53 protein-coding genes (2 of these 53 running past the window's edge) are annotated in these 57,671 nt (G+C 35.7%); 31 read left to right on the forward strand and 22 right to left on the reverse strand.

All coding sequences use genetic code 11. From position 1 onward, the window contains the following. The 9 genes from AC5XHR_RS10040 to AC5XHR_RS10080 all read left to right on the forward strand — a co-directional run. A protein-coding gene (locus AC5XHR_RS10040) for an alkaline phosphatase family protein (RefSeq protein WP_495950653.1) crosses the window boundary here: on the forward strand, positions 1–12 show its 3' end. Its footprint begins 1,266 nt before the window's first position; only the last 12 of its 1,278 coding nucleotides appear in the window; its start codon lies off the left edge, out of view; it ends in the stop codon at positions 10–12. A gap of 97 nt (positions 13–109) precedes the next feature. Beyond that, entirely contained in the window at positions 110–1,546 is a 1,437-nt protein-coding gene (locus AC5XHR_RS10045) for a T9SS type A sorting domain-containing protein (protein ID WP_495950654.1), read from the forward strand. Between the two features lie 26 nt (positions 1,547–1,572). Further along, entirely contained in the window at positions 1,573–2,310 is a 738-nt protein-coding gene (locus tag AC5XHR_RS10050; protein WP_495950655.1) for a DUF3575 domain-containing protein, read from the forward strand. Between the two features lie 295 nt (positions 2,311–2,605). Beyond that, a complete protein-coding gene (locus AC5XHR_RS10055; protein ID WP_495950656.1) occupies positions 2,606–2,872 on the forward strand; it encodes a hypothetical protein in 267 nt (88 codons plus the stop codon). Positions 2,873–2,924: 52 nt separating this feature from the next. After that, on the forward strand, positions 2,925–3,161 hold the full coding sequence (locus AC5XHR_RS10060; protein ID WP_495950657.1) for a hypothetical protein: 237 nt from the start codon (positions 2,925–2,927) through the stop codon (positions 3,159–3,161). A 68-nt stretch (positions 3,162–3,229) separates the two neighbouring features. Beyond that, positions 3,230–4,012: a GLPGLI family protein gene (locus AC5XHR_RS10065; RefSeq protein WP_495950658.1), complete on the forward strand. Its 783-nt coding sequence runs from the start codon at positions 3,230–3,232 to the stop codon at positions 4,010–4,012. Next, entirely contained in the window at positions 3,988–6,672 is a 2,685-nt protein-coding gene (locus tag AC5XHR_RS10070; RefSeq protein ID WP_495950659.1) for a carboxypeptidase regulatory-like domain-containing protein, read from the forward strand. Before AC5XHR_RS10065 ends, AC5XHR_RS10070 begins: the two co-directional genes overlap by 25 nt. 18 nt (positions 6,673–6,690) lie before the next feature. Then, positions 6,691–8,562 (forward strand): tetratricopeptide repeat-containing sensor histidine kinase, encoded by a 1,872-nt coding sequence (locus AC5XHR_RS10075; protein ID WP_495950660.1) that lies wholly within the window; start codon positions 6,691–6,693, stop codon positions 8,560–8,562. Continuing rightward, a complete protein-coding gene (locus AC5XHR_RS10080; protein WP_495950661.1) occupies positions 8,562–9,302 on the forward strand; it encodes a LytR/AlgR family response regulator transcription factor in 741 nt (246 codons plus the stop codon). Before AC5XHR_RS10075 ends, AC5XHR_RS10080 begins: the two co-directional genes overlap by 1 nt. A gap of 49 nt (positions 9,303–9,351) precedes the next feature. Here the strand turns inward: AC5XHR_RS10080 and gap are convergent, their stop codons facing one another. After that, positions 9,352–10,356 (reverse strand): type I glyceraldehyde-3-phosphate dehydrogenase, encoded by a 1,005-nt coding sequence (gene gap, locus AC5XHR_RS10085; protein WP_495950662.1) that lies wholly within the window; start codon positions 10,354–10,356, stop codon positions 9,352–9,354. A 27-nt stretch (positions 10,357–10,383) separates the two neighbouring features. Continuing rightward, positions 10,384–11,370, reverse strand: a complete 987-nt coding sequence (gene pfkA / locus AC5XHR_RS10090; protein WP_495950663.1) for a 6-phosphofructokinase — start codon at positions 11,368–11,370, stop codon at positions 10,384–10,386. 91 nt (positions 11,371–11,461) lie between these two features. Here pfkA and AC5XHR_RS10095 point away from each other — a divergent pair, with 91 nt between their 5' ends. The 4 genes from AC5XHR_RS10095 (at position 11,462) to AC5XHR_RS10110 (ending at position 16,298) form a co-directional block, all read left to right on the forward strand. Next, positions 11,462–11,818, forward strand: coding sequence for a hypothetical protein (locus AC5XHR_RS10095; protein ID WP_495950664.1), 357 nt, complete (start codon positions 11,462–11,464; stop codon positions 11,816–11,818). Between the two features lie 68 nt (positions 11,819–11,886). Next, the gene (locus tag AC5XHR_RS10100) at positions 11,887–14,247 is read left to right on the forward strand and encodes a TonB-dependent receptor (RefSeq protein ID WP_495950665.1); all 2,361 of its coding nucleotides are present in this window, start codon (positions 11,887–11,889) and stop codon (positions 14,245–14,247) included. Between the two features lie 18 nt (positions 14,248–14,265). Then, the gene (locus tag AC5XHR_RS10105; protein ID WP_495950666.1) at positions 14,266–14,832 is read left to right on the forward strand and encodes a hypothetical protein; all 567 of its coding nucleotides are present in this window, start codon (positions 14,266–14,268) and stop codon (positions 14,830–14,832) included. Between the two features lie 131 nt (positions 14,833–14,963). Then, entirely contained in the window at positions 14,964–16,298 is a 1,335-nt protein-coding gene (locus AC5XHR_RS10110) for a trigger factor (RefSeq protein ID WP_495950667.1), read from the forward strand. Positions 16,299–16,433: 135 nt separating this feature from the next. Here the strand turns inward: AC5XHR_RS10110 and ccsA are convergent, their stop codons facing one another. From ccsA to nrfH, 4 genes are read right to left on the reverse strand one after another with little or no spacing between them, the layout of a single operon-like run. Then, entirely contained in the window at positions 16,434–17,231 is a 798-nt protein-coding gene (gene ccsA / locus AC5XHR_RS10115; RefSeq protein ID WP_495950668.1) for a cytochrome c biogenesis protein CcsA, read from the reverse strand. Between the two features lies 1 nt (position 17,232). Further along, on the reverse strand, positions 17,233–18,468 hold the full coding sequence (locus AC5XHR_RS10120) for a cytochrome c biogenesis ResB family protein (RefSeq protein WP_495950669.1): 1,236 nt from the start codon (positions 18,466–18,468) through the stop codon (positions 17,233–17,235). Positions 18,469–18,490: 22 nt separating this feature from the next. Further along, positions 18,491–19,957, reverse strand: coding sequence for an ammonia-forming cytochrome c nitrite reductase (gene nrfA, locus AC5XHR_RS10125; protein WP_495950670.1), 1,467 nt, complete (start codon positions 19,955–19,957; stop codon positions 18,491–18,493). 5 nt (positions 19,958–19,962) lie between these two features. Next, a complete protein-coding gene (gene nrfH / locus AC5XHR_RS10130; RefSeq protein ID WP_495950671.1) occupies positions 19,963–20,580 on the reverse strand; it encodes a cytochrome c nitrite reductase small subunit in 618 nt (205 codons plus the stop codon). Between the two features lie 228 nt (positions 20,581–20,808). On the opposite strand from nrfH, the gene AC5XHR_RS10135 reads away from it, so the two are divergent. After that, positions 20,809–22,149 (forward strand): alginate export family protein, encoded by a 1,341-nt coding sequence (locus tag AC5XHR_RS10135; protein WP_495950672.1) that lies wholly within the window; start codon positions 20,809–20,811, stop codon positions 22,147–22,149. A gap of 19 nt (positions 22,150–22,168) precedes the next feature. Then, positions 22,169–22,603: an RrF2 family transcriptional regulator gene (locus AC5XHR_RS10140; RefSeq protein WP_495950673.1), complete on the forward strand. Its 435-nt coding sequence runs from the start codon at positions 22,169–22,171 to the stop codon at positions 22,601–22,603. A gap of 45 nt (positions 22,604–22,648) precedes the next feature. Here the strand turns inward: AC5XHR_RS10140 and AC5XHR_RS10145 are convergent, their stop codons facing one another. Then, positions 22,649–23,233 carry a DUF3109 family protein gene (locus AC5XHR_RS10145; RefSeq protein WP_495950674.1) on the reverse strand — a complete coding sequence of 195 codons (585 nt, stop codon included), beginning with the start codon at positions 23,231–23,233 and terminating at the stop codon, positions 22,649–22,651. 3 nt (positions 23,234–23,236) lie between these two features. Next, positions 23,237–24,142, reverse strand: coding sequence for a DUF6427 family protein (locus AC5XHR_RS10150; RefSeq protein WP_495950675.1), 906 nt, complete (start codon positions 24,140–24,142; stop codon positions 23,237–23,239). A 41-nt stretch (positions 24,143–24,183) separates the two neighbouring features. Here AC5XHR_RS10150 and AC5XHR_RS10155 point away from each other — a divergent pair, with 41 nt between their 5' ends. Further along, positions 24,184–24,414 carry a DUF6341 family protein gene (locus tag AC5XHR_RS10155; RefSeq protein WP_495950676.1) on the forward strand — a complete coding sequence of 77 codons (231 nt, stop codon included), beginning with the start codon at positions 24,184–24,186 and terminating at the stop codon, positions 24,412–24,414. A 72-nt stretch (positions 24,415–24,486) separates the two neighbouring features. Here AC5XHR_RS10155 and AC5XHR_RS10160 read toward each other — a convergent pair whose 3' ends face one another. Beyond that, positions 24,487–24,939, reverse strand: coding sequence for a universal stress protein (locus AC5XHR_RS10160; protein WP_495950677.1), 453 nt, complete (start codon positions 24,937–24,939; stop codon positions 24,487–24,489). Between the two features lie 221 nt (positions 24,940–25,160). On the opposite strand from AC5XHR_RS10160, the gene AC5XHR_RS10165 reads away from it, so the two are divergent. The 3 genes from AC5XHR_RS10165 to AC5XHR_RS10175 all read left to right on the forward strand — a co-directional run bounded on the left by AC5XHR_RS10165 (position 25,161) and on the right by AC5XHR_RS10175 (position 27,601). Continuing rightward, on the forward strand, positions 25,161–25,976 hold the full coding sequence (locus tag AC5XHR_RS10165; RefSeq protein ID WP_495950678.1) for a peptidase associated/transthyretin-like domain-containing protein: 816 nt from the start codon (positions 25,161–25,163) through the stop codon (positions 25,974–25,976). Continuing rightward, on the forward strand, positions 25,957–26,706 hold the full coding sequence (locus AC5XHR_RS10170; RefSeq protein WP_495950679.1) for a hypothetical protein: 750 nt from the start codon (positions 25,957–25,959) through the stop codon (positions 26,704–26,706). Before AC5XHR_RS10165 ends, AC5XHR_RS10170 begins: the two co-directional genes overlap by 20 nt. 163 nt (positions 26,707–26,869) lie before the next feature. Then, positions 26,870–27,601 carry an SIMPL domain-containing protein gene (locus AC5XHR_RS10175; RefSeq protein ID WP_495950680.1) on the forward strand — a complete coding sequence of 244 codons (732 nt, stop codon included), beginning with the start codon at positions 26,870–26,872 and terminating at the stop codon, positions 27,599–27,601. Here the strand turns inward: AC5XHR_RS10175 and AC5XHR_RS10180 are convergent. The 5 genes from AC5XHR_RS10180 to AC5XHR_RS10200 all read right to left on the reverse strand — a co-directional run bounded on the left by AC5XHR_RS10180 (position 27,598) and on the right by AC5XHR_RS10200 (position 32,530). Further along, positions 27,598–28,116, reverse strand: coding sequence for a GNAT family N-acetyltransferase (locus AC5XHR_RS10180; RefSeq protein ID WP_495950681.1), 519 nt, complete (start codon positions 28,114–28,116; stop codon positions 27,598–27,600). The genes AC5XHR_RS10175 and AC5XHR_RS10180 overlap by 4 nt on opposite strands. 13 nt (positions 28,117–28,129) lie before the next feature. Further along, complete coding sequence (locus AC5XHR_RS10185; RefSeq protein ID WP_495950682.1) at positions 28,130–28,351, reverse strand: PspC family transcriptional regulator; 222 nt, start codon at positions 28,349–28,351, stop codon at positions 28,130–28,132. Positions 28,352–28,357: 6 nt separating this feature from the next. After that, positions 28,358–29,620, reverse strand: coding sequence for a DUF2851 family protein (locus tag AC5XHR_RS10190; RefSeq protein WP_495950683.1), 1,263 nt, complete (start codon positions 29,618–29,620; stop codon positions 28,358–28,360). Beyond that, positions 29,613–30,773 carry an N-acetyl-alpha-D-glucosaminyl L-malate synthase BshA gene (gene bshA, locus AC5XHR_RS10195; RefSeq protein WP_495950684.1) on the reverse strand — a complete coding sequence of 387 codons (1,161 nt, stop codon included), beginning with the start codon at positions 30,771–30,773 and terminating at the stop codon, positions 29,613–29,615. Before bshA ends, AC5XHR_RS10190 begins: the two co-directional genes overlap by 8 nt. Before the next feature lie 62 nt (positions 30,774–30,835). Beyond that, on the reverse strand, positions 30,836–32,530 hold the full coding sequence (locus tag AC5XHR_RS10200) for a glycoside hydrolase family 3 protein (RefSeq protein WP_495950685.1): 1,695 nt from the start codon (positions 32,528–32,530) through the stop codon (positions 30,836–30,838). Between the two features lie 135 nt (positions 32,531–32,665). On the opposite strand from AC5XHR_RS10200, the gene AC5XHR_RS10205 reads away from it, so the two are divergent. Both AC5XHR_RS10205 and deoD read left to right on the forward strand, forming a co-directional pair. Next, the gene (locus tag AC5XHR_RS10205) at positions 32,666–33,193 is read left to right on the forward strand and encodes a hypothetical protein (protein WP_495950686.1); all 528 of its coding nucleotides are present in this window, start codon (positions 32,666–32,668) and stop codon (positions 33,191–33,193) included. Positions 33,194–33,302: 109 nt separating this feature from the next. Next, a complete protein-coding gene (gene deoD, locus AC5XHR_RS10210) occupies positions 33,303–34,010 on the forward strand; it encodes a purine-nucleoside phosphorylase (protein WP_495950687.1) in 708 nt (235 codons plus the stop codon). Positions 34,011–34,067: 57 nt separating this feature from the next. On the opposite strand, the gene ribA is transcribed toward deoD, so the two are convergent. The 8 genes from ribA to AC5XHR_RS10250 all read right to left on the reverse strand — a co-directional run bounded on the left by ribA (position 34,068) and on the right by AC5XHR_RS10250 (position 41,004). Then, positions 34,068–34,673, reverse strand: a complete 606-nt coding sequence (ribA, locus tag AC5XHR_RS10215) for a GTP cyclohydrolase II (protein ID WP_495950688.1) — start codon at positions 34,671–34,673, stop codon at positions 34,068–34,070. Between the two features lie 16 nt (positions 34,674–34,689). Next, a complete protein-coding gene (locus tag AC5XHR_RS10220) occupies positions 34,690–35,157 on the reverse strand; it encodes a hypothetical protein (RefSeq protein ID WP_495950689.1) in 468 nt (155 codons plus the stop codon). A gap of 2 nt (positions 35,158–35,159) precedes the next feature. Beyond that, positions 35,160–35,771, reverse strand: a complete 612-nt coding sequence (locus AC5XHR_RS10225; RefSeq protein WP_495950690.1) for a DUF4254 domain-containing protein — start codon at positions 35,769–35,771, stop codon at positions 35,160–35,162. A 3-nt stretch (positions 35,772–35,774) separates the two neighbouring features. Continuing rightward, positions 35,775–35,981: a twin-arginine translocase TatA/TatE family subunit gene (locus AC5XHR_RS10230; protein ID WP_495950691.1), complete on the reverse strand. Its 207-nt coding sequence runs from the start codon at positions 35,979–35,981 to the stop codon at positions 35,775–35,777. Between the two features lie 29 nt (positions 35,982–36,010). Further along, positions 36,011–37,576 (reverse strand): murein hydrolase activator EnvC family protein, encoded by a 1,566-nt coding sequence (locus tag AC5XHR_RS10235; protein WP_495950692.1) that lies wholly within the window; start codon positions 37,574–37,576, stop codon positions 36,011–36,013. After that, positions 37,573–38,370, reverse strand: coding sequence for a lipoprotein insertase outer membrane protein LolB1 (gene lolB1, locus AC5XHR_RS10240; protein ID WP_495950693.1), 798 nt, complete (start codon positions 38,368–38,370; stop codon positions 37,573–37,575). The genes AC5XHR_RS10235 and lolB1 overlap by 4 nt, the downstream gene beginning before the upstream one ends. Before the next feature lie 88 nt (positions 38,371–38,458). Further along, complete coding sequence (locus tag AC5XHR_RS10245) at positions 38,459–39,475, reverse strand: sugar phosphate nucleotidyltransferase (protein WP_495950694.1); 1,017 nt, start codon at positions 39,473–39,475, stop codon at positions 38,459–38,461. A gap of 110 nt (positions 39,476–39,585) precedes the next feature. Then, positions 39,586–41,004 (reverse strand): lipopolysaccharide biosynthesis protein, encoded by a 1,419-nt coding sequence (locus AC5XHR_RS10250; protein WP_495950695.1) that lies wholly within the window; start codon positions 41,002–41,004, stop codon positions 39,586–39,588. Between the two features lie 113 nt (positions 41,005–41,117). On the opposite strand from AC5XHR_RS10250, the gene AC5XHR_RS10255 reads away from it, so the two are divergent. From AC5XHR_RS10255 to AC5XHR_RS10300, 10 genes are all read left to right on the forward strand, one after another. Continuing rightward, on the forward strand, positions 41,118–42,455 hold the full coding sequence (locus AC5XHR_RS10255) for a dihydroorotase (RefSeq protein WP_495950696.1): 1,338 nt from the start codon (positions 41,118–41,120) through the stop codon (positions 42,453–42,455). After that, the gene (locus AC5XHR_RS10260; RefSeq protein ID WP_495950697.1) at positions 42,455–43,090 is read left to right on the forward strand and encodes a lysoplasmalogenase; all 636 of its coding nucleotides are present in this window, start codon (positions 42,455–42,457) and stop codon (positions 43,088–43,090) included. Before AC5XHR_RS10255 ends, AC5XHR_RS10260 begins: the two co-directional genes overlap by 1 nt. Before the next feature lie 56 nt (positions 43,091–43,146). After that, positions 43,147–46,071, forward strand: a complete 2,925-nt coding sequence (locus AC5XHR_RS10265; RefSeq protein WP_495950698.1) for a M16 family metallopeptidase — start codon at positions 43,147–43,149, stop codon at positions 46,069–46,071. Positions 46,072–46,502: 431 nt separating this feature from the next. Next, complete coding sequence (locus AC5XHR_RS10270) at positions 46,503–50,108, forward strand: phage tail-like protein (protein ID WP_495950699.1); 3,606 nt, start codon at positions 46,503–46,505, stop codon at positions 50,106–50,108. An 18-nt stretch (positions 50,109–50,126) separates the two neighbouring features. After that, positions 50,127–50,684 (forward strand): phage tail-like protein, encoded by a 558-nt coding sequence (locus tag AC5XHR_RS10275; RefSeq protein WP_495950700.1) that lies wholly within the window; start codon positions 50,127–50,129, stop codon positions 50,682–50,684. Positions 50,685–50,828: 144 nt separating this feature from the next. After that, complete coding sequence (locus AC5XHR_RS10280) at positions 50,829–51,710, forward strand: SDR family oxidoreductase (RefSeq protein WP_495950701.1); 882 nt, start codon at positions 50,829–50,831, stop codon at positions 51,708–51,710. Positions 51,711–51,811: 101 nt separating this feature from the next. After that, positions 51,812–53,965, forward strand: coding sequence for an alpha-N-acetylglucosaminidase (locus tag AC5XHR_RS10285; RefSeq protein ID WP_495950702.1), 2,154 nt, complete (start codon positions 51,812–51,814; stop codon positions 53,963–53,965). Positions 53,966–53,991: 26 nt separating this feature from the next. Continuing rightward, positions 53,992–56,205 carry a M1 family metallopeptidase gene (locus AC5XHR_RS10290; RefSeq protein WP_495950703.1) on the forward strand — a complete coding sequence of 738 codons (2,214 nt, stop codon included), beginning with the start codon at positions 53,992–53,994 and terminating at the stop codon, positions 56,203–56,205. 97 nt (positions 56,206–56,302) lie between these two features. Next, positions 56,303–57,136, forward strand: a complete 834-nt coding sequence (locus tag AC5XHR_RS10295) for an endonuclease/exonuclease/phosphatase family protein (protein ID WP_495950704.1) — start codon at positions 56,303–56,305, stop codon at positions 57,134–57,136. A gap of 26 nt (positions 57,137–57,162) precedes the next feature. Then, a protein-coding gene (locus tag AC5XHR_RS10300) for a T9SS type B sorting domain-containing protein (RefSeq protein WP_495950705.1) crosses the window boundary here: on the forward strand, positions 57,163–57,671 show its beginning. 1,597 nt of this gene lie beyond the right edge of the window; 509 of the gene's 2,106 nt are visible here — the first part of the coding sequence; its start codon is at positions 57,163–57,165; its stop codon lies off the right edge, out of view.

A 57,671-nucleotide genomic window follows, 5' to 3' on the forward strand; every position in this document is an offset into this window, starting at 1 on the left:
TTGAAAAAGTAGATTTTAAAGTGTTTTGTGGAGAAAACTACCCATAATAGGTATTTTTTGACATCAATTTCGTGGTTACATTTGAGGATAACCTTAAAAAACTAAAACCATGAAACATTTTTATTCTTTATTTCTTGTGCTTTATGTACTGTTTGTCCATGCGCAAAACGAACCGCCTGGAATCTCCTGGTCGAAAGATTATGGAACGACAAGTACTTATTCAGACGCCGAATCTTTAACTAAGTTTCCAGACGGAGGTTTTCTGATTGGTGGAAGGTTGAATCATACAACAAATTCCCCTAAAGTCGAACTAGTACGAACGGATGCTTCTGGAAATTTGATGTGGCAAAAAACCTATTTTCAGGAAACAAATTCCTATTATCTTTCTGGAATATCTATTGACTCAAATTCCAATATTTTTGCCCTTTTTGATAGTTATCCAGATAACAATCAGAATGATTTTAGTTCGCATCTAACCAAGCTGGATGGTAGTGGAAATCTACTATGGCGAAAAGAGTTGGGTGTCCCAAATTATGTGGCTTATTTTAACAACTTAATATCTAGTTTAGACGGATCAAGTTTACTTGTTACGGGTAACTATACGGATGAGTTTGAAACGGAATATGGTTATTTTTTCGCTGCGTATGATTTAAATGGAAATCAAGTTTGGTCTAAACTAATTCCAATGACTTTGGAAATGTATCCTTATGAAATACTAGCAACGGCGGATGGAGGATACCTTCTTGCGATTGAAGTTGAGGATACAGAAGGTAAAGCAACCACCTTACTGAAGAAATTTGATAGCAATAGGAATCCTGTTTGGGAAAGAGAACTAGATTTCTCTCCAGCAACCGATAATACAACGATTTCGTATCATATGATTCAGAACTCAGCTGGTGATTATGTTTTGGCTGGGTCGTATTATATGGGGTTATCAGATAAGGATAATTTGTTTGCCGTGAAAATCGATAATTCAGGAAACGAAGTTTGGAGAAAAATATTCGCTTTACAAACTGGTAATCGTGTTGATGACGTTAAAATTATTGAGTTTTCGCCTTTGCAGTATACATTGGGTTATTCAACAAAATCCAATGCAAGTAACGTCACAATGACCTCTGTTTTCTTAAAAAAGTTGGATAATATTGGGGATACCGTTTGGGAACGCAATTACGGATCTCAGACCTTCACTGGTGAAGATTATTCTGGTTTAGAAAAAACAAATGACAATCAGCTGATGCTATTAACAACTAAAAATTCGGATTCAGATTCTAAATTATATAGTTTATTTAAACTTGGAGGAACTTTAGGGGTGAAAAACTCAGAGGTTTTTGGGTTGAAAATAGTTCCGAATCCAACAAGTGATTTTATTAAAATTAAAGGGTTGGAGTCAAATAATAAGGAGTTTCAACTTTTTGATTTAAGTGGAAAAATTATGAAAAAAGGTATACTTTCGGCCGATAATTCCATAGATATTCGGGATTTGGAAAAAGGAACTTATATGCTGAAGGTAGCCAATTCTAAAACGATGAAAGTGATGAAAAAGTAAATTAGAAAGTATAAAAAACAAATAGTATGAAATTAAATTATCTAAGTGTCGTCTTCGTATTTTTGGCGACAATGGGTCAAGCGCAAGCGCTTAAAAACACGGTAAAAACAAATGTCACGGCTTTTGCTTTTCGAAATTTTAACCTGACGTATGAACGAGCTATTAATGATCGGTTTGCCGTGAATGTTGGGTACAATATTGTGGGAAAAGGAGATATACCGATGGTGAAAACATTTCTAAGTGATGAAGATTTAGAAGAATTTAAAGATATTCAAGTTTCCAGTAATGCGTTTACCTTAGAATTTCGAGTGTATTTCGGTAAAAATCCGAATAGTGGATTTTATTTAGCACCATATTATCGAAATTCGAATTTAAAAATTGATGGTTTCACCTATGAATTTGAATATTCTGATCCAAATACATCAACAACGGAAACGATTCCCGTTAAAATGAATGGTGATGTTAAAGCAAATTCTGCTGGTTTAATGATCGGAAATCAGTGGCTATTAGGGAAAAATAAGAACTGGGTTCTTGATTTTTGGATCGTTGGTGGTCATTACGGAAAAGGAAAAGGAGACCTTGTAGGTGTGACTTCCAGAACCCTAACACCGGATGAACAACAAGCTTTGAAAACGGAAATCGAAGATTTGGATATTCCTGTAATTAAATACACAACCGAAGTTAATGCCAATGGAGGAAAAGTGAAAATAGACGGCCCTTGGGCTGGTTTACGATCTGGACTTTCGTTCGGTTATCGTTTCTAAATCGCTATTTTGCTAGAGTGTCCAATTTTCAACGTGCATTATAGTTTTTTCATAAGATGAAATATCATTACGTACTCTAGTAAAAAGCAGTCGCCTTCCCAACGGGAAGGCGATTGTTTTTTAATGTGACTTAAAATTGAATCTATTTACGAATATTGCCCAAACTCATGCGAATATTGATTTTCTCGTTAACGAATATGGATTCCTTATTTTACTTTTCATTGTAAAGTTGGACTTTAGCATTATAATTAACAATTAAAAAAAAGATCTGATGAAAAAATTAATTTTTGGCCTTATGGCAACGGTTATGATTTCTGCAACTTCTTTTGCAGCAACACCAGAAGTTAAAGAAGTGAAAAAAAATGAAAATGCGCAAGTCACCATTTTAAAAGTTGAAAATACTGGTTTGAAAGTGAGATGTACATTTAGAGTACTCCATACATTAGGTGGTCAAACTCATACATGGGTGTATACGACGACTTCCGATACAATGTCAGACTGTCACGCTTATATTAAAGGAATAAGAGATGCTTGGGAGACTGCTGGTTTTCCACTTAATTAAATAAAATTGAATAAAAATGAAAAAATTATTTTTTAGTTTAATAGCTACAGCTATGTTAGGTACAACTGCATTTGCAAGTAATGGAAAAGTTGCACCTAAGAAGTTACTTTTTAATTCTAAAGATTCCGTTAAAAAGGTTTCGTGTACATTTAGAGTTAGACAGGTGAGCTCCAATGGAAGTGTCCATGAAACTGTTTATACAACAACAACGGATACGATGTCACAATGCTATTCTTATATTAGAGGTATTCGATCCGTTTATGCGTCACATGGTATTTATATGAATTAAGTTTTGTTAATAATTAAGAATAGAAAAATAGATAGTAATATCTATTTTTCTATTTTATTTTATCTATTATGAGAAATTTAAATATTTTACTTTGCAGTGCTTCTGTTTTTTTTACCTCTTTAATGTTCTCGCAAAGTCTAAAGGCTGTTTATGAATATATTCCTTCTCAGTACATGACCTTTAACGAAAATGTGTATTATACCGATGGAAACCAAATTTCTATTAGAGATTCTATTTCTACAAAAAGGAAAATAGAAAAAAATGATGACGAGTTTTCTAATGAAATTGTCATAATGGACAATAAAAGTAAAGTTTTTAAAAGAATTGTTATAAAAAAGCCAAATAGCAAAGTGGTTGAGGAAACGGGTACTCTTAATGATAAAAACTATCTTTTGGAAGATAACTTTCCAGAGCTTCAGTGGAACTTAAATTATACAGAAGTTGAGAAAATAGGAAATTATATGTGTAATAAGGCTACCGCATCATATAGGGGAACTACATTAATTGCATTTTACACAAAAGAAATACCGGTGCCAGCGGGACCATATAAGTTTGGTGGTCTCCCCGGTTTAATTGTCATGCTTTATAACGATAGTTTAGCTCCAAATTATTGGACATTAACCAATGTTGAATATCCATATAATGATAAAATTCCGTATAGTAAATCTTATTTAGAAAAGTTACCAAAAATGTCTTTGCAGGCCTTTATTAAAGAAGGAGATCGTATAGAAGAGGAAGAGATGAAGGTGTTCAATAGTAAACTTCCACCTGACATAGTAATAGAATCATCCGAACGTACTCGAGGAACTGTTGAGCAAGTCTATGAATGGGAAAAAAGCACAAAAAAATAAATAGTTTACGTTTTTTTTATGTTGTCTTATTTTTCTTTTCTTCAATACTTGGACATTCACAAACGAGTATTACGGGAAAGATAAGTAACAATAAAACATCAATACAAGGGGTTAGAGTCAGTCTTCAAAAGGCTGGCTCATCCTCGTTTTTGGCTTATACTTTTACAGATGAAACAGGATCTTATACCTTTTCAAATGTTGGAAAAGGAGATGTAACGATTCATGCTAATGCGCTGAGCTATCAAGCGTATGACGGTGAAATCATTGTTGGAGACACTCCTATCGTTCATAATATTGAACTCCAAGAAGGTGTAGTACGAGAAATAAAAGAAGTTATTATCAACAAAAATCCAAAGTTTCGCTTTAAAAAAGATACGATAGAGCTTGACGCAAAAGCATTTGCGCGAGGTGATGAACGAACGGTTGAGGATCTTCTAAAAAAAATACCAGGTCTAAACGTAGAGAAAGATGGTACCATAAAAATTGGGAATAAAGAAGTAGAAAAAGTTATGGTAGAAAATGATGATCTTTTTGAAAAAGGATACAAGTTACTTACACAGAGCATGTCTGTAAAGCCTATTGAAAAAATCCAAGTCTTACAACATTATTCCAATAACAAACATCTGAAAGGTATTGAAAACTCTGATAAGGTTGCTTTAAATCTAACGTTGAAAGAGGATGCCAAACGACAGTTTTTTGGGAGTACAACTTTAGAGGGAAGTTTTTATCCGGAAAGTGTATATAATGTTAGCACCAATGTGATGAATTTTGGTAAAAAGAATAAGTACTTTTTTCTTGGAAAAGCTAATAATAACGGTGTTGATGCGGTAAGCAGTATCAATAGTTTAATTTATTCTAGTCAAGAAAACGAAGCTGGTAATATTGGAGAAAATATTCAAACACCAACTGTGTTGGATAATACTCCAAACCTTTCTAATTTCGATTATACACGAACCAATTTTAATAATGATAAGTTACTTTCCTTAAATACCATCTTTAACCCTACGCCTAAGATGAAAATTAAACTTTTAGGATTTACCAACTTCACCGGCAAGAGATATTTTAGAAATGCTTCATCTACATTTACAACGCCTTCAGAAAGCTTTACAAATACCGAAGAGTTTAAGTATAAAAAAAGCATTGATACCTATTTTGGGAAATGGGAGTTCATCTATGATCCTAAGAAAAACCAAACCATCAGCTATGTTGGAAGTTTAGGCAAATGGCTGCAAAATGACACGGGAAATCTTATTTTTAATGAAGATCCATCTAACGAGATTACCGATAAAGAACAACTATTAACTAATCATAAACTTACATATACCAATCGATTTTCAGAAAACAAAGTTTGGGTAAGTTCAATACGATATATTTCACAAAAGTCACCTGCAAATTACTCGATCAACAAATACTATTATGAAGATATTTTCCAACAATCAGGAAATGCTTTTTCAGAGAATATAAAAAATGATCTAACCTATTTTGGCGTTAAATCTGAGCTTGTTACCAAAATAAAGAATGGAAATGTTTTTCAAGCAGCATTGTACTTCGAGCAACAACGTAATATTTTTGAAAGTACCATGTTCCTAGAGAAATCAACCGGTGAACTTGTTTCACCAGATGGCTTTATCAACGATTTAAGATTGACTTCAAAGAATTTAGGCACAACCTCGAAATATACTTTTAAATTTCCTAAAATTGAGTTTGTCCCTGAACTCGACATACGATGGACGAATACATCTCTTGATCGACTAGGGAAACTTTATAAAAATGACTTCGTTTTACTTAATCCAAAGTTTTATACGAAATGGAATATCCATAAGAAAGGAGAGCTGGTAGCAACCATATCGTACCGTAGTTCTCTAACTAATTTACTTGATGTTTTACCTACCTATTATAACGATGGGCTACGAAGTTTTAGTAAAGGAATAGATGATATACAATCTTTACAATCTTTATCATCCACGCTTGCTTATACTTTAGGGAGGTGGACAGACCGCTTGTATGTTAATTTTGTACTTGGGATGAATAAAGATTATGATTATTTGTCACCGAATGTTTTAGTACAACCGAATTTTAGCTTGTCTCAAAATCAAATAGTAAAAAATAGAAAAACAACTTTTGCGAAAACACAGATTAATTATTATTTAAAATTTCTTAGTTCTAATTTGAAAATTAATTTATCTACATCGATATCAGATTTTCAAAACTCGGTAAATGACGAAGTGCGAGATGTAACGATGAAAAATAATGAGTATGGTTTTGAGCTGAGGAGTGTATGGAAATTTTGGCTAAATATGAATGTAGGAACCAGTTTTAATGCTGTTAATTACCAATCTATTTCCACCAATAAAGTACTAAATAATACAAGTTTTATACATTTTTACTTTAAATTTTCTAAAAATCTAACAGGGTATTATAAAAATGAAATATATTACTTCGGAAACCACCAAATTAATGGAAAAAAATCTTATTTTTTTGGCGATTTTGGTTTAAATTGGAAAGTAGAAAAATACAAAATCGATTTATCACTTACGGGTAAGAATCTTTATAATACAAACGTGTATCGCACATTAAATGTAACCGATTATTATAGCTCAACAGTAGAATATAAACTTTTACCTAGATATGTAATGATGGGAATTGATTTTAACTTTTAACCTAAAAACAAATAGATATTGAAAAGAATTATTCTAGTATGCGCAAGTTTATTTTTTGCTCTCTTTCTTATTGGTTGTCGCAAGAATGCTGAATCAAAAGAAGCTTTAAGACAAAAAGAGAAAAGCGACAAAGATTTTGTTGCTTTTGCCCAAACGATTGATACAACAGCAGAGTCGGGTATTAAAAATTCAAAAGTTCGAATTGATAGTATACTAGGAAAAGTTCCCAAAGATTATAAACCGATTTATGAAAATTATTTTTGGAGGAGATTTTCTGACTTAGCTCCTAAAGGAAATCATAATTACAACTTAGACCAAATAGATACTGCAGGACATACAAAATTTTTCAAAGATTTTATTTACTTAAGAAAGCTTAGTCGAGACATTAGTAGTTCAAAAAGCTCTTCTCCAGAGTTTTTAGATAAGGTTTTAAATAAGGAAAATGAACTAAAAAAAGAGAAAAGCTCATTAGTATATCTTAATTATGAGCTTTTGTCCAGGATGTATTTTTTTATTCAAGATTATTCTAAATCTACACAATACATTAAGCAATGGTATAGCCAACATCCTTATAAAAAGTCAAAATATATTACAGAGAATTACTACGAGGTTTTATTTCTGCTTGCAATGAAAGAACATAATGTTGCAAAGATGAAGGAGTATGAAAAGAAAATTTCTTTTTTTGCTCAAAAAATAAATAGTCCAGAAATTTTAGGTCAATCATATGAAAAAAAAGCAATTTTGGCTGGTGTTTCTGGAAATATTGATGAATCAATTGCAGCATCATTTAAAGTTTTAGAATTTTTACCAGATAGATTAGTAACCTACAATAATATAGCAAAAGCTTTTCAATATAAAAAAGATTATGATAATGCAATAAAATATGCTAATGTAGGTATAGGAAAAGCGTTAGCCAAAGATTCTGTTTTTGCGGATAATTTTTACAATATCTTGGGAACGTCTTATGAAGGCAAAAGGAATTTTGAAAAAGCTTTGGAGTATTATCAACTTTCAAATGAGTTTAAATTGAGAGCTGCAGACAAAATGCAATTACAATCAATTGCAGAAATCGAACATAAATACCAAGCTCAGAAAGATATAACAGTAAATAGTTTAAAAGCAGGGGACCAATTAAAAGCGAAAGTAATTACCCAACAAAAGTGGATATTGGCAAGTTTGATATTTTTGGTTGTTCTTTCAGCATTGTTATTCTTAAACTGGCGTAAAAAGAATAGACTTCGAACTGTTAAAAACAGGATTGTATTAGAAAATGAAAAGCTCAAGCTAGAACAAACGGTTCTACAATTAAAACTTAATCCGCATTTTATTTATAATACGGTTTCTAATTTGCAAGGTTTAATAAGTCGGAATAAGTCAGAAGAATCGATTAGCTATCTCAATAAATTTGCCCGTTTAATGCGTAGCGTGCTAGAGTTTGATCAAGAAGAATACATAAGTATTAAAGATGAGGTAGAGCAAATATCAGATTATATTCAATTGCAGCAAATGCGCTATCAAGGCGCTTTTGAGTATCAAATAGTAATATCTGATACCATAGACCAAGAAAATCAATTGTTGCCGCCGATGCTGTTGCAACCTTTTGTTGAAAATGCAATCATTCACGGTTTTAATGGAATTGAATATAAGGGCAATCTGTTTATTTCACTTGAAAATAGTGATGATCAAAAGTTAAAAGTCAGGATTGAAGATAATGGCAAAGGAACAAGCTTACCAAAGATACGCTCCGCAGAGAAACAGTCTCTTTCAACTAAAATTATCGAACAAAGGTTGAAAATTATTTATGGGGAAGGTAATACATCATTAACGAAAGAGATTAATGATAACGGATGTAAGATCGTTTTGATTCTGCCTAAAACAAGTGATAATTAATGAAAATATATATCCTAGAAGACGAAGTTAATATTCAAGATTATATAAAAAGTATTCTTGATAAAATACCTTATGTTGAAATTGTTGGCTGTAGCGATACGATTAAGCAAGCTGAAAGAGAAATTGATATGTTAGAAATAGATGTTATTCTATCAGATATCCAGCTGAAAGACGATATTAGTTTTGCCCTATTTGAGAAAATTTCTATTCAGAAATACCACATTATTTTTATTACGGCTTTTAGCCATTATGCAATAAAGGCTTTAAACATGGGAGCTATTGGGTATATCCTAAAACCTTTTGAAAGCAAAGAGTTATTAGAGGCTGTTGAAAGAATTCATAATAAAGAAGATGATTTTAAAATCAGTCAGAATCAATTGTCGCTTTCTAATGATTTTATGAAGGACGTTAAAAGTAATGATAAAATTGTATTAAAGAATAGTGATTTTATACAAGTCGTTTTACTTAAAGATATTTTGTATTGCGAAGGAGAAAAAGGGTATACTACTTTTTTTCTTAAAAATAATACAAAAGTTGTCGTTTCAAAAATATTGAAAGATTATGAAGATATTCTTCCCTCTGAAAAGTTTATTCGTTGTCATCAATCGTATTTAGTGAATATGGATCATGTTAAAAAATATTTTAAAGAAGGTTATTTGCAGTTTTCAAATGATGAAAATATTCCTGTTTCAACCCGAAAAAGAGAATTGATTTTAAGATATTTTGAAACGCATTTTTAATAGAAAAAGCCTCCCAAATTTGGGAGGCTTTTTATTTATATTGTAATTCTTACAAAGAAGCTGAATGAATTAACATATCAACCAATTTGTTAGAATAACCAGTTTCGTTATCATACCAAGAAACCAATTTCACGAAGTTTGGAGACAGCATGATTCCAGCATCTTTATCGAATACAGAAGTTCTCTTTTCACCTACGAAATCTTGAGAAACTACTGCGTCTTCAGTATAACCAAGGATACCTTTCAATTCTCCTTCCGCAGCAGCTTTTACCGTTGCACAGATTTCATCGTAAGAAGTAGCTTTCTCTAATCTTACTGTTAAATCTACTACAGAAACATCAACAGTTGGTACTCTGAAAGACATACCAGTTAATTTTCCGTTTAGTGAAGGAATTACTTTTCCTACGGCTTTTGCAGCACCTGTAGAAGAAGGGATAATGTTGTTCAATGCAGAGCGTCCACCTCTCCAGTCTTTCATTGAAGGACCATCAACTGTTTTTTGAGTCGCTGTTGTAGCGTGTACCGTTGTCATTAAACCTTCAACAATTCCGAAGTTATCGTGGATAACTTTAGCCAAAGGAGCTAAACAGTTTGTTGTACAAGAAGCGTTAGAAAGAATTTTGATATCGTCTGTTAGTTCTTTGTGGTTTACACCCATTACGAACATTGGCGTATCATCTTTTGGTGGAGCAGAAAGGATTACTTTCTTTGCACCAGCATTGATGTGCGCTTGAGCTGCATCTTTAGACAAAAATAAACCTGTAGATTCTACGATATATTCAGCACCAACTTCATTCCACTTCAAGTTGTTAGGGTCTTTTTCAGCTGTAATTCTAATTTTTTTGCCGTTTACGACAAGATCGTTTCCATCAACTGCGATTTCACCTTTGAACTCACCGTGTACAGAGTCGTACTTTAGCATATAAGCCATGTATTCTGCATCGATAAGGTCATTGATACCTACAACTTCAATGTTACTTCTTTCTGCCATTGCTCTGAAAACAAGACGTCCAATTCTACCAAATCCGTTGATACCTACTTTGATTGTTGACATAATGTGTTTTGTATTTAGTTAATTAATTTAAATTGCTAATATTTCTGAAATTTCGATAAGATCTTTATCGATTTCGTTATGTTTCTTAATTGCTTCTTCGATGGGTGTGTATACGATTTTGTTAGAGCGCATACCCGCCATTACTTTATTTTCTCCAGCCATAAGTCCCGTTACTGCAGCATACCCTAAACGGCTAGCTAAAACGCGATCCGCACAAGATGGAGAACCTCCTCTTTGGATATGACCTAAAATTGCTACGCGAATATCAAAATCTGGAAATTCACTTTTAGTTGCTTTCGCCAAATCATAAATTCCTCCTAGTTCTTCGCCTTCTGCTACCACAACAACACTTGAAGATTTTCCAGCTTTTTCGGCTCTCTTGAAAGTTGAAAATAAGTTTTGAATGCTATCTTTTTGTTCTGGAATCAAAATATCTAAGGCACCAGTTGCTAAACCACTATTCAAAGCGATAAATCCTGCATCTCGTCCCATTACTTCCACGAAGAAAACGCGGTTGTGGGAAGTTGCCGTATCTCGGATTTTATCAATCGCATCCATGGCTGTATTCAAAGCCGTATCAAATCCAATGGTATTGTCTGTTCCAAAAATATCGTTGTCGATGGTTCCTGGAATTCCAATAACTCGAATGTCGAATTCATCACTAAAAGCCTTGGCACCCGTAAAAGTTCCGTCTCCACCGATGCAAACTAAAGCATCAATTCCGTATTTTTTTAAGTTGTCATACGCTTTTTGACGGCCTTCGGCTGTTCTAAATTCTTTAGATCGTGCAGATTTCAAAATCGTTCCTCCTTCATTAATGATGTTTTTTACCGAACGAGGTCCCAACTTGGTAAAATCGTCGTTAATAAGCCCATTATAACCTTCTCTAACGCCATAACATTCAATGTTAAAATGGCTTGCCGTTCTTACAACAGCTCGTATAGCTGCGTTCATTCCTGGCGCATCACCGCCGGATGTAAAGACAGCAATCTTTTGTACTGCGCTTTGTTTCATAGATTTTTATTACCCAACAAAAATACAAAATTAACTTTGATATTTTAGACATAATAGTGGAACACTTCGTATAAATTCCTAAATTTGTGTCGTGAAATTTCTGAAAGATATTCAAAAGTTAGGTGGACTCAGTTTTGCGAGTCTGTATATGCTGTTGATTCTACTCTCGGGAACGTTTCACCAACACGAATCGGAAGTCGCTTCTATAGACCTTCTACAAGATACAAAGCAAACGAAAATTCAAGAAACCAAACATGCGTCGTTTCAAGACTGTTTTGTTTGTCATTTCAATTCCACTTTTCAGACTGTTTCTGGTGAGCATGTTGAGTGGGATTTTGAGGTTTTTCATTTTAAAATAGAACCTAGTGGTTATGCTTCGGTTTCTGTTTATTTGCAGGAAAAAGGGAGTGTATTTCTTCGTGGACCTCCACAGAACGTAGTGATTTAACAAATAAATTTTACGTTTAATTTCCTGGTTTTCTGCCAGGACAATACTTTATTATGAAATATTTTTTGATGATGTTATCCTTTTTGGGGATGATGTCTAATGTGGTGGCGCAAGAGTATTCCGTGCGCGGGAAAGTGACGGATTTTCACAATAAATCCAATTTAGTGGGCGCGATTATTCAAGTAGGTGATGCAGAAACAAAATCCGATGAACAGGGTGTTTTTTCGATGACTGTAAAATCGGGGAAATATACTTTAAAAGTAAGTCATCCGGATTGCGATCCCTATACCGAAACGATCAAAGTGAACTCGAATCTTGATTTAAAAATCAGTTTAGAACATCATATTGATGAAATCGAGGAAGTGCATTTGTATTCCGTTCATAAAAAGAAGGGAAGTATGATTGTGAATACGTTGAAATCGGAAGATATTTCTCGAAATTCGAATGAAAGTTTAGGAAATATATTAACGAACATTTCTGGTTTGAGCGCCATTAAAACAGGGAATAATATATCAAAACCCGTTATTCACGGATTGTACGGAAGCCGAATTTCGGTGATTAACAACGGTGTGAAAATGGCGGAACAAGAATGGGGTGTGGAACACGCACCAAATGTGGATGTGAATGCTTTTGATCATATTGATGTCATCAAAGGAGCATCAGCATTGAAATACGGAAATGAAGGTGTAAGTGGCGTGGTTGTTTTAGAACCATCAATTGTTCCTAAAAAAGATACGCTTTTCGGGAAAGTTGCCCTTTCTGGAATTTCCAGTGGTCGTGGTGGCAGCGTTCAAGCTTCGGCTACAAAAGCTTGGGAAAACCAATGGTTTGTTTCGGCAAATGGATCATTTAAAAAGTTGGGTGATATCTATACGACTGATGGAACGGCTCAAAATACCGGTGCCGAGGTTCGATCGTTCAATTTTTCATTTGGAAAACGAACCTTTCTTCAAGGTTTTGATGTCTCGTATTCGGGAATTCAACAAGAATTTGGGATTTTTCGAGGTTCGCATTTAGGAAGTCCTGAAGATTTTTACCATGCCATTACGAATGGTGGAAGTCAGTATTTCGGAGACTTTTCGTACGATATTTTGAGTCCAAAACAAGATGTGGAGCATCATATTTTTAAAACTTCAGCGTACAAGCGTTTTGAAAATTTTGGAAAGTTGAGTTTGCAATATTCTTTGCAGTACAACCGAAGAAAAGAATACGATATCCGTCGTGGTGAAAACAATAATTTACCATCAATGGATTTGCGTTTGATTACGCAAAATGTTCAGTTAACGCATTTAATCGAACGTAATTCTTGGAAGTGGGAAAGTGGTTTGTCGGGAAGTATCCAGGATAATTATCCGAATCCAGACACCAAGGCAAGACGTTTGATTCCGGATTATTATCGCTATGATTTGGGTGCGTTTTCGGTTTTTCAATACCATTTGAATCCGAAATGGATGTTTGAAGTCGGCGCTCGTTACGATTTTTCACGTTATGATGCGTATAAATATTACGATGCTTCGGTTTGGAATGATTCCTATGCGGCCCTGTTTCCAGAGTTTTTTGTGAGCGAACATGACAGTCGGATTTTGACACGTCCGGTAATGAATTTTCATAATTTTTCCGCAAATCTTGGTTTAAATTATCAACCTTTTGATGCTTTGAAATTGAAATTTAATGCTTCAAAAGTCAATCGTACACCGAATCCATCGGAGTTGTTTGCGGATGGTTTACATCATTCGGCGTCAATTATTGAGTTGGGAAATTTAGCTTTAAAACAAGAAGATATTTATCAATTCAACATCAATGCGCAACTAAAATTAGATGTTTTGAAAGGATTTAATCTAGAACTGAATCCCTATTGGATGACATCTGAAAATTTCATTAATCAAGTTCCAGTTGGTGTACAAAACTCCAATCGAGGCGTTTTCCCAATCTGGCAATATCAGCAAATTGCGGCCGATATTTACGGTTTGGATGTGGATGCTTCTTTGGATTTTACGGATCAACTCAAATGGAAAGGGCAGTTTAGCACGCTTCGCGGAAAAGATCGAACGAATCAAGAAGATTTAATTTTGATGATGCCTTCCAATATGAAAAACGCGTTGGAATATGCTCCGAAATTCAAAAATTTCTATGTTCGATTGGAAAATGAAACGGTTTGGCAGCAAAAGAATTTCCCAGTTCGTAATTTCAATGTTGATTTTATCGAAAACGGAAATCTCGTTTCAAAAGAAGTAGATTACAGTACACCGCCGGCTGGTTATACACTTTTCCATATTTCAGCGGGAATGGATTTGGTGAAGAATGTGAATTTAAATTTCAAAATTCAGAATCTCTTCAACAAAAACTACCGCGATTATCTTAATAGAATCCGATTTTTTGCTCCTGAACAAGGACGAAATGTGGTTCTTACATTACAATTTAAATTTTAATCAATCAATTTTAATACAATGAAACATATAATAAAAATCAGTCTCGTTGTTTCAATTCTAGTAGTAACCTTGTTGTCTTGTCGTCATGACGGAGCACCTGAAGATATTCATGAACACGAAGAAATTGAGAAACTAGTAGTGACTTTAACTAATAAAAACGATACATCAGATAAACAGATTATCCAATACATTGGTGGGATTTCCGATAAATCCATTGAATTGAAAACGGGAGCGACGTATGCAGTAACGTTGGATTTTCAAGTAAAACACGATGATCATTACCATTCGGTGAATGAAGAAATTCTAGAAGAAAAAGAAGAACATTTTGTGACTTTTGAATTTTCCAATTCGGATGTGGAGGTAACACGTACAAATGCGGATGAGAAAAGAACGGATGGAAATTTAGTGGGAATACAAACGGAATGGAAATTTGTGGGTGGTGATGCGAACGGAAAAATAGGAATCAAATTGGTGCATATGCCAAGTTCGATTGAGCAGAACTTCCCATCAGCAACCAATCAGCAAGGGAAAACAAACGGTGGTGAATCCGACGTTAATGCTTTGATTAACTGGGTGAAAAAGTAGAATGCAACACCAAAATATAGCCTCCAATGCGAAAACCGTTGGAGGCTTTTTTATTTAACGGTTTTTAAGACTTTTAATACATGGGAATATCAATAAAATTTGCTATTTTTGCAACCTAAAATTTTCAATTAATGAACGTTACAGCGCAAAACCATGATGATGTAAGTGCTCTACTTACAGTAACTTTAGATAAGTCTGACTACAAAGACAAAGTAGAAAAACAACTTTTGAATTATGCGAAAAACGCACAGGTTCCTGGATTCAGAAAAGGAAAAGTGCCATTGAGCATGGTAAGAAGACAATATGAAGCGGGAATTGCTTTCGAAGAAATCAACAAACAAGTTTCTGAGGGGCTTAACAATTACGTAAACGAAAATAAATTGAGATTGGTAGGACAGCCTGTTCCACAACCAGTTGACGATTTTAATCATAATGCAGAGCAACTTTCTGTTGCTTTCGAAGTTGGTTACGAACCAAACTTCAGCGTTGATTTGGCTAAGTATGAAGCTCCACACTATAGCGTTGAGGCTTCTGATAAAGAAATCAACCAATCTATTGAGAACATGCAAAAAAGATTTGCAGAAAGACAAGAGCAAGAAAAAATCGGAAAAGATTCGTATGTTGCTTTAGCGGTTTCTCAAGTGGTAGAAGATGATGCAGAAGGTGAGCATAATCATGCACCAAAGAACGTTACGGTTTCTAAAGAACAAAAAGAAGCGTACGATTTGGTTAAGAAATTGAAAAAAGACGGTTCTGTAAAAGTTTCTAAAGAAGATCTTGCTGGAAACGAAGAGTTGGCTAAGCAATTAGGTTTCTCAAAAGCAGAAGCAGAACATTTACACCACAACGAGGTGGAAGTAACTGTAAAAGATATCTACGACCTTAAACTTCACGAACTAAACCAGGAGTTGTTCGATAAAGTGTATGGTGAAGGGAACATCAAGTCTGAAGACGAATTGAAAGAAAAAGTAAAATCTGAATTAGACGAATATTTCCAACAAAATGCTGATGTACACTTCGTAAACAAAGTGTTGGAGCAAATCACTGAAAAAGAAGAGGTGAAGTTGCCAGAAAATTTCTTAGTGAAGTGGTTACTTTTCTCAAACCAAAATATTCAATCTGAAGAGCAAGCAAAAGAAATTTTGGAAGCAGAAAAAAATCAGTTGAAATTCCAAATCATCGAAGGAAAGTTAATGAACGATAACGATGTTCAAATTGACTACACAGATGTATTGGCGCAAGCGGTTCAGTTGGTGAAAAACCAATTAGCAATCTACGGAATTCACCATTTATCGGATGAAGAAGTTGAAAAATATGCTGTTGAAATGTTGAAAGATCAAGAGCAAGTAAGACAAATATCTTCTGAAGTAGCGATGGCTAAATTGAAAGATGTAATCTTGGAGAAAGCGACGAAGAAAGAAACAAAAATCTCTCACGACGAATTCTTAGAAGAGCTTAAGAAATAATCCATTTTAGGATAAAATAGAAATCCGCTTCAGTTTTGAAGCGGATTTTTTTTGTTGAATATTTTTGTGAGTGAAAAATAGTTTCGGGCGCGCATTTGGCGCGCCCGAAACCTTGAAATCACTATTAAAGTAGAATTATGAAGTATAGGTATGTACGCTGTTTTGTGCTGTTGGAAGGTAATTAACGCCAAACCAACAGATTAATAAAAACACAAACGCGATAATTAAAATGTAAAAACTAGTTGAAAGACTTTTTGCTTTATGCTTGTATCGATAATGGATGTAGATGAGGTAGCCAAGCCACGTGATAAAAGCCCAAGTTTCCTTTGGATCCCAAGTCCAATAATGCCCCCAAGCTTCTTTCGCCCAAAGCGCTCCAAATAGCAAACCAAGAGTTAGAAAAGCATAGCCAATATTGATTAACTGATCCGCAATTTTAATTACGTGATCCGCACCTTGAGCTTTAAACAATCGGTACAGCCCATAAATGCTGACTGCGGCCGACATTCCCAGCATCGCATAAGCGAAAATATAGACAATCACATGCGGAATAAACCAGACACTTTGCAAAGCAGGCATCAGAGTTTTGTTCATGGAATCGGGATTGTACAAGGTGATGATTAAGAAGACGCTACTCATCAATGCGGCGTAATTCAGCATCCATTTTTGCTTATACAAAGCGTAAATGATAATTCCGATAAAACCGATGAATAGGGAATACCAAATTCTAGTTTCGGCTAATGTTCGCATGGGTGGGCGTTCTAGCTCAATCCATAAATTGACAACAAACCATGCGAGGATAAGCGTTGCAATGCTGTGTAAAACTAAAGCGATAGTTGTTCCGTGGCTCAGCTTCTTCCAGTAAATACAAACGGAAGAAATGATAAATAGAACCAAAGAAGAGTAAACGATATATTGAAAATACTGCCACATATTATTTCTTATTTTGAATCATAAATGCTAATGTTCCTGCAATTAGGATGAAAATCCCAACATAAACTAAAGGTAACCAAGGGTCATGAACAAGTTCTACAACACTTAATTCAGACCATTTCCCCATTTTATCATCGTAACTAATCTGGTAGATTTTCCAACCGTCTACTTTGATAGGGTGGTTTACTTGGATGATTCCTTCTTCAATTTTAGTTGTGTTTTTTTGATAAACTAAAACTTTAGATTCATACTCTTTGGCTTCTGGCGGAGCCATAACCAATGTTTTTCCATCGCCTAAAGGAATCGTCATTGGCGGAAATTGAAAGTTTCCTGCGGAAATCCACTGTTCTTCTTTCTTCCCGGTTTTCCGGTTTTCAACTTTGACTTTTGCGGCATTGGTTGCGCCCCACATTTTGCTTTTGGCATATTCTTTATTCCCGATGAATACGGCGTCTGGAAGATATTCAACTAAAGTAATTTTCCAATCCAACATGGTTTTGCTCGAACCGTTCTTCTCCATTAAAAAACTTACTGGTTTTTTATCAGGCAACGAATTTCCTTCTTTATCAATGATGAAAAGTTTGTTAGGATAATTTTCAATGGAAAACTTCTTCAGTTCCAAAGCTATTGGGAGTTCAACAATACGATTGTTATCGTCTTTCGCTCTCCATTCCGGTTTGTCTTTGTAAATATCCATCGTTAAACGGACCAGATCTCCTTGACCTAAAACACCAGCGAAAAACACCAAAAACAGCCCAAAATGATTAAGAATGAAGGTGAGGTTTTTCATTTGAAACACCAACGATCGTTTCAAAATGGCGAGCCATAAATTCACAAGAACGCAAAGAAAAATGACACCAAAATACCAAGTCGTGGTAATGTTATCCAATCCTAAACGATGGCCTAATTCATGGGAAGAACTGCCTTCGTGGCTGTGATCGAGGACGACACTTCCTAAAAGTATGGTGAGTAAACCTAACGTAAGTACGCTCACAATAGCGAAAGGAACGCTATTGAGTAAATTGATCCAATTTTTTTGCTTAAATAAAGCAAATATCGTCGTGAATATCACTAAGAAAGCAATCGCAAAGTAAATGTTCCCAGGAAAGGAAAACCAGCTTTTCTCGATGCTTCCAAAGAAATATTGTATCCCAAGTCCAAGCCCTAGTAATACGAGATTGATTACTAGAGATTGGATGTATTGGTTTTTATTTTTCGAATTAAACTCGAATGTCATAACAGGGTGTTTTTAGTGTTTCTTAGTTTTTTGAGACTAATCTTTTCTTCGCTTTGGCGTCTTGTATCCACTTCGGAACGACGGTGTTCAAGAAGACTTGCTTGTCTTTTCGCTCTTTCGCCATATCCAAACCGATAACTTTTTGGGCTTTACCTTTGGTGGAAATGTCGGGCATAACAAACGCTTTTGCAATCTTGTTTTTGTCCGTTAAATTGTTCATTTTGGTTTCGGCTTCCATGGCAAGGAATAAACCATCGCTTAATACACGTTGCGCTTCAATAGGTGCGTGGAAAGCTGATCCGTGAGAAGCGGTAATGAAATCCCATCTCCATTGTGATTTTCGAATCAATTCTAGAACCGGTTTCATTTGGACTTCAGTTGCACCGTTATCCCAAAGGAATTTCGCATAGAAATGCACTTTTGCTAATTGTTTTTCTAATCGATTTCTTAATGTGAAAACATAATCCTGTCTTTCATAAACGTTCTGAGCAAGAACACCTTCAGATTCTCTGTGGCAAACCTGACACGTATTGTTGATGTTTTTCAGTGGACTTGCAATATGGTGATCCGAATATTTGATTCCGCCTTCCGTTTTATATGGCATATGGCAATCGGCACAAGAAACACCACGCTGGGCATGAATTCCTAATTGGAATATTTCGTAATCCGGGTGTTGCGCTTTAATAATTGGCGCTTTACTAATTTTATGTGTAAAATCTGTGAAATTTGCTTTGTCGTAGTATTCTTCCACTTTCTCAACAGTCATACCTTCATCCCATGGGAAAGTCAGATATTTTTCGTCGCCTTTAAAATAGTATTCAACGTGACATTGGGCACAAACCAAAGATCGCATCTCTTGATGGGTTGATTTGGTTATGTCTTTTCCGCTTCTACTAAACGCTTCAATTAAAGCAGGGCGAGTAATCGTTAGATTCATCGTTTTAGGATCATGACAATCGGCGCAACCAATGGGATTTACCACTTCACTTCCTAAATCAGACCAAGCTGTTTTGTAGAAATTGGCAACGCCCATTTCGTTCATCAATCGTGGAACGTCAGGAGATTTACACGTCCAACAAGTTGAAGGTTGAGGCCCTTTATTTTCGGCATTTGGAGCGCCAGTTCTTAGTGTATGTTGAATGTCTTCAATGGCGTGCATGTGACCTCTTGGAGCCGTATAGTCTTTAGAAAACGCATAACCTGCCCATAGAACAACCATTTCGGGTCTTTGAGCAAGAAGGTCGTCGTTGTTGCTGCTCATGTATTTGGATTTGAATGTGGTGTCCGCTGTTTGTTTCCAAGAATTGTATTCTCTTTGGAAATAGTCTCCCCAGATTTCGTTTCTCGATTCAAAATCACCAATATTGGTGTTGGATTTTGAGATGTACAAAGATTCTGCTCTTCTCTGGATAATGGAGTTAGCAAGCATTCCTAAACCAAAGATCACCACGCTTACTAATGCTACGATAAACCAATTTTTGCGTTTCATATCTTTTATTTTTGTTGTTTTACATTTTTAGATTCATCTACTTTATTGAATTTCTGCAACCATGCTGGGATAGGAGAGTCGGCTAGTGGGACGCGAGCATTGGGTGCGGAACTTAATCCTCTAACATTTCCGTGCGGTACGTCGCGATGGCAGTCCCAACATAGTTTTCCATTGCCTTCATGTGCCATTGGTGCGGTTACTTGAGCTGTTTTTACAACTTCATTAAGTTCGGTGTGGCAACGAATGCAATTTTCTTGAACGACTTTTTTTCCTGGAGCTAATATTTTAATGGTTTGAGGTTCCATTTCCAAAGCGTAAATTGAAGCGTGTCGCGCACCGTCCATGGCTTTAAAGAAATAGGTTCGCGCAATATTGTCATGCGGAACATGGCAGTCATTACACGTTGTGTTTCTTCCGTGGGACGAGTGAAACCATGTGGCATATTCGGGAGCCATAATATGACAGTTAACACAGGCTTTGGGATCGTCGGAAAGATATGATCCTGCTTTCGAAATGTAAAGCGTGTAGCATCCTAATCCAATCATGATTCCCAACAGAACGGGAATAAGACTCTTTTTGAATCTGCTCTTCCGAGTTGATGGTGATGTTTTATTAGCTGACATAATAAAGGATTTATTAATCTTATTTGTAAAATTAGGATTTAATAATCACCTAAACTGCATTTCTTTTTCTAAATGAATATGATATATATCAATAGTGATATTGCTTTTATTTATAATGATAACTCACTAATTTTATAAGCGTTAAATGATTCACAATTCTTTGTTTAGAATGAATAAATTTTAGAAAATATAAAAGGAATAAAAAGTCCTAAATATAAATTTAAGGTTATGAAAAATACACAAATTTGTAGCTTGGCTGTAATCGCATTATTGAGTTCTTCTTTTGCTTTGGCTCAAACGACAGAAACTCCTGAAAATGAAATTGCCGTAACCGCACAATTACGTCCACGTTTTGAAATCCGAAATGGTGCTTACAAACCCATTGAAAAAGGACAAGATGCTGCGGTGTTAGTGAGCAATCGAGCGCGTGTGACGATGGATTATTCGTATAAATCCAAACTGAAAATTCGTTTTTCTGCTCAGAATGTGAACATTTGGGGGCAAGCAGCTCAAGTTCAGGTGAACGATCCATCAGGCGGTTTTTCGGTGTTTGAAGCGTATGGTGAGTTGGCGATTAATGAAAATTGGAGTACGAAAATTGGTAGACAAACCATTGTTTTGGATGATGAGCGTATCTTCGGTGGTCTCGATTGGCATCCTGCAGGAAGAAGTCACGATGCGATTAATGTTAGCTGGAACTCAGATAAAGCGGAAGTGAAATCCTATGTAGCCTACAATCAGAATTACAAAAACGCTGATCTGAATATCAATAATCCGAACGGAAGTTTCTTTAATCCGACGGATGCGCAACCGTATCAGCATATGGAAATGGTGCATGCAAAGTTTAAAATAGCGGAAGGTTCAAGTTTAAGTGCGCTAGCAGCGAATTTGGGTTTTCAAGCCGATCAAATGGTTAATCAACAAATCGTTTCTGGAAAGAATTACAATATGCAAACGGTTGGTTTGAATTTTAGTACGAAAAAACTAAGTTGGGAAACAGCGTTGAGTGGTTACTATCAATTTGGAAAAAACTCGAATGGTCTAGATAAGTCGGCTTATATGCTTTCTGGAAATTTTAAATATAAACCTTCTCAACCTTCATCAGTAGGTTTAGGCGTTGAATATTTAAGCGGTGATGATGTGAATAATGGAGTGGCTACCAAGTCGAATTATTTTGATCCTCTTTATGGAACCCATCATAAATTCTATGGGTATATGGATTATTTTTATGTTTCGGGACCGCAAAATCCAGGTTTGTTAGATATTTATGTGACTGGAACCTATAAATTTAATCCTAAAGCAGATTTGTATGCTGCGGTACATTATTTCGGATCTTCTGGTGATGTTTATGGTGCGGGTAAAAAATTGAGTTCATCTTTAGGTTCGGAGTTTGACTTGCAATTTAACTATCAAATTCTACCGATGGTCAGCTTATCCACAGGATATTCTATGTATTTTGATACGGAAGCAATTCGGGCGATTAAGAAAACGCCAGATTCTAAAAATATGCAAAATTGGTTCTGGATGTCCTTGAATATCAATCCGAAAATATTTTCGTATAAATTCTGAAAATAAGCTATATTTGACTATGTTTTCAAATGCAGCAGAATACGCCATCAAGGCTTGTATATGGATTGCCAACAATGCTTCGGATAAGCATTTGGTGAAGGCCGTGGATTTAGCCGAAGCTACTTCTATGCCCAAAGCTTTTATTGCAAAAATATTGCAAAGCTTGTCTAAAAAAAATATCGTAACCTCGGTGAAAGGGCCTAATGGAGGGTTTTACATTTATAAAAATCAACCTGAACTGATTTCCATATATTCCATTGTAGAAGCGGTGGATGGCAATAGTATTTTGCATTCTTGTGTTCTAGGAATTAAAGTTTGCTCCGATGCGAAACCTTGTCCAGCACACGAAAAGTACAAACCAATTCGACTTCAAATTGCTGATTTTTTGTTGAATACCAATTTAAAAGAACTAGCTGAAGGACTGAAAACGGGTCATGCTTATTTATCGATTTAGAAAAAAAATATAGTAAAAGAAAAACTCCCCAATTGGGGAGTTTTTTTATTTTCTAAATTCAATTTTCCATTGATCTGCGGCTTCGCTTAAGGTTTGATAAAACGTTTCGCCGTACTTTCTAATTAAGGGCGTTTTCAGGAATTTGTACACTGGAACTTGCAGTTCTTTTCCAAGAGCACAAGCATCACTGCAAATATGCCATTCGTGGTAATTCAACGCTTCAAAAGATGAATATTGTTGCACTCGAATCGGATATAGGTGACAAGAAATAGGCTTTTGCCAATCAATCGCACCGTCTTCGTAGGCTTTCTCGATCCCACATTTGGTGATTCCATTATCATCAAAAGTTACGTAAACGCAATCCCGATTTCCCACCATTGGTGTAACGTAATCACCGTCACTAGGATCAATTTCCCAGGTTCCTTTTTGCTCAATCGCCTCAATCCCATCAGCGGTTAAATAGGGTTTAATTTTTTCGTAAATGGAATCCAAAATCGCTGCTTCTTCTTTTTCAAGAGGAGCGCCAATATCACCTTCCACACAACAAGCGCCTTTGCATTTGCTAAGATTACAGACAAACTCTTCTTCAAAGAGGTCTTCAGAAATCAATTTATCGTCTATTTGTATCATGATCTAAAAAAAATTAATATACGTTCCCACCTTAAATAGGATTAGAGAAAGAATAATTACCCATAAAGAAACTTCTCGCATCCAATATTTCGGCATATAAGCTATCGCCCGGCTGATAATCACAGAAACGGGGAACGAAAGTAGCAATAAATATTCATGTTCTACTCCCATATACAGGATAATGGTTACCAATTGCGCCAACGAAAATACCAAGATAAACGAGTATTTGTATTTACTAGTCGGCGATTTTTCATTGAAATGTTTGAAATGCTCCCAAATTGCATAAATAATTAGTAAAACAATGGGGATCAAAAAGTATAAAGGGTAAAAATCTTGGGTCGGAACAAACTTTCCAAAAGGAATATAAGCGCCGTCCCACGAATTTGAATTCAAATAAAAAGCGATGCTTAGATAACTAATAGCAATTAAAAACATCCCAAAAAACAATCGGAAAAGATTAAGATAAATGCGATCCGAAGTAGATATTAAGTGGATAATTACAAAGACGATTAACGGCCAAGTTGTTGGCAAAAAGATAAAGTTGATTGCCAATAAAGAACCAATTAAAAGGTATTGATTTTTATTACTTTGATCTTCAATATTCGTTAAAAGAAGTATAATAAAGGAATTGGTGAATAACGAAATTGCAATTCCAATATCTAAACTACCAGGATAAAGAGCGAAAATAAAAAACGTATAGATGAAAAGTGGGACATGACTCTGGTAATTCAGGTTTATTTTGTTGAATAAAAAATATCCCAGGGCAATTCCTGCAAAAGTAATAATGGCTGAAATAGCATTTATTGTATTGAAATCCAGAACGTTAAATGTGATTACTATAAAAAGCAAAAAAACAAGATAAACCGGTATCGAAAAAATATTGCTTTCCTTTGAAAGTAATTTGAACATTTTTATTAAATTTGTGCAAAGTTAATTTAAAAAAGAAAATAATGACAGCTTTCTGGTTATTCTTAGGTGGAGTTTTTAAATGGTCTTTCCAATTTTTCGAGCTTTTCGGAAATGTTTTAAACTGGATTCTGTTTATCGTAGCTTCTGTTTTATTTATTTATTGGTGCGTAGTTCTAGTTAAAGATCTTGGAGGAGATGAAGATAAAGACTATTATTCGCCAACAGCTGGAAAGTATCCTTATTACGATCCCAAAATCTACAAAAAAGACTAAGGTTAATTAATTGATAAAAACCATAAAAAAAACCGTTCATTTTTTGAACGGTTTTTTTATGCTTTACTGATTTTAATCTTCGTACGTTGCATCGTGAATTGGCAATACCAATACAGGAATTGGCGAAGACTTGGTTAATGATTTGGTTAAACTTCCAACAAATACATCGTAAATACCACTTCTTCCATGAGATCCCATTACGATATAATTCGCTTCTTTTTCTTTTGCATATTCTAAAATTAAATCTTTGGCAATTCCTTGCTTCAATAGATGCTCACAATCTACACCTTGCGCGATAATGCGTTGTTCAATTGTGTTTAGACGGATGAGCTCTTCTTTAATCTCGTTTTGCTCTACTTCTGGGAAATACTGAAATCCCATATCTCCTATTGCAAACCCAATATCAGAGGGTGCAACATGTATCATGCAAATCTTACCATTTACTTCTTTAGCAAATCTTACGGCTCCTTCTACAAGTTTATCGGTCGTTTCACCGAAATCCACTGGCAATACAATATGTATCATAATCTTGGTTTTTATTGTTTCCTAAATTTACGATTTATTTTTTGGATCGTCAATTATCACAAGATGCTTTTCGTCATTTTTAATGGGATTTAACAAAGAATTTGGGCAACAATTCCAAATTTTTAATAAATGCCGTTAATCTTCGTTAAAATTCGTTTCTATGCTTTAAGAAATGATTGCAGCACGAGAATTAGAGATAATTTTGGCAGCAAATAGGTTGTATGAAGAAACTTTTATTTTTTGTTTTTCTAATTTGCTTCAGCTTGGCTTTTTCGCAAACAAAAGTCGTTATAGGGACAGTTTTTTCTGTTGATGGTGTGCCTTTAGCGGGAACTTTGGTGATTAACTTACGTACCGAGCAAAAAACAGGCACCAATCAAGAAGGTTTTTTTCTTATTGAAGCTTGGGAAGGAGACGAGTTGCGTTTCGTTCGTGGAGGATTCGAAAGAAAAGAGATTGTTGTCACTTCAGACTTGCTGAAAAGCCCTTTACGACTTTCCTTAAAACCTATGGAACAATTGATTCCGGAGGTTGAAATTGGTTTTAAACCTTCTGGTAACCTACGTAAAGATATCGCCCGACTTGAAACGAAATACGATCGACAAGTTTCTAGCCTTAATTCCGGACTTAATTCCTATATGCGAACACCGCCAACAGAAGTCATGCCTTCGAACAAGGCTCCTTCTGCTTTCCGTGGTCCAGATTATAGTGCGGGACAAATGGATGTTGGAAAAGCGATTGGCGCATTGGTTTCTTTATTTAATAAAGCCACAAAAGAAAAACCCAAAGGTGTTGATTTTAGCGATCGGGAGAAGTTTTTTGTAAAAATAAAAGCGGCAATTGACCTAGATCTATTTGCTAATATGGGGTATCGAGACTATGATTTGGATCGACTAATTGCGTATGCTGATAAACGCTATTCTTTAACGAAAACCTATCATCAGAACTTTAATATAAACGCTATAGTTGGTTATTTGAAAATGGCTGCGATGGATTTTAAAAAACTGGAAAAGAAAGATGCGAATCCATTGCCTTAGTTCCTTCGTTTTTCTATTTGGTTTTAGCTTAATTTTTGCGCAAACTTCTTTAGTTGGAAAAGTTTTTTCCGTTGATGGTGATCCTGTAAATGGTGTAGAAGTGCATAATTTGAGTCGAAAAACGATGGTAAAAACTTCTCAAGACGGGAGTTTTGCAATCGATATTTCTTTAAATGATGATATTCGTTTCGTGCGGAAAGGATATGAACGATTGGATTTATTGGTTAATTCATCTCACTTAAATTCGGAACTCATTTTAAAACTTAAACCCTATTATACTCCTATTGAAGAAGTGAAAATTGGGTATAAAGTCACTGGTAATATTTCAAAAGACTCCAAACGTTTTGGCGATTCGGAAGAATTGAATGAAGCAAAAATTGAATTAGGGCAATACATTATGAAAGAGTCGGCTCCAAGTGTTATGGCAAGGCGTCCTGATCAATTTGTACAACCTGTAGGGCCTGGATTTAGTATGGGCGGAGGCGGTGTCTTAAAATGGGATGATACAATGTTGCTGCAAGAGCTTGTTAATGCTTTGACCAAAGATTATTTTCTCAATCAGATGGAACTGAAGGAAACTCAGATTGAAGCTTTTATTCGATATGTTTTTATTGGATTTGATCGACGGGATATGTTAAAATACGGCTTCATATCAACTTCAGATTTAATGAGATTCGTAACGAAAGCCGATAAAGATCTTGCAGGATTTAAGAATTTTAAATTAAAGTAAACCACATTTTAATAAATGATAATTCTACTTTATATCACGTAATTTACTGAATGTTAATTAATTGCTATTTAGTATTTTTGATATGTTAAAATTATCATAAAATTTGGTATGCGAATTGCATACATAATTTCGATGAAAATTATCGGAGATTCCGAAAACACAAATGAATAAAAATGTAATCATAGCGGCAATTGCTTCTCTAGGTTTCATAATTGGCCTGGCAGTTTTGGGTAGTGCTATAAAAAACAGGAACAAATCTGAAAATACCATTTCGGTTACCGGTCTTGGTACGAAAACGTTTACTTCAGATTTAATTACCTGGTCTGGGAATTTTTCCAGAAACAGCTATGAGCTCAAAGCTGCCTACGATGCGCTTGCAAATGATCGTAAAGTCATTGAGAATTACTTGATTTCTAAAGGAATCAAAAAAGAGGAGATGGTTTTTTCTGCAGTAGACATTCAAAAGCAATTTGATTACAGTACCGATCCTAACGGCGGTAGCCGCCAAACCTTTTCTGGGTATCAATTATCACAAACCGTTTCTTTAGAGAGCAAAGATGTTGTTCGATTGGAAAATCTTTCGCGTAATATTACCGAGATGATTAACCTTGGAATTGAATTTACATCTTCGCCACCAAGCTATTTTTACACAAAATTAGCTGATGTAAAGCAACAAATGATTGCTGATGCAACAAAAGATGCTAAAAATCGTGCTGAAAAGATTGCTGAGAATTCCGGAAGTAGCCTTGGAAATTTGAAAAATGCAACAATGGGTGTTATTCAAATTACAGCGCCAAATTCCAATGAAGAGTTTTCGTATGGTGGAACATTCAATACGGCATCTAAAGAAAAAGAAGCGCGTATTACAATTAAACTAGAATACGAAGTCGACTAAAATCGATACACAATATCGTATAATTCTTCTTTAATTAGATCGGTGTCTTCCACATTCCAAGAAGTCATTAAGTACAAATTCAATGAAGATTTTCCTGGTCCATAACTCGGCTGAACATAGTCTTTGTCCGAAACTACAAAACCATTTCGTTCATAAAAAGCAATTCTACGTTTTGCTAGTTCATCTTGGTCTTCTGGCTCGACTTCCAAAACAATTCTTGAATGTTCTTTGTTTAAATTTTGCATGACTTGGCTGCCCATATTTTGACCACGAAAATCTGGGAAAACCTCAAAATGTTCGATGTAAAGGAATTCACTAAGGTTCCAAACAACCAAATAACCAATATTTTCCCCTTCTAAACTAATTGTCTTTATGGACGCATTTGGATTTTTGAATAATGCTAAAAACTGCGCATCACTTCGTCTTTCATTTTCAGGAAAAGCGGTTAGGTACGAGTCGTAAATTTTCTTGACACGAAAATCATCCGCTGTAGGTATTGATAAAAATTCCATCATAAAAAATCGAGTATTAAAGGTCGAAAACGCTAGGCCTTCTTACAAAGAAAATGTCTTTTACCCAAAGCAAAAAGGCCATTCCCAAATAAAACAAAAAGAAAATTCCGGCTGTCGCAAAGGTTGAATAAATGAAGAAAACGCGAAGTTTGGATACCGGAATACCCAATTTGGTTCCCATTCTCGTAAGAACACCAAACCACTCTCGTTCTGCTTTATGACGGATGTTTTCTAACATAAAATATCAAGATTGCATGAGCTGAAATCCTATGCTGCAAGATAGACATTTTTTGTGGGAACAAAAAGCCTTATGTTGGTATAAAAGTGCTTGAGAGTCCAGTGCGGAAATAACAGGAATTTGGAGTTTTTTCCACGCTTTGATTAGGTTGTTTTCTTCGGGTTTTATTTGGCGATAGATTTCCAATAGTTGCTCTATTTTTTCCGCGTCTTGATTTCGAAAATAAAAATATTGAAAGGGTAGTATGGTGTTTAGCAAAAGGCGATCAATAAAAGCTGAACTAAGTGTTTTAGGATAGGCTTTTTCCGATGTTTTTCCTAAGGTGAAATGAGAATCCCAATACGTAGAAGCACGAATGGTTTTAAACGGGTTAACAAGTTCGGAATAGTTCGACGAATTAATTAGTTTTGAAAATAAATTCGGAATTTGATGATATTCTTGAGCCAGTTGTGACAAACGAATTGTTGGAAAATTGTCTGGTCTTAACTTTGAAAACTGAGGTTTGAATTCGTCTGGATGTAATTGAAATTTTGTTTTTAAATAGTCGTATTCGGTTTTCCAAATTCTGCTTTGCTCGTCGCTTGATTCGGTTAATAAACCCGCTTTTCCAAGAAATAATGCTTCTAATTGGACAGCCGAATTTCGTGTTTTCTGAATTACTTTAAACGGAATATTTTCTGCCCAATTTTTAAATTGAATGGCATTCACTTTCAGTCCAAAAGAGTAGGAGATGTGATGAAAAAACACTTCTTCCAAATCGTTTTTATGATTTTCTAAATCACTTTGAATTAGATTGGCTTTTTCATCTAGTTTTTGAATAACCAACTCTTCTGAAAACTGAAACGGAATATGATTTGGCTTCAATAGATCTTCACAAGGAATAAAAGATTGCGAATTTTCTACATTTTGATAGTGCTTAATCACGTCTTCTGAAATGTGATTTTTAAGAACTAATGTCGGAATATTTCTGGCGTATAATTCGTCCAAACGAACATCTTCTTCATAAACAACATGAAGGATGATATTGTCGAAATACTCATCTCTACTATGTTTATGAAGATTCCATTCCGAAGCTTTTACATGCAATTCGATCGGGCCGCAAAATGTGATGTCGCCCAGTTTTATTTTTGCATCAAGAAAATCGGGACCCGAATTTTTGTTCCAAAATCCATAATTCAAAACTTCAATACGATTTCCTTCTGTATCTTCAAAATTGGTATTTCGAAAAATCTTAAAATTCCATAGGTATTGTAGAAGTTTCTCAGTCACAGTTTTTTACATGAAGTTTCTTTTCGATAAAATCATCAATCGTTTTTCGATACATTTCTTCGTATTCTGGAAGAATGTTTTGCAAATCAAACTTTAGTGCTTGCTTTTTTGCATTTTCGCGCATCGTAGCCAAAAGATCTTCATTGCTTAGAATCTTAATCGCATAATTGCTCATAGCTTCTACATTTCCGACTTCGGCTAGAAAACCTGTTTCACCTTGAATGTTAACCTCAGGAATTCCACCCGCATTCGAACTTACTACAGGAGTAGATGCAGCCATCGCTTCCAAAGCTGCTAATCCAAAGCTCTCTTGCTCTGAAGGAAGTAGGAAAACGTCTGACAATTCTAGAATTCTGTACAAATCATTTACCTTTCCTAAAAGTCTGATTTTGTCTATCAATTCTGGGTTTTCTTCTAAAAATTGAGTGATTTTTTCCATTTCTGGACCTTCACCAATGATAATCAGTTTAGATTTTACTTTCGCATGAACGTTTTTGAAAATCTGCAATACATCTTCAATTCGTTTTACTGGACGAAGATTGGAAACGTGAATCAGAATTTTTTCGTCAGGATTTGCAAATTGACCTCGCTGACACGTTTTATTGTTGATGAATTCTTTGTTATCAATAAAGTTATTGATGACTTGAATGTCTTTTCTGATGTTGAAAATTTGAAGTGTATCTTTTTTCAAACTTTCGGAAACCGTTGTAATCGTATCCGATTGGTTGATGGAGAACTCAACGGCGTGTTTGTAGCTCGGATGTTGCCCAACTAACGTTATATCGGTTCCGTGAAGCGTTGTTACCAAGGGAATATCTTTCCCTTCACATTTCAACATTTGCTTGGCTGTAAAGGCTGCGTAAGCGTATGGAATTGCATAATGGGCATGCAAAAGATCGAGTTTGTATAAATTAACAACACGATAAATCATCGATGACAATGCAATATCGTAGGGTTGATATTGAAATAATGGATATGTTTGAACATTAACCTTATGGAAAAATATATTCGGGTTGGTAATGTCTAATCGCGCTGGTAAATTATTAGAAATAAAATGAACTTCATACCCTTTGTTGGCTAAAGACATTCCTAATTCCGTCGCTACAATACCACTTCCCCCGTATGTCGGATAACAAAGAATTCCGATTTTCATTGCTTTTTTCTTTATATAATTATGAGTCTAAATATACGGACAAATGAAATTTTTGTACGCGTTTATTTTGATTTTTTTTCTTGATCAATTCCCATTCCGTACGGAAGTTTATCGTTAATAACTACAGGTAAACGACCGTGAATCTTAGTTTCACCTAAAAGCGCTCTCGCGGTTGAAATCATCGAATCATCGTTGTTTTCATACGATACTAATACGGTAGAGACGGGATCAATATTGATGTCAGCCAAAGCATATGGACTTCCAAATACATTTAAAACAACTTGATTTTTCGAAGCAAGATCCGCAAGAACTTTTTTGCTTTCTGCTGAGATTTTATACGGTTTGTATGCCGTAGAATTGTCTTTATGGAATCCTACGATTACTTTAGAATTTGCTGGAATGCTTGCTGTTTCATTAGCTTTTTTAACAATAAGCGTTGTCGATAGATTCATTTCCTTAATGAAAGCTTCCGATGGTGCTTCTTCTAATGGAACGTAATAATACGTTGTTTTGCAATCCAAAGGCAGCATTTTTTGCGTATCCTTCAACAAAGTAATTGCATTAGCATACATTTTTTGATTCACCATTTTGTGTTCTGGCGAATTCAAATCTTCGTTAATGTTTTTAGGATCGCGATTTTCATATTTGTCTAAACCTAAATAGTATTTTGTCAAAAGAATTTTCTTCACACTTTCTTCCACTCGATTTTGGGAAATTTCACCCTTATCAATCGCTGCTTGGATACGTTTTTTTCCATTTGACACTTCTTGAGAGAAAAGCATAATGTCATTTCCTGCTTTAAAAGCCAATGCGTCCAATTCTCCTGGACTGTATTTATTGGCTACGGCTCCCATGTTCAAGGCATCTGTGATAATTAAACCTTTATAACCTAATTTATTTTTCAATAAATCGGTAATAACACTTTTCGAAACAGATGCGGGAATATTTTTTCCTTTTTCAATTGCAGGAACGTACAAATGCGCAACCATAATTCCACCAATTCCTTTGTTGATTAAGTATTTGAAGGGTGCTAATTCTACTTCTTCCAATCTCTTTTTATTGTGACTAACCACGGGAATATCGTAATGAGAATCAACATCTGTGTCGCCATGACCTGGGAAATGCTTGATCGCCGCCAGAATTTTATTGTTTTGCAAACCGTTAGAATAGGCTAGGGCAGATTGCGTCACATTATTCACATCCGAACCAAAACTTCGATTTCCGATAATTGGGTTTTTGGGATTGGTATTCACATCAACCACAGGTGCGAAATCCCAGTTGATTCCCATTCTTTTGCTGTCTTTTGCAATAAGCGCCGACATTTCGGTAATCAATGATTTATCTTGAATTGCACCTAACGTAATCGCCCATGGAAGTTTGTAAGCTGTATTAATACGCTGAAATAATCCCCATTCCGCATCCATTCCTACCAATAAAGGAACTTTTGATTTGGCTTGAAACTCATTAAGCAATTCAATTTCTCGCGCGGCATCATCTTGCATTAAGATTAAACCTCCGATTTTATCTTGAACAACAATGTTTCTGATGTTGTTAATGAAGTCTTCACCTTTGTTGGTGTATAAAGCAACGATGAATAATTGACCTAATTTTTCATCTTGTGAAAGATTTTTATAGGTAGTATTTACCCATTGTTCTGCCTTTTGTTGTTCTGCTTTTGAGTAATTTTGAGGGATATATTGCGCGTTTAAGTTGGCTAAACCTAGCATACAGCCGATAATTCCGATGAATACTTTCATTTTCCTGTTGAATAATGTATTTTAGCAAATGTACAAATTTAACACTTCATAATTTCTATAATCTAAAAAAGTGGTATATCATTTGGTAGTACAATTAAAAACAAACTTAGTATAAACAATTAAAACGAAAATAAAATGAAAAAGTATGTAAGTTTATTCCTTTTGGGTCTTTTCAGTTTGGTTCTTTGGAGCTGCTCTAACGATGATAACAACAACGGTGGAGATGGAGATACCTATTCTGTTGTATATGATATGACAGATTCTTTCGTCGTGAATTCCGACGGTAGTACAAAAACAATTGGTGGTACTTTTGGGAATCTAATCCCAACTACTGATGTTGTTTTGGTTTACAGACAACAAGGTGTTGATAATGGTAATCCAGTGTGGAGACAATTACCAATCACGTATTATTTGAACGAAGGTGAATTGGATTATACCTTTGATTTTACAAGAGCTGATGTTCAGATTTATGTTGATGGAACAATGGATTTCCGTACCCAAAACTCAAACTTTGTAGGTTCATATTTAAACAACCAAAAATTCAGAGTTGTTATTGTTCCAGCATCTGCAGGAGCTAAAAACGCAAAAGTAGATTACAGCGATTATAACAGTGTAATTAAACATTTTAACATTGATGATTCTCATCCAAAAGTGTTGAAATAAATATCTTAATAATAAAAAATCCCAATTTCTTAGGAAGTTGGGATTTTTTATTTCTGTAAAATGAAACCAAGATTTGTTTTGTAACTTTGTCTTTTAATAGGTTAAAATTATGAGTGTACACATCAGTGCAAAAAAAGGAGAAATAGCGAAAGTGGTTTTGCAACCAGGAGATCCATTGCGAGCTCAATATATTGCTGAGAATTATTTGGAAAACGCAAAATTAGTAAGCAAGACGAGAAATATTTTTTTCTATACAGGAACGTATAAAGGAAAAGAGATTACCGTTGGTGCAAGTGGAATGGGATGTCCAAGCATCGGGATTTATTCTTTTGAGTTATATACAGAATATGAAGTTGATACCATTATCAGAATCGGAACTTGCGGTGCGTACACAACAGATTTAAACTTATTTGATATTTTAAATGTTGAAAACTCGGCGAGTGAAAGTACCTATGCAAAATATGCGTGGGAAATTGAAGGTGATTTAATTTCGCATCAAGGAAATACGTTTGATTTAATTAATTCTACAGGTGCTGAAATGGGATTGGAAATTAAGCCAACCAACATTCATACAAGTGATATTTTTTACAGAAAAGATCCTAATATTCCAGAAGTAGCTCAGAAATATAATTGTTCTGCTGTGGAAATGGAAGCTTTTGCTTTGTTTGCGAATGCCAAGCATTTAGGGAAGAATGCTGCGACCATTTTAACCGTTTCGGATATTATTCCTACAGGTGATCAAATTTCTGCAGATCAGCGTGAAAAAGCGTTGAGAACGATGATGGAGCTTTCTTTAGAAACAGCTATTAAAATCTAAGTTGATTTGGATTGAATTTATACAAAAAGGTCAGGAATATTTTCCTGACCTTTTTTATTATTCTTGTGGTTTCTTTTCGTCATCCAAAAGATGCCCGAAATATTCTTTTTTCGTTTTCAAATAGCCTTCACTATTTTCGTTTGCTGCAATTTGAAGCGGAACCCGATGGTTTAATATAATACTGCTTTCTTCAACCGCTTTGATTTTTTCAGGATTGTTCGTTAAAAGATTAATTTCTTTTACGTCCAATTCTTTTAAAATGTCAATAGCAACACTGAAATCACGATCATCAGCAGGCAACCCTAGTTGAAGATTTGCTTCTACCGTGTCCAACCCTTTTTCTTGCAAAGCATAGGCTTTCAGCTTATTGATAATACCAATATTTCTTCCTTCCTGACGCAGATAAACGATGATTCCGCCATGTTCTTGCATGTACTTCATTGCGGTTTCCAATTGTTGTCCGCATTCGCATTTTTTCGAATGAAAAACCTCACCTGTTAAACATTCCGAATGAAAGCGAACATTAACAGGTTTTGAAAAATCTGTATTTTCAGCAACTAAAGCCACTTGCGGTGTCCAGTCGTTTTCGTTTTCGGAGAAAGCAATCATCTTAAAAGTCCCGTAATCCGTGGGAACATTAGATTCGGCTTGTCTTTTTACCATAAAATTAGAAAGGTAATTATTGTTGGATAGAAATAGATTCTGAGCTGTTGTTAATGCTCTCTAATTTGGCTATATTACTTTTAATACGTACCAAATAGCGATTGATAACATTGTCGTCATCCGAATTTAAGAAATTTCTAAGTTTCTGAATTTTCTTATAAGAACGTTCAACACGATCCAAGGCTTGCGCTTTTTCATCGATATTGTACACTTGAAGTGCATACACGTAATCCTTTATATATTTTTTCAAAACGGCAACTTCCTCATTTACAGCAGAATTTTTAAATTTTGGAAATGTAGACATTTGGTTTGTTAATTCGGATGAATAAAAAACCACATCGGATTTTTCCTTAAAATTTCGGTTTAGAGGTGTTGCTGAATTTAAAGAAGTAAGATTCCCACCCACCGGAGAAAACGTAATTTTCTCTGTTGAGCAGGAAGCTAGACTTGTTAGTATAATGATTAAATATATATAAGGTCTCATTATCATTTGTTCTTTTGATACAAAATCGGATTGAGGCTTTCGTCATTATACATTTTCATCTGTTTGTATAATTTCATTTTCACCGTACCGTTTTCTATATCTTGTAACAAATGATCAATTGAAGTTGTTAAATCTTGGTGTTGTTCTTCCAAAACATTTAGTTTTGTCTGACACTTCAATCGATGATCTTCAGAGGCACTTTCGCGATTTGCTTCTAATGCCATATGGTATATTTTTAATGCTAAAATTGATAACCTATCCACTGCCCAAGCAGGTGTTTCGGTATTGATTTTTGCATCATCATTTGGTTGTACATCTTTAAAATTTACGAAAAACCAATTGTCGATATATTCAACAAGATCGGTTCTTTTTTGGTTGGAAGCGTCTATCCTTCTTTTGATTTTCAGCGCCTCTTCAGGGGAGATATTTTCATCCCTGATTATGTCTTCCAAATGCCATTGAACGGTATCAATCCAATTTTTACCATACAAAAGCCATTCCAAACTATTTTTTTCGTAAGGGTTGTTTTCCGTAGCATCTACGTCATCATGAACATGATAGTCTTTAATAGATTGATTAAAGATTTCCCATGCTTTTACCGAAAAGTTGGTCATTTCTTAAGGATTTGTCGAGTTGGTGTTTGACGCGTTGTTTTCTGTAGGTTTTTTGTCTTCGTCTTTTACAGCGTCTTTAAATTCCTTAATTCCAGATCCCATTCCGCGCATAAGTTCTGGTATTTTTTTTCCTCCGAAAAGGACCAAAACGATTAATAGCACGATTAATATATGTTGCCACGATAAGGCAAGAATTGTTAATGTTTCCATTTTAAATTTTTTACAAAGATATTAAATTTTTAACGTGAAATCCAGTTTAAAGGATCCATTGGTGTTTGCCCTTGCCATACCTGGAAATCAAGGGTATTCGTTCCATCATAGTCTTCTGCAATAGTCCCAATTGTTGCTCCTGCAGCAATTTTTTGGCCCGGAGCGACACTTGTACTTTGAAGGTTAGAGTAGATGGTGAAATACGTTCCGTGGCGTACAATAACGGTTTTTGTTCCGTCCGAAGAAGGAGCAATTCGTGTAACTTCTCCAGGGAAAACACATTTTGCACGTGAACCTGGCGCTACAGAAATTTTAATTCCGATATTATCTTCCACAATATTTTTAAATACAGGATGCGGTTGTCTTCCGAAATAATGGGTGATGTTTCCACGATCTACTGGGAACCCAATTCGTCCTCTGTTTTCTGCAAAATTACTTCCTGAAGCGCTTCCGACACCAAAGTTGGTCATCGTTTTCGTTTCAGCTGCTTTTTTTGCATCTTCATTTTTCTTCGATAATTCTGCTTCCGCTTTTCTCGCTTCAGCCGCTTTTGCTTCTGCTATTCGGGAACGATCTGCTGCTTCTTTCGCTTCTTTATCAGCCGCTACTTTTTTCGCTTCTTCTTTAGCTGATGCATCTGCTTTTGCAGCCTCTTCGGAACGTTTACGAGCATCTTCAATTTTCTTACGCTCGATATCTGCCAAACGTTTTGCTTCGGCTTCGGCTTTTCTTTTTGCTTCTGCTAAAGCTTCCAATCGAGCTTTGTTTTCAGCATCAATACGAGCTTTTTCTTTTTCAGCAGCGATTTTTGCAATTCGAATTCGCTCTGCTTCAGCTTTTCGTTCCGCTTCGGCTTTTGCCGCAGCAATTTTTATTTCTTCTGCAATAATCGCTCGAATTTGACCTTCAAGTTTTTTTGATTCGGTTTGTTTTTGACGAATTTCAGCTGATAATTGCGCTTCATTTTTCTTGAATTCTTCCAATAAAACTTCTTTCTGCTTACGTTCCGCCGAAATTGTTAGAAGCTCTGTTTTTTGATTGGAAAGAAGTTTGTCTTTATCTTTTACCGCATTTTGTCTTTGGGCAACTGTTTCTTGAATTTGCTTTGCAACGCCCATAATTTCAGCAGCTTTGCGATCTTGATAATCGGAATAACTTTTTAGATACTGAACTCTGCGAATGGCTTCTCCTAAGTTTTTAGCCGAAAGAATAAAGGTCACTTTGTTTTGTGCCCCCTTGTTTTTGTAAGCTTTAACTAAAACTTCGGAATAATTTTTACGAAGAACCGCCAATTCTCTTTGTTGACGGTTGATTTCTAATTGTTTTAAATAGATATCGTCTTCAATTATTTTTTTCTCTTTTTGCGTGTTGGTATACACTTTTTCGCGAAGCCCAATCTTTTTATTCACTTCGTTTAGGTAAGCGATCGAGAGTTTTGCTTCGTTTTTAGTTTTCGCCAGATTTTGGTTGATTTCGGCAATTTGTTTTTTGATTGCAGCGTTTTGCTTCTGAAGGTCCTCTTTTTTTTGAGCTGTCTGCGCAGAGACGACCGTACAACATAAAATGCCGATGAAAAAACCTAACCTTTTTCTCATTTAATATCAGTTTTCGTGTAGTTTGACGGAACGGAATAAGGAGTATCCATCTTATTAAAGTCAAATTTCGTGTTTTCCATCAGAATTTGGCCGTTTTTTTCTCCTTTTATAATTATTTTAACATTTTTCGGAAAGCGCGTTGTTCCTTGAGAATCCCATCCGGAATATTCCACCGTCAGTGTATTTCCTTTACTTGACGTTTCATCGACTTCGATTTTTTTCAAATCAAAATTGGTATCGTAGTTCATCGCAACCGCATATGAAGTCGCTTTTCCATTCAAATCAATTCGTTGATCTTTTTTAGAAACTAAAGAAAAACCTTGGCTATTTGAATTGAATTCAAAATCCTTTTCATTCACAGGAATAAACGCACGTCCTGTCAATAAATTTTCCAACGATTTAAAATCGATGAAATTTACATTCAACATTTTATTTAAATACGTGAAATCCGATTCAATATAGGTTTTATTTAATTTTTCGTAGCCTTTAATTCCATTTGGAGTTGCAATTCCACGAGCCATATTAATTAAAACGGCAACGTTCATCCAAACTTTTTTGTCTTGCTCAATATAGGTTGTTGCATCCAAAGTCGGAATCGTTTTTCCCACTTGAACATTCACTCTAGAATTGATTTTTACCTGATCAAAACGGCTATTTTCTTGAATTTTTTTGAAGAAAGAATTCGCTGAAGTTCCGTTTGGCGCTTGATAATCTACGGGAGGTTTTGTGGCCTTTTGAGTGGTGCAAGCACCCATAATTGAGGCTAGTGCAAGTATGGCGATGATTTTTTTCATTGAATCTAATTTAAAAAAAGCGGTACAATATTAAAGCCAAACCACACAATACGGCTTGTGTGGTTTGAAATTTTATGAGGTCTTAACTTTATTTTGAAAGAAAATCTAAAACTGAATAATCTCCCAATGAAATCTCTCTCGCAACTCCGACATATTGGGCGTTGTTCCCAATCATCGAATTGCTAAGATTTCCATGATTAATCACAGTTTTCTCCTGAATTAACGAGTTTTCAATATTTGAATTTTCTACAACCGTTCCATTTCCTAAAGAAACGTGAGGTCCCACTTTTGAATTTGTAATTTTCACATTTTCACCAATATAACAAGGTGGAATGATCAAACTGTTTTCAATCGTCGCACTTGATGGGAATTTGGACATTTCTTCGGTTTCGTATGCCAGAATTTTTGCGTTGGTTTCAACTGTTGCGTTTTTGTTTCCGCAATCCATCCAATCATCAACTTTTCCTAAAGAGAATTTTGCTCCCTTAGAACGAAGATTTTCTAAAGCGGTTGTTAACTGATATTCGCCGCTAACCATAATGTTCTTTGACATAATATAGTTGATTTCGTCCATCAATTTTTCCGCAGATTGGAAATAGTAAATTCCAATAATCGCCAAATCAGAAACGAATGTTTGAGGTTTTTCTACAAAGTCTGTAATGAAACCATAGTCGTCTAATTTTACCACGCCAAAAGCTGAAGGATCTTCTACTTTTTTCACCCAAATAACACCGTCGGAGTTTTTGTCCAATACGAAATCGGCTCTAAAAAGCGTGTCTGCAAAAGCAATAACAACATCGCCTTGCATAGATTGTTCAGCACATTTAATCGCGTGCGCTGTTCCAAGAGGTTCGTCTTGCGTATAAATACTTCCTTTTGCACCTAAGCTTTTTGCAATTTTAAGAAGAGACGCTTCTACTTCAGGACCGAAATCCCCTATGATAAATGCGATTTCATCGATGGTTTCACCAGCAACTTTTGCAATATCTTCTACCAAACGCTGAACAATTGGTTTCCCAGCGATAGGAATTAACGGTTTCGGAACGGTAAGGGTATGTGGTCTCAATCTGGATCCGCGTCCAGCCATAGGAACTATGATTTTCATGTAAATGTGTATTGATTAATGTGTTAAAAATATGATGTTTTTATTAAAAAACAATTTAAATTTTTAATTAATATTTTGTTTTGAGGACTGCAAATGTAAGGAATATTCGTTTACTTTTTTACGATCGAAAGAAGTAGCTTTTTCTCACTATAGGCAATCATTCCTGCAAAGATTAGGAAAAGGATATTTCCGATCCATACGTTAGAATTGAATACCCAATACGATACAAAACTGAAAACAATTAGTACAAAAATGTAGAAAGAGATTTTTTTTGTTTTGTAAGGGATCGGATAGTATTTCTGACCAAGGAAATAGGATAAAATCATCATGAATCCGTATGCGGCAAGCGTGGTCCATGCCGAAACCATTAAACCGTATTTCGGAAGTAAAACGAGATTTAGAACAATGGTGATGATAGCGCCAGTCCATGAAATATACGTGCCGACACGTGTTCTGTCAGTAACTTTATACCACGTAGAAAGGTTGTAGTAAATCCCAAAGAAAAGATTTGCGATGACGATAACTGGGACAATGTCAATGGCAACCCAAAAGGATTTGTCTGGAACAAAAACGGTTTTTAGCCAAGATACATTAGCGATAATACCTAATGCTGCAATAGAAGCAAAAAGACTGAAAAACTCCGTGACTTCGGCGTAGCTTTGTTTTGCGTTTTCATCATGCATTTTTTTGAAGAAAAATGGTTCAACTCCCATTCTATAAGCAGTTACAAATAACGTCATTAAAGCGGCAAGTTTGTAGCATCCTCCATAAGCGCCAGCATCATTTGCGCTAATCAATCCTTTTTGAACAAGTTTGTCAAAGTTTTCATTCACCATAAAGGCAAGTCCAGCAAACATAATAGGATAGGAATAACCCAACATTTTTTTGAATAATTCGCCCGAAAATTGGAATTTCACTTTCATGAAAATTGGAATCAACAAGAGGACACCAACTAAACTTCCGATGACATTACTCACAAATGTGTAGGAAACTTCGGTTTCCATTCCGAATTTTAAGGAAGTTGATTTCGGGACAAATAAGAATAATGATAAAACTACGAGCGTTTGAACTAGAATTTGCGTGATGCGAATCGCACTATATTTTATGGGTTTGTTATGGAATCTCAGCCAAGCCAATGGAATAACAATAATGGCGTCAAAAAAAGCGATCCAAGCAAACCATTTTACGTATTCGGGAAATTCTCCGTAACCAATTGCGTTAGAAATAGGCTGTAAGAATAGTAAAACGCTAACTAGGAAAATTGTTGCTAGACCTGTTAAAAACCAAAACGAAGTATAAAATGCGTTGTCTCGATTTTTCTCTTCGGCCGAATATCTGAAGAAAGAAGTTTCAAAACCAAAAGAAAGAACGATGTTTACAAAAGAAACCCAAGCATAAAGATTGGTGAATTTTGCAAACTCTTCCGTATTGATAAAATAGATGAAAAAAGGGTTCAAAATGAACGTAATTACTCTGGGAAGAATAGATCCCATTCCATAAATGATGGTTTCGTTGAGTAGTTTTTTCAAGTTTTCTAAATTTTTAGCAAATGTAGAAGATTCTAGCCGAATGCAAAATTTTGAACTGTTTTTCCAACTTGAATTATGTAAATTTACCAAGAAATAAATTCTAAAATCAAGCAATGAAGATTCTCATTAAAAATGCAAAAGTGGTTAATGAAGGAACAATTCAGACTTTGGATGTTCTTTTGGAAGATACATTAATTCGAAAAATTTACGATTCGATTTCCGATACGGAGGCGGATGAAGTTATTGATGCTTCGGGGAAATATCTACTTCCTGGCGTTATTGATGATCAGGTGCATTTTCGTGAGCCGGGGCTTACTCACAAAGGTGATATTGCTTCGGAAAGTCGTGCCGCAATTGTTGGCGGGACGACTTCATTTATTGAGCAACCCAATACGGTTCCGAACGCGGTAACGCAAGAATTACTAGCGGATAAATATGAAATCGCTGCCGAAAAGGCTTTTGCGAATTACGGTTTTATGATGGGCGGAACCAACGATAATTTGGAAGAAGTTCTCAAAACCAATCCGCGAAATGTTCCCGGAATCAAATTATTTTTAGGATCGTCAACAGGAAATATGTTGGTGGATAATCCAGAAACATTGGAGAATATTTTTAGCAATACCAAAATGCTTATTTGCGTTCATTGCGAAGACGAAGCCACAATTCGAGCTAATACCGAAAAATATAAAGCGGAATATGGTGATGATATTCCAGTAAAGTTCCATCATTTGATTCGTAGTGAGGAAGCGTGTTATAAAAGTTCGTCGAAAGCTGTGGAATTGGCTCAAAAAACCGGGGCAAGGTTGCATATTTTCCACCTTTCAACGGCGAAGGAAACAGAGTTGTTTCGAAATGATATTCCGTTAAAAGATAAAAAAATTACGGCTGAGGTTTGTGTTCATCATTTGTCCTTCACTAATGAAGATTACGAAACGAAAGGTTCATTAATCAAATGGAATCCTGCGGTGAAAACGCAGAACGATAAAGATGGTTTGTGGGAAGCACTTTTGGATGGACGAATTGACGTTGTGGCAACAGATCACGCACCGCACACATGGGAGGAAAAACAAAATGTATACACAAGTTGCCCTTCTGGTGCGCCTTTGGTGCAGCATTCTTTGGTGGCGATGTTAGAAAATTATCATAATGGTAAAATTTCTCTAGAGAAAATTGTTGAAAAAATGGCACACAATCCTGCGATTTTGTTCCGAATTGAAAACCGTGGATTTATTCGTGAAGGGTATAAAGCCGATTTAGTTCTTGTTGATTTAGAATCCGATTGGACGGTAGAAAAAGACAATATCCTTTACAAATGCGGTTGGAGTCCGATGGAAGGTTTTAATTTTCATTCGAAGGTTGAAAAAACTTTTGTTAATGGAAAATTGGTATATGATAATGGTGTTTTTTCTGAGGAGAAAGCGGCGGAACGTTTATTATTTATTGTTGACTAATGTTTCGTAATTTTTTCTTCGTCCTTTTAGGGCTTGCTTTTATTGGGGATTTGTATTTGATTTTTATTGGAAACCAAGAAAATCGACTTTTTACAAAATCTTTATTGATGCCTCTTTTGTTTTTCGGCTACTTTTTAGAGTCGAAAAAGCAAAATTTTAAAATCAACAAAATCTTCGGCTTGGGATTGGTTTTAAGCTTTTCGGGAGATTTTTTTCTTTTATATAATTGGGGCTTTCTGGTAGGTTTAGGAAGTTTTCTTTTGGCTCATATTTGCTATATTCTTGTTTTCTGGAATTTGAAAATTTCCAATTTTGGGAACAAATTTTTAATTCCAATTTTAGCTTATCTTGTTACTTTTATTTGGTATTTGTATCCGCATTTAGGGGAAATGAAAATACCTGTAATTTTATATGCGATAACGATTTCAACGATGTTGTATTCGGCTTTAAATACCCATCGTAAATTATTGATTTTCGGAGCGTTATTTTTTGTAATTTCCGATTCGATTCTCGCTTATAATTTATTTATTGAAAAGAGTTTGCAATCAAACTTATTGGTCATGATTACCTATGTTTTTGCGCAAGTTCTTTTAGTTGCAGGAATGATTAATTTTGGAATTAAAAATAAAAAATAGCATAAAGTGAAACTTTTTTTCATTTTTTGCGTCTAATACACAAAATCGAAAATAATATGATTAGAAGAATTTCTACTGCCTTTTTAGTTGCAGCTTTAGCTTTTAACGCATACGGCCAGTCTTATGAGTGGAAGGAAGCGAAAAGCGGTGGTTATACGTACAAATATGTTACGAACGACCCAACAGGAGCTCGTTTTTACACATTGAAAAACGGCTTGACAGTAATTTTAAGTCCAACCCCGAAAGATCCAAGAATTCAAGCTTATGTTGCTGTGAAAGCAGGAAGTAAGACGGATCCGGCTACCAATACAGGTTTAGCGCATTATTTAGAGCACATGTTGTTCAAAGGAACAGATAAATATGGTTCTTTAGATTGGAACAAAGAAAAGCCTGAATTGGATAAAATTGATGCTTTATACGAGCAATACAATAAATCAAAAGACGAAAACCAAAGAAAAGCAATTTATAAGAAAATTGACTCTGTTTCAGGTGTTGCTTCAAAATTTGCGATTGCAAATGAGTATGACAAAATGATGTCAGCAATGGGTGCGCAAAATACGAATGCATGGACGTCTTTTGAAGAAACGGTTTATACAGACGATGTTCCTTCAAGTTCTATTGATAAATATTTGGCGATTCAAGCGGAGCGTTTCAGAAATCCAATTCTACGTATTTTCCACACGGAGCTAGAAGCGGTTTACGAAGAGAAAAACAGAAGTTTGGATAGTGACGGTTCTAAAATTTTTGAATCGTTGTTTGCTAATTTATTCTTGAATCACAACTACGGGAAACAAACAACGATCGGAACGATTGAACACTTGAAAAACCCTTCTTTGGTGGAGATTCGTAAATATTTCAACAATTACTACGTTCCTAATAATATGGGCGTTGTGATGTCGGGTGATTTCGATCCGGATAAAGTAATTGCGAAAATCGACAAAGACTTCTCATACATGAAATCGAAGCCGGTTTCTAAATACACATTCCAGGCAGAAACTCCTTTAACGAAACCTGTAGTTAAAGAAATTGTTGGTCCCGATGCGGAAAGTTTAACCATGGGATATAGACTTCCGGGTAACAAGGCGAAAGACGCTTTAATGGCGGATTTAGTTGGTTCTATTTTAACAAATGGAAAGGCAGGTTTACTTGACCTTAACTTGGTTAAAAAACAAAAATTACTTAGAGCTGGAGCATTTACCTTTACGTTAATTGATCACGGAGTTCTTTATTTATCGGCTTCGCCAACGAATGGTCAGTCTTTAGAAGAAGTTCAGTCTTTGGTTTTAAATGAAATCGAAAACTTGAAAAAAGGAAACTTCGATGATGATTTAATTCCATCTATTGTAAATAACATCAAGAAAGAAAAAATCCAAGGAACGGAATCGTATGGTTCTCGTGCATCGCAATTGGTTGGCGCTTTCACATCGGAATTGGATTGGAAAACTCAAGTCGCTTACGTAAATGATTTATCAAAAATCACCAAAGCAGATATCGTTGCTTTCGCAAACAAATACTTTGGAAACAACTACGTAGCTATTCTTAAAAGAAAAGGAGAAAACAAAGATTCTCAAAAAATTGAGAAACCAGCAATCACACCTGTTGAAACCAATGCAGATAAGCAATCTGCTTTCGTGAAAATGGTAGATGATATGCCAAGTACGCCTTCGCAGCCTATTTTCTTGGATTATAATAAAGACATCCAGAAATCGAAATTAGGAAATGCGGAAGTTCTTTATGTTGAAAATAAGGACAACGATTTGTATCGATTGAGATACCGTTATAAAATCGGTTCTTTAAACGATCTTAAAATCCCTTTGGCGGCGCAGTATATTCAGTTCTTAGGGACAGATAAAAAATCTGCGGAAGATATTTCTAAAGAATTCTATAAAATTGCGTCAAGTTTCAGTATTGGGACGGGAGAGGAGTACACTACGGTAACAATTGAAGGTCTTCAGGAAAATTTTGACAAAGCAGTAAAATTATATGAAGATCTAATCTTAAACGTTAAGCCAGACGATGCAGCATTGAAAGCATATAAAGCAAGATTGACGAAGTCAAGAAAAGATGCGAAAGCGAATAAAGGAGCGATCTTGGGAGGTTTAACAAGTTATGCACTTTACGGCCCGAACAACAAGTTCAACTATACACTTAAAGATGCAGAGCTAGAGGCAATAACATCTAAAGAGTTAGTTGATAAAGTGAAGAACCTTAACAATTACGCACAAACGGTAATTTATTACGGTCCAGCAAAATTGAATGAGGTTACGGCTATGTTGAAACCATTACATGCGATTCCTGGTCAATTTGCAACGCCATCTCCAGCAAAAGTATTTACGCAAACGCAGCAAACGAAAAACCAAGTTCTTTTCACAGATTACGATATGGTTCAGGCAGAGACAAGATGGTTGCGTAACACCAATCAGTATGATTCTAAAGAAACACCGATGGTTAATGTATTCAACAACTATTTCGGTGGTGGAATGGGATCTATCGTTTTCCAAACGATTCGTGAAAGTAAGGCTTTGGCGTATAGCACGTACGGATTTTACGTTCAGCCAACGAAGAAAGACGATCGTTATTACATGATGGGATATGTTGGTAGCCAAGCGGATAAATTCAACGATGCAATTACAGCGATGAATCAGTTGTTAACAACGATGCCGGAATTGACTAAAAACTTGACTTTAGCTAAAAATCAAGTGAAAAAAGATATCCAAACGGAGCGTATTACTCAAGATGGAATTATCTACAATTATTTGGCAGCGCAACAATTAGGTTTGAAAGACGATATCAGAAAGTCAATCTATCAAACTGTTGATTCGGTAACAATGGACGAGTTGAAAGGTTTCCATAGTAAATATTTCTCAGGAAAACCATATACCTACGCTATTGTAGCTTCTGAGAAGAAATTGCCAATGGCTGATATGCAAAAATTGGGTGAAGTGAAGAAAATTACTCTTGAAGAGTTATTCGGATACTAATCGTAAATTTATACCAATGGAATCGGTCTCAAATTTGGGACTGATTTTTTTTTGCTCTATCAAAATAATCAGTTGACTGACAATTGATTGATGTTTACGAAAATTGAAGATTAGTAACTTAACATGATATAACTCATGTTTATTTTTCACTATAAATTGAAATTATGCAAAAAGTATTCATAATTTCGCGTGGCATGAGTAGGGAATGGGATTTTAACGATTGATTCAGATTTTATGCATCTTTAATTTTTAGCCTAATTCTTTGTATGTATTTTTAGATATCCAGGTACAATTTTTTGTTTTGGATATCGTCTGTTTTTGATTTTTTAGCACTGATGCATTGAAAATGTAGTAAAACGTAGCCACACACTTTGTTTTGCGCCTTTGATGATGAAAATGTAGTCAAGTTTTAATTAATCAAAAATTAAATAATGAATAAAAAATTTATTCTATTACTTGTCTGTGCATTTAGTCTTGTTACATCACTAAGGTTTAAGGCGCAGATTGTTTTTCAAGAAGATTTTGGAAATTCATCGACAAGGGTGTATTCCGATTATGTTCCCGATGGATTAGGGTATTTTATCTTTGCAGATCCTAATACTACAAATAATCCCAACACTTCTGAGAACGAAATCCACTTAGCTCACGCGGTAGAAAATAACTATTACACCATTATCAATCCCTCCAATTTGTATGATAATCCTCCTGCTGGATATACTGGTTTTGGCTGGAAATGGAATGTTTCAGATATTGGAAATGGGACTTCAGGGGCTACAATGTTCATTAATGCAGGAGTTACCCTCAGTACATTTTACAAACGGCAGGTAGATCAAGATTTAGTTCCTGGAAATTACTATCGACTCAGTGTTCGCGCTTATTTACAAAACAGTCCTTCAAGAATTTCTTTAGAAATAATGTCAGCTAATGGTAGAACGACTCTAGCGCGCAAACTTCATGATCTTATTGGTGGTGGATGGCAAAATTATGAAGCTATCTTTAAAGTTCCCACTTGTACAAAAGCTGATCGGAAATATTTTATTTCACTTGTCAACGATTTAGCGCTACCAAATGGAAATGATTATGTTATTGATGATATAGTTTTAGAAAACCTTGGAAGTTCTTATGGAGGTTCTGCAATTACAATGAATTGTGACCCATCGGCCGAACCAAACGCAAATGACGATTATTACATCAATCAGCCTCAAGGTTTACCGATATCGTACAATGTACTTCAAAATGATAAATTGCATACTGATATAATGCCAACCCCAGAAACAGTTGAATTTTATCTTTTTGGAATTCGTAATTTAACAACGTTTGATGTTCCTGGAGAAGGGAATTGGTCGTATTCTAATGGGGTTCTTACTTTCACACCTTTGCCCGAATTTAAGGGTAATCCAACACCAGCTACCTATACAATTTTGGATAAAACCTACAATCTAAGTGGCGAACCAAACACGGATGCTACTCATACACCTGGTTCTGGAAACATTGTGGGAACAACCAATACGTTAGGTGCAGAAGCAAGAGCTAAAGTTTATTTCACCTATATAGGAAATCCAGTAGCAGCCGATGATATTGTCAATGGATATTATTGTAACCCTGCGAAACCAAACCCAATTTTAATTTCGATTTTGGATAATGACGAAATTTTTGATAAAACCAAAGCAACGTTAGACAACGTTTCTGTAAAGCTTTATGATAACTACGAGGTTGAACTTTCTGGAAATACGTACAATGCTTATGGAGAAGGAGTTTGGGAGTATTTTTCAAATTTGGGAATTCTTTCATTTACGCCAAGCCCAGGTTTCAATGGGACAACATATCCTATTTTTTATACGATTACAGACAAACGTTCTGGAACAGTGTATGAAGGAACAATGGCTTCCAAAACAAAAGTGATTGTCACAGCTCAACCGAATTCGAGTGGTGTTGATACAGATGGAGATGGAGTTCCAGATCAATGTGATCTTGATAAAGACAATGATGGAATTATGGATGTGGTAGAAAAATCGCAAGATAATTTGAATTCCGATGGAGATTCTTTACCTGACTATTTGGATTTGGATAGTGATAACGATGGGATTTCTGATTTACTAGAAGCTGGAGTTAATCCAACATTGGACGCAAATAACGATGGGAAAATTGATGCAGATAAGTTCATGGATAGTAATGACAATGGGTTACATGATTATTATGATCCTTATTGTTTTAATATTAGTTATGCATCATCAGCATCAGGTACTTCAGAAGTTCAAAATCCTTTGAACGCCATTGGTATGCCAGGATCAGATTATGCTACAATTGATACGTGGTCTAATACGTTTGTTTTTACATTGAGTACTTCCTCACCTATTGATACGGGTGCTAACATAAGCGTTTTCGCTAGCAAACTTCATGACTGGGCAACACCAAATATGACTATTCAAGATTTGTCTGGGAATTTATTAGCACGTTTTGAATTAACTACAGAAACTTCGCAATCCTATACTTTTGTAAATACAGGACAACCAACTTCTGGAATTAAGATTTCCACCGCAAACGCGCAAGGTGGCATGAGGATATATGGATTGGTTAATGAGAAATTTTGCGGTATTGGAGCTGTGCTTCCCCGTGATACAGATGGTGATGGAGTCCCCGATTATATTGATCTTGATAGCGATAACGATGGATGTTATGATGCGGTGGAAGGTTCAGGAAATTATACTCCAAACCAATTGAATAGTGGAAGACTTGTTGGGAATCCCAATGTTAATGGACTTATCGGTACACCCCAAGGGATTGGGACCTCTATTGAGGCTACGGTTTCAGATCCAGCCTGTAATTTGGCTCCAAATCAAAATGAAGTGGTAAGTTTATGTGAACCTTATGTTGTGGAATCCAATCCATCTTCTGCAGTAGCAACTATTACGTATGATTCTATAGCACAAGTACAACGGGTTTCAAACGGTGTCACCTATGGAAAGGGCGTAGGGAAACAACTTACTTCTTTTAAAACGGCTACTGCGGGTACTAGAACAATTCAGCGGATCGCACTTCCAATGTCCAAATTTTACATCCGTAGAAATAATGATCCTGCGCAGAAAGCAAGAGATATTTTATTTATTGAACGAGCAGGTACGCCTTTAAATGAACTTTCTGTTTCCTATCCTGAAAATATAGAAGATTTCTTTTCTCTTGGATATATCAATGCCGGTATTGATAACGTATTCAATAATAGCGGAGGTACTAATGCAAGTAATGCGGAACGTTTAGACGTGATTTTCGAGAAAGGATATAAAGTGGTAGATCCTAAAAATGAATTGATCCTAGTTACGGAAAGAGGAAGAAATGACAACGTTAATATTGCCGTAGTAAAAAGTATTAATACGACCAATCTGCCAACGGATTTGGGCGTTGTAAAGACAGTAGTTACTGGGCAGATGTATAATTTGCTAGGTACCAATATGAAATACAAAATCATTAAAAGAGAGAATCCAACGGATCTTTACGCGCATAGTCAGGATGGTGATCAACCAATTGGTCTTTCAGTAATTAGTTATCATGATCTTGGTGTAGTTGCAGGGGAAATCGTGTATGGGTATGTCCTTCTACCAAGTGACTATAATGCTTTAGGAGCAACTGCTTTAGAGTATGAAAAATTTCCCAAGAATACGATAGAGGGGTCTGGTGGTCATGATTTAGGTGTAGTCTATGGTGTTTTTACCGCCTGTGATACCTACGCTTGTTATAATTCTGAAATCAATATGAGTCCTGGTATTCCTGTAAATCACGGTATCACACTTCTAAATAGAGCTGGTGCTCAAAATGATAATTGGCCAATGGTTCGAAATTCTGCATTCACAGCAATTGAATCCAATAAAAAAGGTTTTGTAATTACCAGAATGTCAACTTTGGAAATTGAAGGTGATCTATCCAATCCAAGTAAAATCACGAATCCGCAAGAAGGGATGATGGTTTTCGATACGACGGAAAAATGTCTTAAACTTTATGATGGAACGAAATGGAGCTGCTTTTCAACGCCCTCATGTCCCTAACTTTTAATTTTTAGTAAAATGAAAAAATTAGTTTTCCTCGTGTTTGCAAGTATTTCAGCAAATGCATATGCGCAAGTAATCATCGGTGACGATAAAGGAACCGTGGTCGATAAAACCTCGGTGCTGTTAGAATTTGCGAAAAATAATGATGTTAATAAAAATTGTAAAGGCTTAATCATACCTTATGTTCAAGTTCTTCCAAGTTCGGGAGATGCAACAGAAGGTACAATTCTTCTTCACGCAGATGAAAATGGCGCGAAGTCTAGAATGAAATATTATAACGGCTCAGAATGGATTGATCTTAGCGGACGAGATGCGAATATTTCGTCAAGTTTAGTCATTCAAAATGGGAAGGCAGAAAAACCAGATGCAAAAGTGATTATTGGAAGTACCGAAACTGCGGCTAATGGAGCCTTGGTTTTAGAGTCGACGACAAAAGCGATGGTACTTCCAATTGTTGAAGATGTGATCAATATCCCAAGTCCTTCACCAGGAATGATGGTGTATGTGAAAAAAGACGGAGCAAAACGATTAGCGGTTTTCAATGGAAACGTTTGGTCGTTTTGGAGGTCGTAAAAAAATCAAATGCTTATATAGTTGTAAGAGTCACCACTTAATAAAGGGTGACTCTTTTTATTTAGTATTGTAGGCATTTCAATTTATCTTCAAATCCGACGTATTTTTTTAGAATTGAGTACATTTACATAAAATCAAAAATTTATGAATCCATATACACAGCCAATGCTTCGGGAAGATGCATTAAAAGATAAAGTAGCCATCGTAACGGGTGGTGGAAGCGGTTTGGGAAGGGCTATGACCAAATATTTTCTAGAATTAGGAGCGAAAGTTGTAATCACGTCTCGAAATTTGGAGAAATTGCAAACAACAGCAGCAGAACTTGAAGCGGAAACAGGTGGAAAAGTTTTGTGTGTCGCTTGTGATGTCCGAAATTGGGATGAGGTTGAAGCAATGAAAGATGCTGCAATTAAGGAGTTCGGAAAGATTGATATTTTGCTGAATAACGCCGCAGGAAATTTTATTTCACCAACTGAACGATTGACGCATTCAGCTTTTGATTCCATTTTGGATATTGTACTGAAAGGAACCAAAAACTGTACGCTTTGCGTTGGAAAACATTGGATTGATTCAAAATCTCCAGGAACTGTTTTAAATATTGTGACTACCTATGCGTGGACAGGTTCGGCTTATGTTGTGCCATCTGCTTGTGCTAAGGCTGGTGTTTTGGCGATGACAAGAAGTTTAGCGGTGGAATGGGCGAAATATGGTATTCGTTTTAACGCAATTGCTCCAGGCCCTTTCCCGACAAAAGGAGCTTGGGATCGTTTGTTGCCGGGGGATTTACAAGAGAAATTTGATATGAGAAAAAAGATTCCGCTTCGTAGAGTAGGTGAACATCAAGAATTGGCCAATTTAGCAGCATATTTGGTTTCTGATTTTTCAGCTTTTGTTAATGGCGAAGTCGTAACTATCGATGGTGGAGAGTGGCTTCAAGGAGCAGGCGAATTCAATATGCTAGAAGCAATACCGAACGAAATGTGGGATATGCTAGAACAAATGATCAAAGCGAAGAAATCGAAATAGATTTTTTTTTAAAGTATAAATTCAATGCGAACCTTATGTTCGCATTTTTTATTGTGAAATCTCCTGATTTTTCTATTTTTACAAGACACAATATCCAGAAAATGAGTTTACATAAAAAAATTACATTTTTTACTTTTCTTTTAATTTCAATTTTTAGCTTTTCCCAAAACTTCAATTCAGTAAAGGAATTGGCGAATCGGCAGTTTCCTTGGTTGAAGAATAAAGTGGTCGTTAAAAAACTAAAGAATAACAACAATAAAGATGGTTTCGAAATTCAAACCAAAGGGAATAAATTACATATCTCCGCAACTTCTGTCAGTGCGGCTTCAAAAGGTTTAGATTATTATGTGAAAACCTACGCGCATCAAAGCATCTCGCATATGGGAGATAATGTCCAGAATTTAACGTCGATGCCTCCAATTAAAGGGGTGATTCATAAAGATTCTGAGGTGAAATACCGCTATGCTTTGAATTATTGTACGATAAACTACTCTTTTAGTTTTTACACTTGGAAAGACTGGGAGAAAGAATTGGATTGGATGGCTCTTAATGGGGTTAATATTATGTTGGCGCCCGTTGGAACGGAGCAGGTTTGGTACAATACTTTGGTGAAATTGGGTTATACCGATGCCCAAGCTCGCGAGTTTATTCCAGGTCCAGGTTTTACAGCTTGGTGGCTCATGGGGAATCTTGAAGGTTGGGGCGGAGTAATGAGTAACGCTCAAATCAAGCAGCAAGCAGATCTGCAAAAGAAGATTCTTAAAAGAATGAATGATCTTGGGATTGAGCCAATTTTGCAAGGTTTCTACGGAATGGTTCCTCATGATTTAGGACAAAAATTAGAAGCATTTAAAGATGCGCCCATTATTGATCAAGGTAAATGGGTTTTTACGGAATTTACACGACCGGGAATCTTAGTTCCTACAACGCCTCATTTTAAGAAAATTGCCGATGTTTACTATTCTGAAATGAAGAAATTGTACGGAAACGATATTCATTATTTTGGGGGCGAACCTTTTCATGAAGGTGGAAAATCAAAAGATGTCAATATTGCTGAAGTTGGACACAAGGTACAAGAAGTGATGCAGCAACATTACCCCAATAGTTCTTGGGTTTTGCAAGGTTGGCAGAAAAATCCTTCCGATGAATTGCTGAAAGGTTTGAAGAAGGAAAATGTACTTATCATTGAACTTTTTGGAGAAAATACAGATAATTGGAATCAAAGAAAAGGCTATGACGGAACATCATTTATTTGGTCTAACGTGAGTAATTTCGGTGAGAAAAATGGATTGTATGGAAAATTGCAGCGTTTTATTGATGAGGTTTTCCGAATTAAAGCAAGTCCATATAAAGAAAATCTTGCTGGAGTTGGAATTATTCCTGAAGGTATCATTAATAATCCAGTGGCGTATGAGTTAATGTTGGATTTGGCTTGGCATGCAGAAAAACCAAATCTAGATTCGTGGCTTGAAAAATACAGTATTTCAAGATACGGAAAATCAAATCCGAAAATTATCGAAGCTTGGAAAGAATTTGCGCAAACGGTGTATTCTAATCCAGAAGTGTATCAAGAAGGCCCTTCAGAAAGTATTTTTTGTGCGAGACCTTCACTGAAAATTAAGTCGGTTTCATCCTGGGGAACGCGAAAACGTAATTACGACATTGAGCGTTTTAGAAAAGCGGTGCGCGTTTTTGCTTCAGTTCAAAATGAATTTAAAAATAGTGAAACCTACCAAAATGATTTAGTTGATTTTCTTCGTCAAGTTTGGGCAGATAAAGGAGATGCGGCGTATGCAGACCTCGTTCAAGCGATAGAATCAAAAAATACAACGGCAATTTCTACTTCAGGTGATCAGTTTTTGCAAATGGTTAAAGTTCAAGATGACTTGTTAAGTCGAGGAGAGTTTTTTACGTTGAATCGTTGGTTGGGTCAAGCGAAAGACTATGGACAGAACCTTCCCGATAAAGATCAAGTGATGTACAATGCGAAATCTCAAATTACATATTGGGGACCAGACAATCTTCCTAAAACGACTTTGAGAGATTATGCGCATAAAGAATGGAACGGTTTATTAGGGTCGTTGTACTACGATCGTTGGAAAGTATTCATCGATAATGCGAAAAATAACCAAATTACACCTGCCGCAACATTCTATGAAATGGAGGTAAAATGGTCTAAAAATCAGGATCAAACTTCAACTAAAAAAGTCGATGAAGAAAAATTTTTACGACTTCAAGAAACAATTCTTAAATAATTGCTACCTATACTAAAAGTAAGTTTATGAAAAATTTGAAAATTGCAGCATCGTTTTTGATTTTTGCTTTTTCGTTTAGTCATATCTCGGCTCAAGAAGCGGATAAATATAGCTACACGGAGGCTTTTAAACCCATTTATTCCACATTTGCAACGGAAACCCGTTCTGCAAGTGGTCAGCCAGGACATAACTACTGGCAAAATAAAGCCGATTATAAGCTGAAAGCGACTTTGAACGATGAGAAAAAAGAAATCACGGGAAGTACAGAAATTACGTATACCAATAATAGTTTCGATAATCTTGGATTTCTATGGTTGCAATTAGATCAGAATTTATTTAAAAAAGATTCGCGAGGAAATTCAGTAATCCCAATGGGAGGAAGTAGAAATGGAGCCAAAGGTCAAGCTTTTGACGGTGGTTACACGATTTCTTCGATTGAAATTACAACCTTGAATGGTAAAAAAACAAAAGTTAATCCAACGTATCGAATTTCAGACACTCGAATGCAAATTGATCTTCCACAAGATTTGAAAGCAAAAGGTGGCGTTGTTAATTTGAAAATCAATTATTCATTTGTTTCTCCAGATTATGGATCGGATCGAATGGGCGTTCAAGAAACGAAAAACGGGAAAATTTTCATCGTTGCCCAGTGGTATCCAAGAATGTGTGTTTATGATGATGTGATGGGTTGGAACACCCTTCCGTACCTTGGTGCAGGGGAATTTTATTTAGAGTATGGAGATTTTACAGCAGAATTTACCGTTCCGTCCAACCATTTTGTAGTCGCTTCGGGTGAATTACTGAACGAAAAAGATGTGTACACTTCCGATCAAGTTAAAAAATGGAACGAAGCGAAGAATAGTGAGAAAACCGTGATGATTCGTTCAGCTGCTGAAGTGGATAATGGTCCAAAAACAGCTTCAGGAACGAAAACTTGGAAATATAAAATGGATAATTCGCGTGATTTTGCATGGGCATCTTCGGCGGCATTTATTTTAGATGCGGCGCGAATTAACCTTCCATCAGGAAAAAAATCATTGGCGATTTCGGCTTATCCAGTTGAGAGTAACGGAAATAATGGTTGGGAACGTTCAACAGAATATACAAAAGCATCAATCGAGCATTATTCAAAACAATGGTTTGAGTATCCATATCCAGCGGCGACTAACGTAGCAGGAAATGCGGGCGGAATGGAATATCCGGGAATTGTTTTTTGCCACATGAACTCAAAAGGGGAGGATTTATGGGGAGTTACGGATCACGAATTTGGACACATATGGTTCCCAATGATTGTGGGTTCCAACGAAAGAATGCATGCGTGGATGGATGAAGGATTCAACACCTTTATTAACGGAATTTCTACAGAAAATTTCAACAAAGGAGAATATCATCATGATCAACCATTGCAATCGATGTCGTTTTTCTTTAACAATCCACGTTTTGAAGCGGTGGAAACGGCTCCTGATAATATGAAAGAATCCAATTTAGGAGCGTTAGCCTATTATAAGCCAGGAGCGGGATTGCAGATTTTACGTGATAACATTTTAGGGAAAGAGGTTTTCGACAAAGCGTTTAAAGAATATATCAAGCGTTGGGCCTATAAGCACCCAACTCCAGATGATTTCTTCCGTACGATGGAGAATGTTTCGGGCGAAGATTTATCCTATTTCTGGAGAGGCTGGTACCTTAACCGTTGGAAAATTGATCAAGCAATAACGAATGTATCATACGTTAATGGTGATTACAAGCAAGGTTCAACATATTCCGTAGAGAATATTGGAAAACTTCCAATGCCAATGGAGCTGGAAATTAAATTCAAAGATGGTAGTAAAGAAACAGCAAAACTTCCTGTCGAAGTTTGGAAACGTAACACCGAGTGGAAATTTAAACTTCCTACAACGAAAGAAATTGCGTCTGTGACTATTGATCCTAAGAAAAGTTTACCCGATGCAAACCCTGGAAACAACACATATAGCCTTACGGGCAATGCAGAAAAAATCAGTTTAAAAGACTATGTTGGTTCGTATGCATCGAAAGGAGTTCCTGTTAAATTCACTCTAAAAGAAGAAAATAATCAATTGATGGCTCAAGCTACAGGACAAGATTTTTTCCCATTGACGTATGAGGGTGAAGGGAAATTTACCTTCGGTTTAGCAGGAATCGAAATCAAATTTGCAAAAGACAAAAAGAGTTTTGATATCACGCAAAGTGGAAAAACGGTAACGTTTACCCGCGAATAAAAAGAAACGAAGTATAAAAAAAACCGATAGTGGAAACTGTCGGTTTTTTTATTTACGTTAGGAATTGTTTGTTACCTTTGGTTTTCAAATTAAAATTATGAGAAAATATCTTTCTATTGTTATGTTGGGGTTGGTTCCAATGCTGTTTGGGCAACAGTTTAAAGTGATGACGTTTAATATTCGTTTGTCATTGGATTCGGATAAAGAAAATGCGTGGACGAAGAGAAAAGACGATGCGATGGGGTTAATGGCGTATTATCATCCAGATATTATGGGGGTTCAAGAAGCGCTTCCACAGCAAATGCGTGATATAAAAGCAAAACTAACCAATTATGATTATATCGGAGTCGGTCGTGATGATGGGAAAGACGCTGGGGAATATTCCGCTATTTTTTATGATAAAAATCGATTAAAGGTTTTAGAATCGGGTACGTTTTGGTTAAGTGAGACGCCAGATGTTCCATCGAAAGGTTGGGATGCGGCTTATCCAAGAATTTGTACCTATGGTTTGTTTAAAGACTCCAAAACAGGAAAAAAATTTTGGGCGTTGAACTTGCATTTTGACCATGTGGGAAATGTAGCTCGCGTAAAATCTTCCCAAATGATTTTGGAGCGTATCAAAAAGATGAATCCCAAAAGTTATCCTTTGGTTCTAACAGGGGATTTCAATTTGACAGAAGATACGGAGCCTATTCAAATTATGTCAAAATCTTTGGATGATTCTTTCTATCATTCTAAAACACCGCATTACGGTCCAAAAGCAACATGGCAAGCGTTTGATGTCAATACCATTGCGAAAGATCGTATTGATTATATTTTTGTAAAAGGATTTACCGTGCTTTCGAATCGTACGATTAACGACCGTCGAAGTAATAATCTATATCCTTCGGATCATTTCCCTGTCCTAGCAGAAATTACATTTACTAAGTAAATTTATTTTTTATATTTTTATTCGGTTTGAAAACAAAATTATTCTTGTTGTTGATCTTGTTAAGTTTTGGATTTTTATCCAAGGCTCAATTGTGCGGTGGTTCATTTGGAGATCCTGTTTTCAAGGAAGATTTTGGCTCAGTTGCGACTTCTAGTCAGGTTATTTCAGGACCTTTGCAAGCGCCAGCATCTACATCTTATACATATTCATCTAATTTTCCACCTGATGATGGACAATATACGATCACGAATTTTACTCAACAGTATAGTGGTTGGCCGTGGGTGAGTATGGAAGATAACACGGTAGATGATGCTGGTCGGTCTGGGAATATGCTTGTTGTTAATGCGAGTCATACAGCTGGCGAATTCTACAGAAGGAGAGTGTCTACACTTTGTCCAAATCAAGTATATCGGTTTTCGGCATATATTTTAAACTTAATTCAACCTGGTTTTAATCAGATAAAACCCAATGTAACGATGCGGATTTTGAGTAGTTCGGGAGCGGTGTTGGGTGAAGTAAGTACGGGTGATATTGC

The sequence above is a fragment of the Kaistella sp. CFF1-2 genome, assembly GCF_059509915.1.

Coding starts and splice junctions, on each gene's coding strand:
- AC5XHR_RS10045 (WP_495950654.1), top strand. CDS start 110: ATGAAACATTTTTATTCTTTATTTCTTGTGCTTTATGTACTGTTTGTC.
- AC5XHR_RS10050 (WP_495950655.1), top strand. CDS start 1,573: ATGAAATTAAATTATCTAAGTGTCGTCTTCGTATTTTTGGCGACAATG.
- AC5XHR_RS10055 (WP_495950656.1), top strand. CDS start 2,606: ATGGCAACGGTTATGATTTCTGCAACTTCTTTTGCAGCAACACCAGAA.
- AC5XHR_RS10060 (WP_495950657.1), top strand. CDS start 2,925: ATGTTAGGTACAACTGCATTTGCAAGTAATGGAAAAGTTGCACCTAAG.
- AC5XHR_RS10065 (WP_495950658.1), top strand. CDS start 3,230: ATGAGAAATTTAAATATTTTACTTTGCAGTGCTTCTGTTTTTTTTACC.
- AC5XHR_RS10070 (WP_495950659.1), top strand. CDS start 3,988: ATGGGAAAAAAGCACAAAAAAATAAATAGTTTACGTTTTTTTTATGTT.
- AC5XHR_RS10080 (WP_495950661.1), top strand. CDS start 8,562: ATGAAAATATATATCCTAGAAGACGAAGTTAATATTCAAGATTATATA.
- gap (WP_495950662.1), bottom strand. CDS start 10,356: ATGTCAACAATCAAAGTAGGTATCAACGGATTTGGTAGAATTGGACGT.
- pfkA (WP_495950663.1), bottom strand. CDS start 11,370: ATGAAACAAAGCGCAGTACAAAAGATTGCTGTCTTTACATCCGGCGGT.
- AC5XHR_RS10100 (WP_495950665.1), top strand. CDS start 11,887: ATGATGTTATCCTTTTTGGGGATGATGTCTAATGTGGTGGCGCAAGAG.
- AC5XHR_RS10105 (WP_495950666.1), top strand. CDS start 14,266: ATGAAACATATAATAAAAATCAGTCTCGTTGTTTCAATTCTAGTAGTA.
- AC5XHR_RS10110 (WP_495950667.1), top strand. CDS start 14,964: ATGAACGTTACAGCGCAAAACCATGATGATGTAAGTGCTCTACTTACA.
- ccsA (WP_495950668.1), bottom strand. CDS start 17,231: ATGTGGCAGTATTTTCAATATATCGTTTACTCTTCTTTGGTTCTATTT.
- AC5XHR_RS10120 (WP_495950669.1), bottom strand. CDS start 18,468: ATGACATTCGAGTTTAATTCGAAAAATAAAAACCAATACATCCAATCT.
- nrfA (WP_495950670.1), bottom strand. CDS start 19,957: ATGAAACGCAAAAATTGGTTTATCGTAGCATTAGTAAGCGTGGTGATC.
- nrfH (WP_495950671.1), bottom strand. CDS start 20,580: ATGTCAGCTAATAAAACATCACCATCAACTCGGAAGAGCAGATTCAAA.
- AC5XHR_RS10135 (WP_495950672.1), top strand. CDS start 20,809: ATGAAAAATACACAAATTTGTAGCTTGGCTGTAATCGCATTATTGAGT.
- AC5XHR_RS10140 (WP_495950673.1), top strand. CDS start 22,169: ATGTTTTCAAATGCAGCAGAATACGCCATCAAGGCTTGTATATGGATT.
- AC5XHR_RS10145 (WP_495950674.1), bottom strand. CDS start 23,233: ATGATACAAATAGACGATAAATTGATTTCTGAAGACCTCTTTGAAGAA.
- AC5XHR_RS10150 (WP_495950675.1), bottom strand. CDS start 24,142: ATGTTCAAATTACTTTCAAAGGAAAGCAATATTTTTTCGATACCGGTT.
- AC5XHR_RS10155 (WP_495950676.1), top strand. CDS start 24,184: ATGACAGCTTTCTGGTTATTCTTAGGTGGAGTTTTTAAATGGTCTTTC.
- AC5XHR_RS10160 (WP_495950677.1), bottom strand. CDS start 24,939: ATGATACATATTGTATTGCCAGTGGATTTCGGTGAAACGACCGATAAA.
- AC5XHR_RS10165 (WP_495950678.1), top strand. CDS start 25,161: ATGAAGAAACTTTTATTTTTTGTTTTTCTAATTTGCTTCAGCTTGGCT.
- AC5XHR_RS10170 (WP_495950679.1), top strand. CDS start 25,957: ATGCGAATCCATTGCCTTAGTTCCTTCGTTTTTCTATTTGGTTTTAGC.
- AC5XHR_RS10175 (WP_495950680.1), top strand. CDS start 26,870: ATGAATAAAAATGTAATCATAGCGGCAATTGCTTCTCTAGGTTTCATA.
- AC5XHR_RS10180 (WP_495950681.1), bottom strand. CDS start 28,116: ATGATGGAATTTTTATCAATACCTACAGCGGATGATTTTCGTGTCAAG.
- AC5XHR_RS10185 (WP_495950682.1), bottom strand. CDS start 28,351: ATGTTAGAAAACATCCGTCATAAAGCAGAACGAGAGTGGTTTGGTGTT.
- bshA (WP_495950684.1), bottom strand. CDS start 30,773: ATGAAAATCGGAATTCTTTGTTATCCGACATACGGGGGAAGTGGTATT.
- AC5XHR_RS10200 (WP_495950685.1), bottom strand. CDS start 32,530: ATGAAAGTATTCATCGGAATTATCGGCTGTATGCTAGGTTTAGCCAAC.
- AC5XHR_RS10205 (WP_495950686.1), top strand. CDS start 32,666: ATGAAAAAGTATGTAAGTTTATTCCTTTTGGGTCTTTTCAGTTTGGTT.
- deoD (WP_495950687.1), top strand. CDS start 33,303: ATGAGTGTACACATCAGTGCAAAAAAAGGAGAAATAGCGAAAGTGGTT.
- ribA (WP_495950688.1), bottom strand. CDS start 34,673: ATGGTAAAAAGACAAGCCGAATCTAATGTTCCCACGGATTACGGGACT.
- AC5XHR_RS10220 (WP_495950689.1), bottom strand. CDS start 35,157: ATGAGACCTTATATATATTTAATCATTATACTAACAAGTCTAGCTTCC.
- AC5XHR_RS10225 (WP_495950690.1), bottom strand. CDS start 35,771: ATGACCAACTTTTCGGTAAAAGCATGGGAAATCTTTAATCAATCTATT.
- AC5XHR_RS10230 (WP_495950691.1), bottom strand. CDS start 35,981: ATGGAAACATTAACAATTCTTGCCTTATCGTGGCAACATATATTAATC.
- AC5XHR_RS10235 (WP_495950692.1), bottom strand. CDS start 37,576: ATGAGAAAAAGGTTAGGTTTTTTCATCGGCATTTTATGTTGTACGGTC.
- lolB1 (WP_495950693.1), bottom strand. CDS start 38,370: ATGAAAAAAATCATCGCCATACTTGCACTAGCCTCAATTATGGGTGCT.
- AC5XHR_RS10245 (WP_495950694.1), bottom strand. CDS start 39,475: ATGAAAATCATAGTTCCTATGGCTGGACGCGGATCCAGATTGAGACCA.
- AC5XHR_RS10255 (WP_495950696.1), top strand. CDS start 41,118: ATGAAGATTCTCATTAAAAATGCAAAAGTGGTTAATGAAGGAACAATT.
- AC5XHR_RS10260 (WP_495950697.1), top strand. CDS start 42,455: ATGTTTCGTAATTTTTTCTTCGTCCTTTTAGGGCTTGCTTTTATTGGG.
- AC5XHR_RS10265 (WP_495950698.1), top strand. CDS start 43,147: ATGATTAGAAGAATTTCTACTGCCTTTTTAGTTGCAGCTTTAGCTTTT.
- AC5XHR_RS10270 (WP_495950699.1), top strand. CDS start 46,503: ATGAATAAAAAATTTATTCTATTACTTGTCTGTGCATTTAGTCTTGTT.
- AC5XHR_RS10275 (WP_495950700.1), top strand. CDS start 50,127: ATGAAAAAATTAGTTTTCCTCGTGTTTGCAAGTATTTCAGCAAATGCA.
- AC5XHR_RS10280 (WP_495950701.1), top strand. CDS start 50,829: ATGAATCCATATACACAGCCAATGCTTCGGGAAGATGCATTAAAAGAT.
- AC5XHR_RS10285 (WP_495950702.1), top strand. CDS start 51,812: ATGAGTTTACATAAAAAAATTACATTTTTTACTTTTCTTTTAATTTCA.
- AC5XHR_RS10290 (WP_495950703.1), top strand. CDS start 53,992: ATGAAAAATTTGAAAATTGCAGCATCGTTTTTGATTTTTGCTTTTTCG.
- AC5XHR_RS10295 (WP_495950704.1), top strand. CDS start 56,303: ATGAGAAAATATCTTTCTATTGTTATGTTGGGGTTGGTTCCAATGCTG.